This is a genomic window from Streptomyces sp. NPDC103540 (genome assembly GCF_055584445.1).
In genome coordinates, this window is sequence record NZ_JBVJMA010000023.1 from 55,911 (window position 1) to 110,723 (window position 54,813).

The 54,813-nt window shown below is 68.7% G+C and carries 39 protein-coding genes and 4 pseudogenes (1 of these 43 cut by a window edge); 17 read left to right on the plus strand and 26 right to left on the minus strand.

Going from position 1 to position 54,813, the window contains the following annotated elements; translation table 11 throughout:
• Positions 1–212 carry the 5' end (the start) of an ECF RNA polymerase sigma factor SigK gene (gene sigK / locus ACZ6ZI_RS36980; protein WP_469528742.1) on the minus strand. Its footprint begins 382 nt before the window's first position, so the window shows 212 of its 594 coding nt (coding positions 1–212); the start codon lies at positions 210–212; its stop codon lies off the left edge, out of view.
• A gap of 381 nt (positions 213–593) precedes the next feature.
• Between sigK and ACZ6ZI_RS36985 the strand changes: the two genes are divergently transcribed.
• Positions 594–833, plus strand: coding sequence for a chaplin (locus tag ACZ6ZI_RS36985; RefSeq protein ID WP_469528744.1), 240 nt, complete (start codon positions 594–596; stop codon positions 831–833).
• Positions 834–1,022: 189 nt separating this feature from the next.
• Here ACZ6ZI_RS36985 and ACZ6ZI_RS36990 read toward each other — a convergent pair whose 3' ends face one another.
• On the minus strand, positions 1,023–1,439 hold the full coding sequence (locus tag ACZ6ZI_RS36990; RefSeq protein ID WP_469528746.1) for an ATP-binding protein: 417 nt from the start codon (positions 1,437–1,439) through the stop codon (positions 1,023–1,025).
• Between the two features lie 103 nt (positions 1,440–1,542).
• Positions 1,543–1,941: a hypothetical protein gene (locus ACZ6ZI_RS36995; RefSeq protein ID WP_469528748.1), complete on the minus strand. Its 399-nt coding sequence runs from the start codon at positions 1,939–1,941 to the stop codon at positions 1,543–1,545.
• A gap of 275 nt (positions 1,942–2,216) precedes the next feature.
• Between ACZ6ZI_RS36995 and ACZ6ZI_RS37000 the strand changes: the two genes are divergently transcribed.
• The 3 genes from ACZ6ZI_RS37000 to ACZ6ZI_RS37010 all read left to right on the plus strand — a co-directional run bounded on the left by ACZ6ZI_RS37000 (position 2,217) and on the right by ACZ6ZI_RS37010 (position 6,684).
• The gene (locus ACZ6ZI_RS37000; RefSeq protein WP_469528749.1) at positions 2,217–4,283 is read left to right on the plus strand and encodes an MMPL family transporter; all 2,067 of its coding nucleotides are present in this window, start codon (positions 2,217–2,219) and stop codon (positions 4,281–4,283) included.
• 66 nt (positions 4,284–4,349) lie between these two features.
• Complete coding sequence (locus ACZ6ZI_RS37005) at positions 4,350–5,942, plus strand: molybdopterin-dependent oxidoreductase (RefSeq protein ID WP_469528751.1); 1,593 nt, start codon at positions 4,350–4,352, stop codon at positions 5,940–5,942.
• A 91-nt stretch (positions 5,943–6,033) separates the two neighbouring features.
• Positions 6,034–6,684, plus strand: coding sequence for a fasciclin domain-containing protein (locus ACZ6ZI_RS37010; RefSeq protein WP_469528754.1), 651 nt, complete (start codon positions 6,034–6,036; stop codon positions 6,682–6,684).
• Between the two features lie 168 nt (positions 6,685–6,852).
• Here the strand turns inward: ACZ6ZI_RS37010 and ACZ6ZI_RS37015 are convergent, their stop codons facing one another.
• Positions 6,853–7,722, minus strand: a complete 870-nt coding sequence (locus tag ACZ6ZI_RS37015; protein WP_469528756.1) for a DUF4394 domain-containing protein — start codon at positions 7,720–7,722, stop codon at positions 6,853–6,855.
• A 207-nt stretch (positions 7,723–7,929) separates the two neighbouring features.
• Here ACZ6ZI_RS37015 and ACZ6ZI_RS37020 point away from each other — a divergent pair, with 207 nt between their 5' ends.
• The 3 genes from ACZ6ZI_RS37020 (at position 7,930) to istB (ending at position 10,689) form a co-directional block, all read left to right on the plus strand.
• Positions 7,930–8,142, plus strand: a complete 213-nt coding sequence (locus ACZ6ZI_RS37020) for a hypothetical protein (RefSeq protein WP_469528759.1) — start codon at positions 7,930–7,932, stop codon at positions 8,140–8,142.
• 386 nt (positions 8,143–8,528) lie between these two features.
• Positions 8,529–9,890, plus strand: a complete 1,362-nt coding sequence (locus ACZ6ZI_RS37025; RefSeq protein ID WP_469528762.1) for an IS21/IS408/IS1162 family transposase — start codon at positions 8,529–8,531, stop codon at positions 9,888–9,890.
• Positions 9,877–10,689, plus strand: coding sequence for an IS21-like element helper ATPase IstB (gene istB / locus ACZ6ZI_RS37030; protein WP_469528764.1), 813 nt, complete (start codon positions 9,877–9,879; stop codon positions 10,687–10,689). Before ACZ6ZI_RS37025 ends, istB begins: the two co-directional genes overlap by 14 nt.
• Positions 10,690–11,053: 364 nt before the next feature.
• On the opposite strand, the gene ACZ6ZI_RS37035 is transcribed toward istB, so the two are convergent.
• Together ACZ6ZI_RS37035 and ACZ6ZI_RS37040 are read right to left on the minus strand one after the other, a co-directional pair.
• The gene (locus tag ACZ6ZI_RS37035) at positions 11,054–11,395 is read right to left on the minus strand and encodes a hypothetical protein (protein WP_469528766.1); all 342 of its coding nucleotides are present in this window, start codon (positions 11,393–11,395) and stop codon (positions 11,054–11,056) included.
• Between the two features lie 617 nt (positions 11,396–12,012).
• Positions 12,013–12,504, minus strand: coding sequence for a DUF4279 domain-containing protein (locus tag ACZ6ZI_RS37040; protein WP_469528768.1), 492 nt, complete (start codon positions 12,502–12,504; stop codon positions 12,013–12,015).
• 259 nt (positions 12,505–12,763) lie between these two features.
• On the opposite strand from ACZ6ZI_RS37040, the gene ACZ6ZI_RS37045 reads away from it, so the two are divergent.
• Positions 12,764–13,519, plus strand: a complete 756-nt coding sequence (locus ACZ6ZI_RS37045; RefSeq protein ID WP_469528770.1) for a hypothetical protein — start codon at positions 12,764–12,766, stop codon at positions 13,517–13,519.
• A 48-nt stretch (positions 13,520–13,567) separates the two neighbouring features.
• Here the strand turns inward: ACZ6ZI_RS37045 and ACZ6ZI_RS37050 are convergent.
• Positions 13,568–14,451: pseudogene (locus ACZ6ZI_RS37050) on the minus strand (IS5 family transposase).
• Positions 14,452–14,941: 490 nt separating this feature from the next.
• Between ACZ6ZI_RS37050 and ACZ6ZI_RS37055 the strand changes: the two are divergent.
• Positions 14,942–19,342 (plus strand): AAA family ATPase, encoded by a 4,401-nt coding sequence (locus ACZ6ZI_RS37055; RefSeq protein WP_469528772.1) that lies wholly within the window; start codon positions 14,942–14,944, stop codon positions 19,340–19,342.
• Between the two features lie 890 nt (positions 19,343–20,232).
• A complete protein-coding gene (locus tag ACZ6ZI_RS37060; RefSeq protein ID WP_469528774.1) occupies positions 20,233–24,636 on the plus strand; it encodes a P-loop domain-containing protein in 4,404 nt (1,467 codons plus the stop codon).
• A gap of 797 nt (positions 24,637–25,433) precedes the next feature.
• On the opposite strand, the pseudogene ACZ6ZI_RS37065 reads toward ACZ6ZI_RS37060, so the two are convergent.
• From ACZ6ZI_RS37065 to ACZ6ZI_RS37075, 3 genes and pseudogenes are all read right to left on the minus strand, one after another.
• Positions 25,434–25,667: pseudogene (locus ACZ6ZI_RS37065) on the minus strand (hypothetical protein); the annotation flags it as partial.
• 116 nt (positions 25,668–25,783) lie between these two features.
• Positions 25,784–28,189, minus strand: a complete 2,406-nt coding sequence (locus ACZ6ZI_RS37070) for an AAA family ATPase (protein WP_469528776.1) — start codon at positions 28,187–28,189, stop codon at positions 25,784–25,786.
• Between the two features lie 14 nt (positions 28,190–28,203).
• On the minus strand, positions 28,204–29,706 hold the full coding sequence (locus ACZ6ZI_RS37075) for an esterase/lipase family protein (protein ID WP_469528778.1): 1,503 nt from the start codon (positions 29,704–29,706) through the stop codon (positions 28,204–28,206).
• 279 nt (positions 29,707–29,985) lie between these two features.
• Here ACZ6ZI_RS37075 and ACZ6ZI_RS37080 point away from each other — a divergent pair, with 279 nt between their 5' ends.
• Entirely contained in the window at positions 29,986–30,225 is a 240-nt protein-coding gene (locus ACZ6ZI_RS37080; RefSeq protein ID WP_469528780.1) for a hypothetical protein, read from the plus strand.
• On the opposite strand, the pseudogene ACZ6ZI_RS37085 reads toward ACZ6ZI_RS37080, so the two are convergent.
• From ACZ6ZI_RS37085 to ACZ6ZI_RS37100, 4 genes and pseudogenes are all read right to left on the minus strand, one after another.
• Positions 30,222–30,549: pseudogene (locus tag ACZ6ZI_RS37085) on the minus strand (transposase); the annotation flags it as partial. The gene ACZ6ZI_RS37080 and the pseudogene ACZ6ZI_RS37085 sit on opposite strands and share 4 nt — an antisense overlap.
• A 99-nt stretch (positions 30,550–30,648) precedes the next feature.
• Positions 30,649–31,062 carry a DUF6193 family natural product biosynthesis protein gene (locus ACZ6ZI_RS37090; RefSeq protein WP_469528820.1) on the minus strand — a complete coding sequence of 138 codons (414 nt, stop codon included), beginning with the start codon at positions 31,060–31,062 and terminating at the stop codon, positions 30,649–30,651.
• Between the two features lie 116 nt (positions 31,063–31,178).
• On the minus strand, positions 31,179–32,531 hold the full coding sequence (locus tag ACZ6ZI_RS37095) for an ISL3 family transposase (RefSeq protein WP_469528781.1): 1,353 nt from the start codon (positions 32,529–32,531) through the stop codon (positions 31,179–31,181).
• Positions 32,492–32,905: a DUF6461 domain-containing protein gene (locus ACZ6ZI_RS37100; protein WP_469528783.1), complete on the minus strand. Its 414-nt coding sequence runs from the start codon at positions 32,903–32,905 to the stop codon at positions 32,492–32,494. The genes ACZ6ZI_RS37095 and ACZ6ZI_RS37100 overlap by 40 nt, the downstream gene beginning before the upstream one ends.
• On the opposite strand from ACZ6ZI_RS37100, the gene ACZ6ZI_RS37105 reads away from it, so the two are divergent.
• From ACZ6ZI_RS37105 to ACZ6ZI_RS37120, 4 genes and pseudogenes are all read left to right on the plus strand, one after another.
• A complete protein-coding gene (locus tag ACZ6ZI_RS37105; RefSeq protein ID WP_469528785.1) occupies positions 32,888–33,745 on the plus strand; it encodes a hypothetical protein in 858 nt (285 codons plus the stop codon). The two genes, ACZ6ZI_RS37100 and ACZ6ZI_RS37105, sit on opposite strands and share 18 nt — an antisense overlap.
• 82 nt (positions 33,746–33,827) lie before the next feature.
• Positions 33,828–34,076 (plus strand): hypothetical protein, encoded by a 249-nt coding sequence (locus ACZ6ZI_RS37110; RefSeq protein ID WP_469528787.1) that lies wholly within the window; start codon positions 33,828–33,830, stop codon positions 34,074–34,076.
• Between the two features lie 300 nt (positions 34,077–34,376).
• A complete protein-coding gene (locus tag ACZ6ZI_RS37115; RefSeq protein ID WP_469528789.1) occupies positions 34,377–34,610 on the plus strand; it encodes a hypothetical protein in 234 nt (77 codons plus the stop codon).
• Positions 34,611–34,668: 58 nt separating this feature from the next.
• A pseudogene (locus ACZ6ZI_RS37120) lies at positions 34,669–35,109 on the plus strand (HD domain-containing protein); the annotation flags it as partial.
• A 451-nt stretch (positions 35,110–35,560) separates the two neighbouring features.
• Here the strand turns inward: ACZ6ZI_RS37120 and ACZ6ZI_RS37125 are convergent.
• Positions 35,561–36,751: an ATP-binding protein gene (locus ACZ6ZI_RS37125; RefSeq protein WP_469528791.1), complete on the minus strand. Its 1,191-nt coding sequence runs from the start codon at positions 36,749–36,751 to the stop codon at positions 35,561–35,563.
• Between the two features lie 751 nt (positions 36,752–37,502).
• The gene (locus ACZ6ZI_RS37130) at positions 37,503–37,793 is read right to left on the minus strand and encodes a hypothetical protein (protein ID WP_469528793.1); all 291 of its coding nucleotides are present in this window, start codon (positions 37,791–37,793) and stop codon (positions 37,503–37,505) included.
• A 48-nt stretch (positions 37,794–37,841) separates the two neighbouring features.
• Between ACZ6ZI_RS37130 and ACZ6ZI_RS37135 the strand changes: the two genes are divergently transcribed.
• Positions 37,842–38,864, plus strand: a complete 1,023-nt coding sequence (locus ACZ6ZI_RS37135) for a nucleotide kinase domain-containing protein (protein ID WP_469528795.1) — start codon at positions 37,842–37,844, stop codon at positions 38,862–38,864.
• Between the two features lie 9 nt (positions 38,865–38,873).
• Here the strand turns inward: ACZ6ZI_RS37135 and ACZ6ZI_RS37140 are convergent, their stop codons facing one another.
• Genes ACZ6ZI_RS37140 through ACZ6ZI_RS37155 form a run of 4 tightly spaced genes read right to left on the minus strand, consistent with a single transcriptional unit; the run spans position 38,874 to position 41,306 of the window.
• Positions 38,874–39,662, minus strand: coding sequence for a thymidylate synthase family protein (locus tag ACZ6ZI_RS37140; RefSeq protein ID WP_469528798.1), 789 nt, complete (start codon positions 39,660–39,662; stop codon positions 38,874–38,876).
• A gap of 56 nt (positions 39,663–39,718) precedes the next feature.
• Positions 39,719–40,606 (minus strand): ImmA/IrrE family metallo-endopeptidase, encoded by an 888-nt coding sequence (locus tag ACZ6ZI_RS37145; protein ID WP_469528799.1) that lies wholly within the window; start codon positions 40,604–40,606, stop codon positions 39,719–39,721.
• Positions 40,603–41,016 (minus strand): helix-turn-helix domain-containing protein, encoded by a 414-nt coding sequence (locus ACZ6ZI_RS37150; protein ID WP_403637322.1) that lies wholly within the window; start codon positions 41,014–41,016, stop codon positions 40,603–40,605. Before ACZ6ZI_RS37150 ends, ACZ6ZI_RS37145 begins: the two co-directional genes overlap by 4 nt.
• The gene (locus ACZ6ZI_RS37155) at positions 41,013–41,306 is read right to left on the minus strand and encodes a phosphopantetheine-binding protein (protein ID WP_403637324.1); all 294 of its coding nucleotides are present in this window, start codon (positions 41,304–41,306) and stop codon (positions 41,013–41,015) included. The genes ACZ6ZI_RS37150 and ACZ6ZI_RS37155 overlap by 4 nt, the downstream gene beginning before the upstream one ends.
• 88 nt (positions 41,307–41,394) lie before the next feature.
• Here ACZ6ZI_RS37155 and ACZ6ZI_RS37160 point away from each other — a divergent pair, with 88 nt between their 5' ends.
• Complete coding sequence (locus ACZ6ZI_RS37160) at positions 41,395–42,270, plus strand: MazG nucleotide pyrophosphohydrolase domain-containing protein (protein ID WP_469528804.1); 876 nt, start codon at positions 41,395–41,397, stop codon at positions 42,268–42,270.
• Between the two features lie 1,007 nt (positions 42,271–43,277).
• Here the strand turns inward: ACZ6ZI_RS37160 and ACZ6ZI_RS37165 are convergent.
• The 6 genes from ACZ6ZI_RS37165 to ACZ6ZI_RS37190 all read right to left on the minus strand — a co-directional run bounded on the left by ACZ6ZI_RS37165 (position 43,278) and on the right by ACZ6ZI_RS37190 (position 53,581).
• Positions 43,278–46,202, minus strand: coding sequence for a Helicase associated domain protein (locus ACZ6ZI_RS37165; RefSeq protein WP_469528806.1), 2,925 nt, complete (start codon positions 46,200–46,202; stop codon positions 43,278–43,280).
• Positions 46,203–46,311: 109 nt separating this feature from the next.
• Complete coding sequence (locus ACZ6ZI_RS37170; RefSeq protein WP_469528809.1) at positions 46,312–47,325, minus strand: TniB family NTP-binding protein; 1,014 nt, start codon at positions 47,323–47,325, stop codon at positions 46,312–46,314.
• Complete coding sequence (locus tag ACZ6ZI_RS37175) at positions 47,319–49,502, minus strand: transposase family protein (protein ID WP_469528810.1); 2,184 nt, start codon at positions 49,500–49,502, stop codon at positions 47,319–47,321. Before ACZ6ZI_RS37175 ends, ACZ6ZI_RS37170 begins: the two co-directional genes overlap by 7 nt.
• A 14-nt stretch (positions 49,503–49,516) precedes the next feature.
• Complete coding sequence (locus ACZ6ZI_RS37180; RefSeq protein WP_469528812.1) at positions 49,517–50,224, minus strand: TnsA-like heteromeric transposase endonuclease subunit; 708 nt, start codon at positions 50,222–50,224, stop codon at positions 49,517–49,519.
• Positions 50,225–50,342: 118 nt separating this feature from the next.
• Positions 50,343–52,997: a helicase associated domain-containing protein gene (locus ACZ6ZI_RS37185; RefSeq protein WP_469528814.1), complete on the minus strand. Its 2,655-nt coding sequence runs from the start codon at positions 52,995–52,997 to the stop codon at positions 50,343–50,345.
• Between the two features lie 20 nt (positions 52,998–53,017).
• Positions 53,018–53,581, minus strand: a complete 564-nt coding sequence (locus ACZ6ZI_RS37190) for a hypothetical protein (protein WP_469528816.1) — start codon at positions 53,579–53,581, stop codon at positions 53,018–53,020.
• Between the last annotated feature and the right edge of the window lie 1,232 nt (positions 53,582–54,813).

A 54,813-nucleotide genomic window follows, 5' to 3' on the forward strand; every position in this document is an offset into this window, starting at 1 on the left:
AGGTCGATCATGACTTCCTGGGCGACTTCTTCGGACTGCGCGCGGTCGCGTACGACCTTGAGCACGATGCCGAAGACCAGGGGTGCGAGGGCGTCGTAGAGCGAGGAGAAGGCCTGTTTGTCGCCGTGGGCGACCTTTTGCATGACGTCGGTGAGATCGTTGCGGCCGGTATCGGCCGGGCGGCCGGCGCCGAACGGGATCGGTTCGTTCACCTGTGCCGCACCGCCTGTGGTGAGCAGGCGAAGCAGCGGCCGGGGTCGGCCGTGGGAGGGCGGGGCATCCATCGCATGCCGGTCCTTGTGTCGTCGCTGGTACGGGGCCGGACCGCCCCCCGGGGACGGTCCGGCCTTGGAAACCTGTGCGTGTGTCTGCTGGTTCTTCGTAGCGGACGGGCCCGCGGATGGGAGGGCTCTTCGTCACCCGAACCACCGCCGGTTAACCCGTCCGGGGGAAGTAGGGGGCTCGGTCCAAGCCGGTGGGCGAACGGTCGCGAACACCGGGATGTGAGGGGAGCCCGAAGGCGTTCACAGGGCCTTCTCACCGGCCGCGCGGAACCCCGTGCGGCCGTACATCCTCACGGGAGGCAGAAGAACATGGTTGGTGTACGGCGAGGTCTGGCCTTGGTGCTGGCGGCCGGCGCGGTAGTCGTGGGAGGGGCGTCGATAGCCGCCGCCGACGCGGGAGCGCAGGGTGTGGCCGCCTACTCGCCGGGCGTGGGCTCGGGCAACCTGATCCAGGTGCCCATCCACATCCCGGTCAACGCCTGCGGCAACAGCGTCAGCATCATCGGACTGCTGAACCCGTCCTTCGGCAACACCTGCATCAACACCTGACCTCCGCCCCGCGGAAAGAGCCCCGGTCCGGCGCCGTCAAGACGGGGAGGCGCGGACCGGTGACCTGACCTGGCACGGGGCGCACGGCGCATTCGGGGATGCGTTGCGTGCGAATCCGTACCGGTGCGGGTCGGCTGCGGGTGGCTGTCGGCACAGCCACCCGCAGCACCCTGCCTGCTTCTGCGCGGGCTACCAGGTGAGGACCGCGATGACCTGCTTGCCGATGCCCGAGCGGCTGACGAAGACGTCGGCGCCGAGCGCCCGGACGATCTTCAGCCCGCGGCCGCCCGGCGCGATCCGCTGCGTGCCGCCGCCTGATTGGTGTCCGGACAGGTCGCAGGAGCCGTCACTGACCGCGATACCCGCCCGACCCGCTTCCATGCCGACCGTGAGCGCATAGGGGCCCTTCGCATGCAGGACCGCATTGGTCACCAGTTCGGAGACGATGAGCACAAGGTCCTCGGCGACAGCACACGGGCAGACAGCCGGCTCCAGGTTCAGCATGCGGGCCGTCGCCTCTCGGGCCTGCCGGGCAGCCTGCGCACCCGGGGGGAGCTGGATGTGCAGCGTGGCCGGACACCCGCAGGACGCGATAGCGGTGTCCATGATCATTCCTCACGGTTGAGGGACCCCGTGACCGGAGACCGGGGCGGAGGGGAGGGGAGTGGGGCTCCGGTGAGTCCGGAACCCCACGACGGCCCTGCCGGGTCTACCACTTGTCGTGGCAGTTCCAGTGGCTGGGCACCCAGTGGCTGACGTAGTGGCCAGGCACCCAGTGCTGCTTCCAGTAGCCCTTGCCAGACCATCCGTCGTGCCACTTCCCGTGCTGGTCCCGGTAGCCGTGGTGCCAGGTGCCCTGGTGCCACTTCCATGCGGCGTGGCCCTTGACCCACTTCTTGGCCCAGTGCCCCTTCACCCAGCTGCACCGGTCATGACGGTCCCACCGGTCGTGCCGGTGGTCCCGGTCGCCGGTGACCGTCGAGGCCGCTGCGGACGGTGCCGGCGTGGCGCTCGCCGGGGCGGAGACGCCCAGCACGGACGCGCCGGCCAGCAGTCCGGCTGACGCCGCGGAGGCCACCAGCCTGCGCACGGTCAGGGATGCGGTCATCGCACTCACCTCCTTTGCTCCAGTCGATCGTGGAACTCGGTGTGCTGCGGGCCCCAACAGGAGCCTCACGCGAAGGATTCGAGGCGAAACGCCACACGGATTGCGCATGGCACTCAAACCGCAAGTTTTAACCGATCAGGTGACATCAGTGCACGAATCCCATCCTGGCTGCGCTCTGGCGTCGAATCGCCGCTGTACATCCATCCCGGAAGGTGCCGCAGGCTGCCGCCGGGCCGCTGGGCGGCGTCCGCCGCCACGATCGGAAGGCGCCCCACGTGGTGTGGAAGTCGCATCGAACAGGGCTCCTCGTGGTGCTCCTGCTGTGGCTGGCCCTTGCCGTCGCCGCCGTCCCCTACACCGTCCGTCTCGGCGAGGTGGCGCAGGTTGGGCAGGATGTGCATCTGCCGGCCGGGGCCGAGTCCGCCCGGGTTGCCCGGCTGCTCAACCCGGCTGGAGTGGACGAGCCGCTGCCCGTCGCGGTGATCTGGACCCCCGGCCAGGACGGCGGGCAGATCACCCCGGGTCAGCGGGAGGCGGCCCGTCAGGTCACCGCCCGTATGGCCGGACCCGGTGCCGTGCCGGTCCTCGCCCCGGATGCCCGGGCTCTCACCGCCGTGATCGCCGCAGGACCGGCCGACCTGCCCGCCCACCTCAAGGACATCCGACAGACGGCCGCCGCGGTCGGCGGAACGACCGTCGACCTGGCGGGCCCGGCAGCGGCGCAGGCCGATCTCGACGGGGCGTTCGCGGAGATCGACGGCACCCTGCTGGCCGTCACCCTCGCCGGCGTCCTGCTGATCCTGCTGGCCGTCTACCGAAGCGTCCTGATGCCGCTGCTGGTGATCGCGGGCTCCCTGCTGGCGCTCGCCGTATCCTGCGCCGCCCTGTACGCGCTGGCGCGGTCGGGATGGTTGCCGCTTGACGGCCAGACCCAGGGGATCGTGTTCGTCCTGGTGATCGGTGCGAGCACCGACTACGCCCTCCTGCTGGCGGCCCGCCACCGCGAAGAACTCGCCGAACAGCCCGATGCCGCCCGGGCGATGGCCGCGGCGTGCCGGGCCACCGCACCACCGGTCCTGGCCAGCGCCGCGACCATCGCCTGCGCCATGATGACCCTCACCTTCAGTGACCTGCCCACCGAGCAGGCACTGGGACCGGCCGTCGTGATCGCCATGGCGTGCTGCGCCGTCGTATCCCTGACCTTCCTCCCCGCCGTCCTCGTGCTCTGCGGACGGCGGGCACTGCGACCGGACGCAGCAACGAAGACTCGGGGCGGCCCGTGGCCGAAGGCTGCCCGTGCCATCGAGCACCGGCCGCGCCGGGTATGGGCCGGCTGTCTGCTGCTACTCGCCGTGGGAGCGGCCTGCGCCCCGCTTCTGGGGCAGACAGGTGTGCCTCTGCACCAGGCCCTGCCGGCCGGTTCGCCTTCCGTCGCCGGGCACCAGGTCCTCGCCCGCCACTTCCCCGCCGGCACCGCCAGCCCCCTGATCATCGTCGTGCCCGCCGCACATGCGTCCGAGGTGCGCGACCGGGCTGCCGCGACGCCCGGCGTGGCGGCCACCACCGCGGTCCCCGCCCGGCCCGAGGGGAAGACGACGGTTCTGGCAACCCTGACGGACGCCCCGGACAGTCTCAGCGCCCGCGACACGGTGACCCGGCTGCGTGCCTCGCTGGCCGGGACCGGGGCGCTGGTCGGCGGCCAGAGCGCACAGATCACCGACCTGCACCATGCCTCTGTCGACGGACATCGCCTGATCATGCCGCTGGTGCTGGCGGTCGTCTTGGCTGTCCTGATCGTTCTGCTGCGCTGCCTGCTGCTGCCGTTGCTCTTCGTCGCGGCCGCGTGGATCAGCCTGTTCACCGCGTTCGGGGCCGCCGCCCTCGTCTTCCACCTGGTTACCGGCAACAGCGTGACCGAGCCGGCCGTGGTGCTGTTCTCCTTCGTCTTCCTCGTCGCGCTCGGCGTGGACTACAACGTCTTCCTCGTCCACCGCATCCGCGCCGAAGCCCTCCACCACGGCACAACAGCCGGGGTACACAAGGGACTGGAGACCACGAGCGGCGTCATCAGCGCCGCTGGGATCATTCTGGCCGCCACCTTCGCCGCCCTCACCGTGATGCCGCTGCTCTATCTCGCCCAGATCGGCTGCATCGTCGCCATCGGCGTTCTCATCGACACCCTCCTTGTACGCCTCTTCCTCGTCCCCGCCCTCATCCTCGACCTCGGCCACCGCACCTGGTGGCCGGCCCGTCTCCCCGGCGACCGACCCCGCCCCGACACCAGTCCGGCACCGGACGCCGGTGACCCCGGGCAGCCCGCGGCCTCAGCCTCTGCGCTGTGAAGGCAACACAGCCGGACGGTTCACTCTTTCGGAGGTGGGACCAATCCGCCGGGCGGGGGCTGCCGAATGCCGAGTGTGAGCAGCTTCCGCAGCACCCTCTCCTACACCGCCCGGGGCGCGCTGGCCGGAGTTCTGGCCGCGTTCACGGCCTTGGCTGTGGCCGAGCTGGTCGCCGGGCTGGTGCGGCCGGCGGCCGGTCCCGTGACGGTGGTCGGGGGCGCGGTGATCGACCGGACCCCTGCCGCGGTGAAGGACTTCGCGATCCGCACGTTCGGGGAGAACGACAAGATCGTCCTGCAACTGGGCATCCTGGCGATTCTCGCTGTCATCGCCGTCGGCTTGGGCGTCCTCGCCCTCTCTCACCGGCGTGCCGGCGCCGCGGGCGTGCTGCTGTTCGGAATCGTCGGCGCCGTGGCGGCCTTCAGCCGTCCCGACTCCACCGGTATCGGTGACGCACTGCCCTCGATCGTCGGGGCGGTCGCGGGAGCCCTCGTGCTGTACGTCCTCGCGTCCAAAGCCGTACCCGGACCGGCTCCGGCCGGTGCGGACGGCGGGGGCGGCGCGGGCGGGTGGAGCAGGCGCGGATTCCTGACCGCGGCCGGCGTGACCGCTGTGGCGGCAACCTCGGCCGGCGTACTCGGCCGGTTCTTCACCGGCCGCCAAGGCCAAGGCGCGCTCGCCTCCCGTGAAGGTCTGGTCCTTCCGGCGCCTGCCTCCGCGGCCCCCGCAGTCCCGGCCGGGGTCCAGTTGAAAGTGCCCGGCATTACAGCCTTCACCACCCCCAACGCTGACTTCTACCGCGTCGACACCGCCCTCACCGTCCCCAAGGTCGACGCCGGCACCTGGCGCCTGCGCATCCACGGCAAAGGGATCACCCGCCCCCGCACCTACACCCTCGATCAACTTCTGGCCCGCCCCCTCATCGAACGCGATATCACCCTCACCTGTGTCTCCAACGAGGTCGGCGGCCCCTACATCGGCAACGCCCGCTGGCTCGGCGTGCCCCTCGCCGCCCTCCTCAAGGAGGCCGGCGTCCGGCCCCCGTCCCGGGGCGGCACGGCGGATCAGCTGGTGGCCCGGTCGGTGGACGGGATGACCCTCGGCTCGCCGGTCGAGGATGTGATGGACGGCCGGGACGCGCTGCTCGCGGTCGGCATGAACGGCGAACCCCTGCCGTTCGACCACGGCTTCCCCGTCCGCATGCTCGTCCCCGGCCTCTACGGGTACGTGTCGGCCTGCAAGTGGATCACAGACATCGAACTCACCACCTTCGACGCCTACGACCCGTACTGGGTCAAGCGGAAGTGGGCCCGCAAGGCGCCGATCAAGACCCAGGCGCGCATCGACACCCCCAAGCCCTTCGGCCGCCCGGCCGCCGGCACCATCACGGTCGCCGGGGTCGCCTGGGCACAGCGCCGCGGCATCACCCGCGTCGAGATCCGTATCGACGACGGTCCCTGGCAGGACGCTGACCTCGCCCCGCAGGCTGGCGTCGACACCTGGCGCCAGTGGTCCTACCCCTGGCAGGCCACCCCCGGCGGCCACACCATCACCGTCCGCGCCACCGACGGCACCGCAACGGTGCAGACCGAGCAGCGCGCACGGACCATCCCCGACGGAGCGAGCGGCTGGCACAGCGTCTTCGTGACCGTCCCCTAGACCACCCGGCGCGGCCGCAAGGCCACGTCCCGGGCAGCACGACCAACCACCTCAACACCCTCAGAGAAACATTTTCAAGGAGCAATCGATCATGAACAGCATGAAGATCCGCCGTACCGCGATCGCCGTCGCCGCAGCCGCCCTGCTGCCCTTCTCGCTGGCCGCGTGCTCCGACTCCGGCAGCGACACCAAGGCCGCCCCCACCGCGGCCGCCGGCGACCAGGCCAAGACCGGCGAGAGCACCCCAGCGGGCGATTCGATGACCGGCGACCAGCCCTTCGGCTCCGCCTGCGCCGGTGTACCCAAGGAGGGCGCGGGTTCCTTCGACGGCATGGCCAAGGACCCCGTCGCCACCGCAGCCTCCAACAACCCCGCCCTGTCCACCCTCGTGGCGGCCGTCAAGCAGGCCGGCCTCGTCGACACCCTCAACAACGCCAAGGACATCACCGTCTTCGCGCCGACCAACGACGCCTTCGCGAAGATCCCGAAGGCCGACCTCGACAAGGTCCTCGCCGACAAGGCCACCCTGACCAAGATCCTCACCTACCACGTCGTCGGCCAGAAGCTCACCCCCAAGCAGCTCGAGAACGGCTCCTTCGAAACCCTGCAGAAGGGCACGGTCACAACGAAGGGCTCCGGCGAGGCCTACAAGGTCAACGACACCTCCAACGTGGTCTGCGGCAACGTCAAGACCGCCAACGCCAACGTCTACATCGTCGACACCGTCCTGATGCCGAAGTAACCGGCACCAGGAAGCCCCCCAAAGAGTGGTGGCCCTGCACCCTTCCCCCTGAGGGTGCAGGGCCACCGACATGACCGGCCTCTTTGCGTGGATCACCTGGCAGACCCGACCCAGCGCATTGCTCCCCTGTCGGGATGGGGTGCGCGGGCCTGGCGGCAGAGGGTGCGGCTACTTCTGGTTGATGGGCAGGGCCAGGTCGGTGACCTGGTACTTGCTCGGGAAGGCGCCCTTGTCGGTGGCCTTGCCGGTCAGCACGTCGACCGAGTACAGGCGGTAGGCACCGCCGGTGCCGATGGCGGCGAAGCCGTGGTTGGTTCCCGCGGCAGGGTTGTAGTAGATGTCGAATCCGGCGTCCAGATCGGCGTTCACCCCGAGGCTGCCGGTGGGTGCGAGGGTGCCCGCGTTGGCAGGGGACTGCAAGGAGATCCGGTCGAGGTTCGTGTCAAGATCGAACAGGGTCGTCGCGGTGGCGGCGTTCAGGTCGTTGTTGGTGTAGGCAGCGCCAGTCACCCCCATCGCGGTCGAGGGCGGCGTGGTGGGGTTGGTCAGGGTGCCGTCGTCGGTGGTGGTCAGCATGCCGGCCGGGTCGTCGATGTTGTGGCGCAGGTTCTGGCCGGTGTCGGAGATGACCCGCAGCCGGTTGGCCGCCGGGTTGAAGTCCACGCCGAACGCGGTCCCGGCCAGCCCGACGGTCAGCTGGGACACCTTCGTCGCGGTGGCATTGTCGGTGTTCAGGGTGTAGACGCCGCCCCTGTCGCCGACGCCGTACAGCTTTTCGTTCTGGACACGGAAGTCGATGCCGACGAGCCTGGTGTCCCCGGACAGACCCGAGACCTTGCCCAGCGACCAGGTCTTGAACGGCTTGTGCACGTCGAACTCGACCAGACGCTGATCGCCGGTCAGCCCGATCGCGTGCAACGCCTTGTGGTCGTGGGCGGGCAGGGTCTGCGGCGGGGTGTCGGACGCGGCCAGGGCGGGCGCCGCGCACAGAGCGGCGAGCACGGCAGCGGATACGGCGGTCACGGTACGGTTTCGCATGATCTCTCCCGGTATGGATGCCTCGGTCAGGTTGGCCGACGGCTCATACGGGATTCGTCACCGCCACCGCAGTGGACAGGCCACCTGGCTGAAAGTCACCCGCCCGGCCCACGCATCGAACAATTCGCTGCTCCAGCCGGGTGGCCTGCGGCGCGCCGCGACCCGCTTCAGCACGCGACACGTGCCACGCCTGAAGAGGGTGCGAGCATGGAATCGCCTACCGGCTGGCAGCCGACGGACTGCGCCGGACTCGAACTGCGTCGTGCGGGTGACGCGGTGCACGGACTGCGGCTGCTGGGCTGGCCCGAGGCGCTGCCCCGCTCCCTGGCCGCCGTCGTTGCCCCAGGGCCCGCCGCAGGCCTGCTGGCACCGGACCAGACGGCGGCGGGCGGCAGTGATGCCTGTCGACCATGGCTGTGAAGCGGCCGGTGGCCTACGTGGTGCAAGAGCCGCCTTCGGTGGCGGGCGTCCTTGCTTCCACTCGCACTGGTCATCCGGGGAGCCCAGCCTGATGCTGCCGCGGCAGGCCAGAGCCGTGGCGGCGGCCGGTTCCTGGTCCGTGGCGGCGTCGTTGCCTATGCATGACCTGCGAACAGTTACGCAAAAGGTTACTGATCGCCGATGCGCGATTCAGCGAGGGGCTGATGGCGCTCTTTGAATCTCCCCAGGTGTCGCTCTTCAGGTGGCCAAACCTGCTCAGGTGATCTCCCCACCCATTGCGTGATCTTCCCGGCGTGTCGAACTGGTGTCGGCGTGTCGTGGAGAGCCTGCGTGAGCACGGAGTTCGGGCTGTTGAAGGGCCCTGGATGCTCACCTGGGAGGAAGACGTGGATGCCCACGCACTGCGTCGCCAGGGCTGGTCGATCTCGGCGATCGCACGGCACCTGGGGCATGACCGCAAGACCATCCGCGCGTATCTGAATGGCGAGCGAGTCTCCGGATACCGACGTCAACCGCCGGACGCGTTCATGCCCTTCTTGGAGTATTGCCGCCAACGACTCAGCGACGACCCCCACTTGTGGGCCTCGACGCTCTTCGACGAAGTGGTGGACCTCGGCTATTCGGGCGGCTACTCAACCTTCACCCGGGCCCTTCGGCGATACAAAGCGCGACCTCACTGCGAACCCTGCCGGGCGTCAAGCGGCCGCGACGTGGCGATCATCGCGCATCCTCCGGGCGAGGAGATCCAGTTCGACTGGGTCGAGCTCCCGGACCCGCCCGCGGAGTGGGGCGTCGGCGCCAACGCGCATCTCCTCGTCGGCGCCCTGGCCCACTCGGGCCGGTGGCGGGCCGTACTCGCGGAGGCAGAGACCTTCCCGCACCTGGTCCAGGCCATCGACGCGGTGCTGCGGCGGCTGGGCGGAACCGCCCGGAGGTGGCGGTTCGACCGGATGGCCACCGTTTGCCACCCGCCGACCGGACGGATCCTTCCGACCTTCGCCGCCGTCGCAAAGTACTACGGGGCCGGCATCGACATCTGCCCGCCCCGGCGGGGCAACCGCAAGGGTGTCGTCGAGAAGGCCAACCACTCAGCGGCCCAGCGCTGGTGGCGAACCGTCCCGGACGGCATCAGCATCGAGGCAGGCCAGAATGGCGTGGACAAGCTGGCCGTCCAGATGGACAGCCGCAAGCGCAAGCTCGACGGAGCCTTGACCACGGTCGCAGCGCTCGCCGCATCCGAGCCGCTGCTGGACCTGCCGACCCGCCCCTTCCCCGCCGAGCTGGAGCAGACCCGAGTCGTCAGCCCGCAAGGACTGGTCTCCTTCGCCGGCAACCACTACTCCGTCCCGCCCGGGCTGACCGGCGCCCACGTGACGGTCCGGATCCGCCTCGGCGAGGACGACCTGCATGTGGTCACCGCCGGCCGCGCGGTCATCGCCCACCACCGCCGGGCACCGGACGGAGCCGGCCAGACCATCCGGGACGCCGGGCACGTCATCGCCCTCGAACGAGCCGTTCTCGCCTTGTTCTCCGACAAGGCTCCCTGCCGCACCAAGGTCCGCCGGCCCCCGTCGGCCGCGGCCCAGGCGGAAGCCGAGAAGCTTCGCGGCCGACCTGAATCGGACGTCGCGAACCGGGTCGTCATCGACCTGTCTCACTACGCCGCCGTCGCCGACCGGCTACGGCAGGCCCCCACCCACGAAGGCCAGGAGCGTGAGAGCGAGTGACACCATGCCGATGAGCGAGGCCCGCCGCTACCAGCAGCTGCGAGGCCACCTGTCCTATCTGAAACTCAACGACGCCGCCGAAGCCCTTCCCCGCGTCCTGGACCAGGCCCGCGCCGAGCGGATGACCCTCACCACCGCCTTGGAGAAACTCCTCGAGATCGGAGTCGAGGCGACCGAAGCACGCAAACTCTCGTCCCGACTGAGGTTCGCCTGCCTGCCAGAACCATGGACCCTCAACGACTTCGACTTCGCCGCACAGCCCGGCGTCGACGAGAAACTCATCCGCGACCTGGCCACCCTGCGGTTCCTCGACAACGCCTCCAACGTCCTGCTGGTCGGCCCGCCCGGCGTCGGCAAGACGATGCTGGCCGTCGCACTCGCCCGCTCAGCGGTCGACGCCGGCCACCGCGTCTACTTCACCACCGCCGCCGAACTCGCCGCCAAGTGTCACAAGGCCGCACTCGAAGGCCGCTGGTCGAGCATCATGCGGTTCTTCGCTGGCCCCCGCCTGCTCGTGATCGACGAGCTCGGATACCTCCCGCTGCCTGGCGACGGCGCCTCGGCCCTCTTCCAGGTGATCAACCAGAGGTATCTGAAGTCGAGCACGATCCTCACGACAAATGTCGGTATTGCCGACTGGGCAGGTGCCTTCGGCGATGCGACCGTCGCCGCCGCGATGCTCGACCGGCTCCTTCACCGAGCCGCCGTAGTCGGCATCGACGGACCCTCCTACCGCCTCCGCTCGCACCAGTCCCACTCCGACAACCTCCGCAAAGGGGTGACCGGACGTGCTGGTTGAACTCCGGGCTTGCCCCATCTGCTGGACCCAATTCCAGGTCAACCCCCAGGCAACCCGCCACACTTACTGCACCCCCCGCTGCAAAGCTGAAGCAGCCAGGCGGCGACGCCGTGAACGCGACGAAGCCATCAACGCAGCGGAAACCGACGTGGTCACGCGGCAGTCGCCGGCACCCACACCCCTGACGCCCACAGCTACCCGCAACTGCCCGCACTGCGACAAACCCGTCACCATCGTCGCGCTTCTCGCCACCCCCGAGGCCGCGCGGCCCACCATCCCCGCAGCAAGTCCCGACGTCATCCCCATGCGTCGCAGCTGAGCGAACGCACGTCACTGACCCTGTCGGCCCCAGGCGGCGGCAGGGTCAGTCGGCGTTTTCGAACGAGGCACCGATGTTGTTCCACATGAAGACGTCCTTCCAGCCCGGGCGCCCCTTGGCCCAGCCGCTCAGGGCGGCGATCACCTTTTCCTGGGAGATCGTCCGGGTCTGGTAGTGCTCTGCCGCCGTCCCGTCACGGAACTCCAGCTGATAGGTGTTGTCATCCCTCAGCCACACCTGCACATACCAATCGCCGGCCGCCTCATCGTCGACTCGCTCGACGATCACGAAGGCGTTGCCCCGGCTGAGGTTCGCCACCATCCGGCTCAAGGCCGTGGGCCCCGGATTCCTCACCTGACGACCGTGCTCGTCTCTCGCTTGCAGCATGGCCCGATCATCCCCCACAGCTCTGACACTCGTCGAAGAGCAACCAGTCATGCCCGCGCTCGCTCCCTGCCTTCCCCAGTTGGTTCACTCCGTGAACCAACTGGGGCGAAGAGCCGCAGTGGGGAAAATTCGAGATCGGCATCAGTAGGAGCCTGGGGGGTCGGGCGCGTTCATCAAGGGCCTCGATGGGTGATGGGCGTCATGGATTCGGAACTGGCGGCCGACGGGTGGTGTGCATCGGGTGTGAATGGGTGCGCTCGTGGCAGCGAGTGGGAGTCAGCCGGGGCCGAGTGCATTGACCCTGCTGTCACCGTGCTTTGGTGGTGATCATGGCTGTCACGAGGTGACCAAGCTGCTGCCGTCGGGTGCCAATCGGGAGGACGGCCGACTGACGCGGGCGTGCCCGTTCACAAGCGCGTTCCGGGGGATCGAGGCCGTGATGCGATCTCTCGGTTTGGTGACAGTGGTGTGAGAGACAGTGGGCCTTGGCGTGTTCCTGCTGGTCGGGGCTGTCTCAGGGGGGCTCACGGTCATGGATGTGAGAGATCGAGGTCTGTCCACTGTCGTTGAGTGAGAGCCGCGCAGGTCAAGTGCTGACGCGAATGCTGAGATCGCGCTCAGGCTGACGGCGGTGAAGGGGTCATGTCGTACTCATCGACGTCCAGAAGCGTGCCAGTAGCGGCAAGAAAGGCGATTGCCTCGCGGTCGAGCGCCCAGCCGAAGAGGTTGTGCTCGTCCCTATCCTGCGGCCGCCCGGCCTCATCCTGCTGCTCGGCATCGTTGAAATAGCGCACCACCTCCAGCCTGGCTTCCAGGTACGGCTCGTCTTCGCCGTGTGCACTGTTGTACTGCTTCATGAGCTCGGCTATGCGGTCGGTCTGAGGTCGGAGACGGCCCAGGACGTGCGCGATCTGTTCGTCCACGCACAGGCCCGGTTCCCTGCACACGACCTTCCAGCTTTGACTGAACGGTCTCGCCGGGTCGACGGGCAGGCCGCGCCGGTTGTGCACTCGTGTCACGTCAGGCTCGATACCCAGCGCATCAGTTATCTCCTGCGCGGTGATGCTTCGGCTGGACAGAGCGAAGTAGACGTACTGGTGGAGAGGCATCCCCGGAGAATACGCGGTCACCTTTCATCCCCACTCGCCTGACTGTGAGTGAGGCCCGACGCCCAGCGGGGCCATGGTCAAGACATCTGAGGAACGACTCCACTACCCGCAGCTGCCTCCCGAGCTGTTTGACTTCTCCATTGGGAAGCCCCTGAGCGTTCTTGTTGGCCCCGGGGCGCATCGCGCTTGGCCCCACGCCCGGTCAGCCCGGTGGGTAGGCCCCGTCGGAACGCGAAGAGGCCCCCTCTATCCTGGCTCGATGATGGATGCGGATGCGCGGGACTTCCGGGTCGGCGACGTGTTGTCGGTCGCCTGTCCCTTCACGCTGGCCAGAGTCGAGCAGGGCGTGACCTGGGACTATGTGTCCGTGCGCTGGCCCTGGTGGGAAATCGACAGCGACAGCGACTTCCTCCACTGGAACGGTGTCGTTGCCCTGGGCGTGGACGCCGGCGAGTGCGCCGCGCCTGACGTGCAGGCGGAACTGTTCCGTACCGAACCGCCGCCCCAACATCTGAAGGCAGGAGACATCTGTCGGGTTGGAGTGCCACCGACCTTGGTCCACGTGACGGCCGTCGACCACCATGACCCGCCCCTTGAGACGGGCTGGTTGCCCCGCCCGCGACAGACGGTGGCGGTGCTGCGCCGCGGCGTGTCCTACCGCGAGTTTCCGGACGGGAGCCATCTCGACGGCTCGGGATACACAATTCATCCCGACGACGGAGTCCCTTTCGGCTTTGAACTGTTGATGCGGCCGTACGCCCACCTCGACCTGCGCGACGAGGTCGCCGACGCCACGGGCCGGGCATGGCGGTTCGACGGCCCCTGGGAGTGGACGCCCTTCGATGGCGAGCCAGTCGGCACCGGACCCGGGTGGCCACTAATCCTACTCACCCGCGCAGGAGCGCCATGCTCAATCGAGCAAGCCGAGGCAGTGGCCGCGAGCACGGTGAACGGTTCGCACCAGGAGACGGTCCGAGACTGGATGTCACTCACGGAGGCCTCCCCGACGCCCTGACCAGCGGCGCCTCAGCCGTCGCCTTCCTGAGCACGGACCGCCCCCATATCAGCCCTCCGTGGCATTTCCGCAGGTCAACGGTGTCCGCGATTTAGAGGTCCTAACAAAGGCGTTGGACGTGTCGGTGGGTGATGAGGCAGGTGGCGAGGCCGAGGCTTCGTGGATGTCGTCGCGTCGTTCCCAGCGGACGCGTAGGCGCCGGAAGCCGTGCAGCCAGGCGATCGTGCGCTCGACGACCCAGCGCTGAACGCGGAGTCCGGAGCCGTGCGGAACGCCACGGCGGGCGATCAACGGCTTGACGCCCTGGGCCCAGACGAGGCGGCGGTACTTGTCATGGTCGTAGCCCCGGTCTGCCAGCACCACGTCAGGTCGTCGCCGCGGCCGTCCGACCAGGCTGGCAACGGACGGGACCTTCGCGAGCAGGGGCAACAGCTGGGTGACGTCGTTGCGGTTTCCGCCGGTCAGGGACACAGCGAGCGGAATGCCCTGCCCGTCGACGAGGACGTGGTGCTTGCTACCCGGCCTTCCTCGGTCGACCGGGCTGGGTCCGCTTTTGGGCCTCGTCGGGCGGCCCTGACATAACTGGAGTCGATCACCGCCCGCGACCAGTCCAGTTTCTTCGCGACCCGCAGCCTCTTCAGCAGCACCAGGTGCAGCCGGTCCCAGACACCGGCCTCGTTCCACGCGGCCAGACGCCGCCAGCAGGTCATCCCGGAACCGAAGCCCAGCTCCTGCGGCAGGTACTCCCACTGGATCCCGGTGTGCAGGACGAACAGGATCCCGCACAGGGCTTGCCGGTCCGGCACCCTCGGCCTGCCCTCCACCTGCTTCGGCGCCGGATCGGGCAGCAACGGCTCGATCAGCAACCACAGTTCATCCGACACGATCCACGGCCTCGACTGACGTTTCCCCACGGCCAGACCAACGACCATCCGAACCGAAAGTCACATGATCAACAGCTTCTGTTGGGACCTCTTATGGCCGGGCCCTTCTTCGGTCAAACCCGTCCCCGAGCCGGTGTCCTCCTCTATCGTCGTTCTTCATGGAGACGGTGGGGGTTGAAGGGGCGATGTTCGGCGTTAGGGTCTCGGGGTGGTCGCCGCTGCTCGAAATGCGCACTCAAGACGAGTCCACCGGTAACGGGACGGGTGTTGGCACTCCTCACCTCGACAACACCCTCGGACAGCTGCCCACTCTCACCGCTACGGCCCTCGACACCCGGAGCATGCACTCGGCGACCGCCGGTCACCCGGGGCATGCCCTGCGCCGCGATGTGGATCGGATGCACGGGGCTCTGTCGGTCCGGTTCACCGCCGACAGGCCGGACCCGGACCGGATCACCCTGGACTTTGCCCGTCACACGCTTGCGAGCCGGCTAGTCCGAGCCGGTGTGCCTCCGGCCTGACATCGGCCATCAATCCCATGACCGTCCTCGACCCTGGCGATCTGCCCCATCAGGTTCCCGCCGGCGCCGGCCACATGGAGCCCGGGTACGTTGCTGCGGGTGGCGTTGAGCTGTTCCCGATCAACTTCACCGCCTACGAGCACGACCTTCTGCCCGATCTGGGCACCGAGACGCATGTGCGGGCGATCGCCGACCTACTCGCCCCCTACGGACTGCACGTCAATCCGTGGACGGTCAGCGAGAAGGATCGGGACCGGCAGGCGGTCGAGGACCGGCTCGGCGAGTGGAGGCGACTGGCTGACTCCCACCCCGGCAATACGGTGCTCTACTGGCTCGGTCACGGCAGTGCCGAACACCTCGCCCACCACCGCACCCAGGCCCCCATCGACGACGGCGTCCACCCCGAGGAAGTCGCCCGCGCCATCGGCCGACGCCGACTGCACCCCGACGCGGAGGAGGGCTGGGCCATCATCATTCTGGACGCCTGCTTCTCCAAGGGCTTCGCCCGCAAGGTGCACACCACCTTGATCACCGAGTTCGGTGGCGCCGACCGGTTTCTGCTGCTGTCCACCGCCGCGGAGGGCCACGCCGAACTCGGCGACTTCACTCGCGCTCTGGAACACGCCCTGACCATCACCTTCCTTGGGCAGCAGACCATTGGCCTCGCCGAACTCGGCAGCCAGTTGGCCCGCGACCTGCGCGGCTACCGCGGCGACTCCGTGGACAACCACCGGGACCATCTGATCCGCACACTCCCCGATGCCGCCTCCGCCGTCTCCGCGCCCCTGGACCAGATCGCCGAGCTCCAGGCCGTCATCGAGCAGCTGCCTGTCGACGAACAGCGTCACTTCCTCCCCAAAGCCTCAGGTGCCGAACTCGGCGAACTCGCATGGTACTTCCATGGTCGCACCAATGAACGTGATGAGATCCTCCGCTGGCTGACCACAGCCACCAGAGGCGCTCTCGTGGTAACCGGCCCCGCCGGCTCCGGGAAATCAGCCCTTCTGGGCCACGTCCTCCACCACACCAGCACCCAGCTGCGCGAAATCCTCATCCGCCATGGCCACCTGCAGCCCCTGCCACCCGACGTCCCCTGCCCCGATCACCCCTTCGATCTCACCGTGCACCTGGCGGGCCTCACCCTCACACGTGCTGTCCAGCTCGTCGCCCAGACGGCTGGCCTGACCGACCTCGCCCGGGAAGCAGCCGACGGCAACCCCGCCGCCGACCTCGCCGCCCGGCTCCTCGCACGACTCCACGACCGGCGCGCACCACTGACCCTGCTATTCGATGCCCTCGACGAGGCAGAGCAACCCCTCGCCCTCGCCGACACCCTCCTGCGCCACCTCGCCGCTCACCCCCGCGTCCGCATGGTCGTCGGGACCCGTCGCTCCACCCGGGAGGGCCCCGACCGGCCCACCCCCAACGGATCCGACATTCTCGACGCCCTACGCCCCCCATCCGGCGGAACGGATCTAGGCTACGTCGAAGTGTCCCGGAACCAGGACGCACTCGCCGGCTATCTGAGAGCCAAACTCCATGTCGCCCGGCGGCGCGGCACCCTGCATGTCGACGAGGCGACCATCGAGTCCGCCGTCCGCCGACTCCTCGCCGACCACCCACGGGAGAGCGCCGAGTCGCAGCACTTCCTTTACGTCCGCCTCGCCGCCCACGAACTCCTCAACGACCCCACCCTGCTGACCGACCCCACACCTCTAGTCGGCCGTACCCACCGTGAGCTCTTCTCCCACGCCCTGCAGCGCCTGCACCGGATCGACCCCCGCTACACCCCCCTCCTGCGTGCTCTCGGACTCGCCCAGGGACGCGGCCTGCCCGACCAGGACGGCATCTGGACCCACACCGCCGACGCCCTCACCCCCGACCTTTTGGGCAGCATCGGTGGCAGCATCCCCCGCCTGGTCCGCGACGCCGCGCCCTACCTCTCCCTCGACCAAGAACACGGCCAGAGCGTCTACCGCCTTGCCCACCGCACCTACACCGAACACTTCACCACCGCCCTCGACACCCCCGCCGCCCACGTAGCCATCACCAAAGCACTGGCCCGTCAAGCCCGACGAACCCTCCAGGCAGGGGAGCCGAAGAGCGGCGCACCACAAGACAAGGGCGTGAGCCCCTACACCCGCCATCACCTCATCACCCACGCCCGCCTGGGCCACACCGCCGGAGCCCTTCAGGAACTCGCCGGCCACCCCGACGTCCTCGACACCCTCGACCTCTCCGGTATCACCGCCACCGCTCTCCACCACGATCTGCCCCCGAACGAGATTCCACCCGCCGTCGCCGGAACCGTCCTCTTCCAAAACCATGTCCACGAGCTGGCACTTGACCGGTCGAACGACGAGAAGCTCGCCTGGCGACGCTGGTGGCGCCGACTCGGCACCGCCTACATCCAAGGCACCCCACCCCCCATCGAGCACCACACTCAGAGCCCTGAGACGTGGCCTCCCGCCCTGACCCTCGGCGCTGTCCGACGCCGACAACTCCACCTCCAACTCAGCGGCCACACAGAATGGGTGAACGCCGTGGCGGTTTTCGGGGCACCCGACGGGACCCCTCGCCTCGCCACCGCCAGCGGCGACCGGACGGTGCGGATCTGGAACCCCACCACCGGAACCCAGGAAGGCCTGCCTCTCACCGGCCACACAGGCACAGTGAACGCGGTGGCGGTCTTCACCGCATCCGATGGCACCCCCCGCCTCGCAACCAGCGGGAACGACAAAACAGTGCGGATCTGGAACCCCACCACCAGAACCCAAGAAGGCCCGCCTCTCACCGGCCACACCGGCACAGTGAACGCGGTGGCGGTCTTCACTGCATCCGACGGCACCCCCCGCCTCGCGACCGTCAGCAGCGACAAGACGGTGCGGATCTGGAACCCCACCACGCGCACGGAGGAAGGCCCGCCTCTCATAGGCCACGTCGGTGCGGTATATGCGGTGGCGGTGTTCACCGCATCCGATGGCACCCCCCGCCTCGCAACCAGCGGGAACGACGAAGCAGTGCGGATCTGGAACCCCACTACCGGAATGCACGAAGGTGAGCTACTCGCAGGCCGTATCGGCGAGGTGAATGCGGTCGCGGTGTTCAGAGGATCCGACGGCAATCCCCTCCTCGCCACTGCCGGCTTGGATCAGAGGGTGCAGATCTGGAACCTCACCACCCGCTCACAAGAGGGCTCGCCCTTGGTAGGTCACACCGGCTCGCTATACGGGATGGCGGCGTTCGGCGCATCTGACGGCACCCCCCGCCTCGTCACCGCCAGCAACGACAGGACGGTGCGGATCTGGAACCCCATCACCCGCACCCAGGAAGGTCTGCCGCTCACCGGCCACACGGGTGCGGCAACCGCGGTGGCGGTGTTCGCCGCATCTGACGGCACCCCCCGCCTCGCCACCGCCGGCTTTGACCAGACGGTGCGAATCTGGAACCCCACCACCCGCACCCAGGAGGGCCTGCCGCTCACCGGCGACCACCAGGGGGTGCAGGCAGCGGCGGTCTTTGACGCGCTCGATGGCAGTCCCCGCCTCGCCATCGCCGGGGACGACGGGATCGTGCGGATCTGGAACCCAACCATCGCAAGCCGGCAAGGTCTGCCGCTCATCGGCTACATGGGTGCGGTGAAGGCGTTGGCGGTGTTCGCTGCATCCGATGGCACCCCCCGTCTGGCCATTACTGGGGAGGACGAATCGGTCCGAATCTGGAATCCCCTCACCCGCGCCCAAGAAGGTAGCCCCCTCATAGGCCACACCCGTCCGGTGAACGCGTTGGTAGTGTTCACTGCATCCGACGGCAGCCCCCGCCTCGCCACCGGCAGCAGCGACGAGACGGTGCGGATCTGGAACCCCGCCACGCTCACCCAGGAAGGCCTTCCGCTCATCGGCCACCACGGTGAGGTGTACGCGGTGACGGTGTTCACCGCATCCGACGGCACCCCTCGTCTCGCCACCACCGGGAACGACGAAACGGTGCGGATCTGGAATCCCACCACCTGCACCCAAGAAGGCAAGCCCCTCATCGGGCACAAAGGCGCAGTGTACGCGGCGGCGGTGTTCACCGGTTCCCGCGGCGGCCACCGTCTTGTCACCACCGGGGAGGACGCAGCGGTGCGGATCTGGAATCCCATCACCCGAACCCAAGAAGATAGGCCCCTCATGGGCCACACCGGTCCGGTGAACGCGGTGGCGGTCCTCACCGCATCCGACGGCACGGCCCGACTGGCCACCGCCAGCAGTGACCAGACGGTGCGTATCTGGAATCCACGCGACAGGACGGCGCGCACGTTGTCCTTGGCGGACCGAATCCGCGTGCTGATGGAGCATCGGGGGCTGCTCATCGCAGGCACCGGTTCAGGCTTCCTCGCAATCGAGGTTTCTGCCATACCCAAAGACAAGGCATGATCGAAAACACAGTGCCTGCTATCGCGTGCGCGCCCTGTCACCTCGGGTATATGCGAGTTCGCTCCCTGTATGGCGGGTCGCCGTCTGGATGAGGTCGCGTCCGGGGCTCAGGCGAGGTGGTCCAGCAGCCGGGTGGTGACGGTTCGGAGGCTGCCTGAGACGTCACCGGGCAGGGCGGCACAAGGCCGAGCAAGTCGTTCGCCGCACCCTCGACTCGGCTGCCTGGCACGGCTGGACTGCAAACAAAGGCCGGCAACAGGGGGACGACTGCGGATGAAGCAATCCCAGCCCAGGCGTACGACAGCCATTGGTCCACATCTCGGTGTTGTTGACAATACCGATCGCTTGTTTGGTGAAGCCCGTGCCCGGGCGGGTGGTGTCCTCTATCGTCGAAGGCATGTGGATCGGAGGATCACGGATCAGGGGGCAGCGTCCCGTTCGGAAACCGCCGTCGGCGTTCGAAGAACGGACGCAGGACGCGTGCTCGGTGCTGCCGGGTCTCACGGGCGGGGCTCTCACAAGACACTTGCGTCATCCATCTGGCGCGAAACCGGCGAACGCGCTCTGCACCCATGTCCACCGCAAGGCCCCCACCCACGATAGAGCTTGCGGCCCGCTCGGTCGACATTCCACATCAGCGCAATGCTCGGCACCCCCTGCCCCCCGTCGTCACCGGCCTCACCACCCCCGCTGCGGCGAAGCTGACGCGCGCTCGGTCATCACCGGCCGCCCGGGCGACCGCCTCGCCCGGGACCCAGAGCGAACGGACGGCCCGCTTCACCGCGGACGTGCCGGACCTGTACCCGGTCACCTTGGGAACGGTCACGCATCCACCGATCCCCCAGCGCGACCTCGTCAGCCCTCCGACACCAGGAACCGGTAACGCGCCCATGACCGAACCCGAAGCCCTCCACCCTGTGGACACGCCAGCGGACCCCAGCCCGGATGACGCAAGAGGAATCGAGTTCTTCCCGGTCAACTTCACCACCTACCGCGACCCGGACCTTCCCAATCTGCAAACGGATTCGCACGTCACAGCGATCTCCGGCCTCCTTGCCCCGTTCGACCCTCAGGTGCGCCGGTGGACGGTCCCCGGGCACGAGCGCGACCGCCAGGCGGTCGAGGACCGGCTCGGCGCCTGGAGGCGCCCCGCCGCCGGTCGAATCGGCAACTCGGTGTTGTACTGGGTCGGCCACGGCAGCGCCGGACACCTCGCCCACCACCGCACCGCCGCCCCCATCGACGACGGCATCCTCCCCGAAGAACTCGCCCACGCCATCAGCAGCCGCCTGCTCCACCCCGACAGCGCGGACAGTTGGGCGATCGTCGTCCTCGACGCCTGCTTCTCCCAAGAGTTCGCCCACGACGTTCACCTGGCGCTGAGGCACCGCCACCGCGACGCACGAAGGTACCTGCTGCTGTCCACCGCCGCCCGCGGCCACGCCGAACTCGGCGCCTTCACCCACGCCCTGCAGCGGGCCCTGACCGTCTCTTTCCGAGGCAGGAAAGCCATCGGGCTCGTCGAACTCGGCCAGGAACTCGCACGAGACCTGCGCGGCTACAGCGACATCAGGGCGGACGACCTTGACGACCAACTGGTCAGAGTCGGCGATGACATCGCCGCCGCCGTTTCCGCCCCCCTCGATCAACTCGACGAAATTCAGGCCGCCCTCGACCGACTCCCGCCCGACGAACAACGCCACTTCGTGCCCAAGGCCTCCGGCGCGGAGTTCGGCGAACTCGCCTGGTATTTCCACGGCCGAGCCCTCCAACGCGACCGCATCCTGCGCTGGCTCACCACCGCCACAAGCGGCACCCTCGTGGTCACCGGCCCCGCCGGAGCCGGCAAATCAGCCCTCCTCGGCCACATCCTCCTGCGCACGCGCAGTGAAATGCGCGACATTCTTCTCCGCCGCGGCCACCTCACCGCGCTTTCACCCGGGACACCCTGCCCGGACGACCCGTTCGACCTCACCTCCCACCTCGCCGGCCTCACCCTCCACCAGACGATCCGGCTCGTCGCCGACGCCGCCGCCCTGCCCGAACTCGCTGGCGATGCCGCGCAAGGTCAGCCGACCGCTGCCTTGGCCGAGCGTCTCCTCGACGAGCTACGAGAGCGCCACCTCCCACTGACACTGCTGTTCGACGCCCTCGACGAAGCCGAGCAGCCCCTGACCATCGCCGACACCCTCCTGCGCCCCCTCGCCTCCCTCCCTCAAGTCCGCATGATCATCGGTACCCGCCGCTCCACCCACGAAGGCCCCGACCAACCCACACCCGACGACAGCGACATGCTCGACGCCCTTCAACCCCGTGCACGTTCCGCCGAGGACAGATCAGCTGAAGAAATGGTCGTCATCGAGGTCGACCGTGACTCCGAAGCCCTCGCCGGCTACCTGTGGGCCAAACTCACCGCCGCCAAGAGCCGCGGCGCCCTGCACGCCGATGACACCGACATCGCCGCCGCCGTCAACCGCTTGATCACCGATCACCCGCAAGGCGACGGCCATCCACAGCAGTTCCTGTACGCGCGCCTCGCCGCCCACGAACTCCTCAACGACCCCAACCTGATCACCGACCCCGCCCCGCTCATCGGCCGAACCCACCGCCACCTGTTCACCCGTGCCCTCGAGCGCCTGCACCGCATGAACCCCGACTACACGCCCCTCATGCAAGCCCTCGGCCTGGCCCAGGGCCGAGGCCTGCCCGACCAGGACGGCATCTGGGCCCGCGTCGCCAGTGGCCTCGCCCGCGACCCACTCACCCGGACACGGAGGACCATCCAGGAACTGCTCCAGGACGCAGCCCCCTACCTCGCCCTCGACCAAGAGCACGGGCAGAGCGTCTACCGCCTCGCCCACCGCACCTTCACCCAACACTTCACCACCGCCCCCGGCACCGCCGAGGCCCACGCCGACATCACCACAGCCCTGATCCACCATGCGACCTCGGCCCCGCAGCAACCGAGCGCCCGCGACAGGAACACGACCGGCACCACCCCATTGACTGTCAGCCCCTACACCCGCCACAACCTCGCCGCCCACGCGCGCCTCGGCCACACCTCCGAGGCCCTCCATACCCTGGGTGGCAATCCCCAAGTCCTGGACGCCCTCGACCTCACCAGCCTGACTACCGCCGTCTTCGGACAGGGCCTCACCGCACAAGGCCTACCGCCCGCCATATCAGGAACCGCCCTCCTCCAACATCACGCCCGCGATGCCATACGCGACCAACCGACCGCCACCGCCGTCACCTGGCGCCGATGGTGGCGCAGACTCGGCACCACCTACCTCCAAGGCACCCCACCACCGGCCGAACCACAACACCAATGCCACGGAATACGGCTCCCTGACCTGATCGCAGGACAGGTCCGCAAACGCCAGCTCATCCTCCAGCTCACCGGCCACACCGGCTGGGTTAACGCGATAGCGGTATTCAGCGCGCCCGACGGCACCCCCCGCCTTGTCACCGCGAGCGCGGATGAGACGCTGCGGATCTGGGATCCCACCACCGGCACCCAGGTAGGCGAGCCCCTCACCGGCCACACCGACTGGGTGAACGCGGTGGCAGCCTTCACCGCCACCGACGCCACCCCCCGCCTCGCCACCGCAGGCGGCGACAGGACAGTGCGGATCTGGAATCCCGCCACCGGCACCCAGGTGGGCGAGCCCATGAGCGTTCACCTCGCCCAGTTGACGGTGGTGGCCGTTTTCGCAGCCCCGGACGGCACTCCCCGCCTAGCCTTCGGAAGCGAGATCTGGGATCCCGCGACCGGCACCCAAGTGGGCGACCTCTACACCGGCCGCTACGAGTTACTGGACGTGGTGGAGGTGTTAGCAGGCCCGGACGGCACCCCCCGCCTCGCCACCATCGGCGACAAGGAAACGGTGCGGATCTGGAACCCCACCACCGGCACCCAGCTGCGCAAATTCCGCACCCGCCACGCCGACTGGATCGAAGCGACAGCGGTGTTCAGCGCGCCAGACGGTACCCCCCGCCTTGTCACCGGAAGCAGGGATGAGACGGCGCGGATCTGGAATCCCGCAACCGGCACCCCGGTGGGCAAACCCCTCACCGGCCACACCTTGGGGGTACGGTCGGTGGCGGTGTTCGCCGCCCCGGACGGCACCCCCCGCCTCGCGATCGGAAGCGGCGACGGGACAGTACGGATATGGGATCCCACGACCGGCACCCCGGTCGGCGAACCCTTAACCGGTGAGGTCGGCTGGGTCGACGCGATGGCGGCGTTCACTGCCACCGACGGCACCCCCCGCCTCGCCACCGGAAGCAGGGACGGGACGGTGCGGATCTGGGACCCCACCACAGTTACCCAGGCGGGCGGTGCCTTCACTGGCCAAGCCGACTGGGTGAACGCGGTCGCGGCGTTCACCGCCACCGACGGCAGCCTCCGCCTCGTCACCGGAAGCAGCGACGGGACGGTGCGGGTCTGGGATCCCACCACCGGCACCCAACACGGCCAACCTCTGCGCGGCCACACCCAGGCGGTGAACGCGGTCGCGGCGTTCACCGCCACCGACGGCAGCCTCCGCCTCGTCACCGGAAGCACGGACGGGACGGTGCGGGTCTGGGATCCCACCACCGGCACCCAACACGGCCAACCTCTGCGCGGCCACACCCAGGCGGTGCTGTCAGTGGCGGTGTTCGCCGGCTGGTACGGCACCCCGTATCTGGCGGTCGGATGCGGCGACGGGACGTTGTGGATCTGGGATTCCACGACCGGCACCCCGGTGGGCAAACCCCTCACCGGCCACACTCACCGGGTTTTCACGGTGGCGGTGTTCGCAGCCCCGGACGGGGCCCCCCGACTCGTTACAGGCGGCGGGGACGGGACGGTGCTGATCTGGGATCCCACCACCGGCACCCGGGTGGGCGCGCCCATGCGCGGCCACACCTTGGGGGTACGGTCGGTGGCGGTGTTCGCCGGCCCGGACGGTAACCCCCGCCTCGCAGTCGGAAGCGGCGACGGGACAGTGCGGATCTGGAATCCCACCACCGGCACCCCGGTGGGCGAGCCCCTCACCGGCCACACCGACTGGGTGAACGCGGTGGCGGCGTTCACCGCCACCGACGGCACCCCTCGCCTCGCCACCGGAAGCAGGGACGGGACGGTGCGGATCTGGGATCCCACCACGGGAACGGGGACCGCGCTGCCTTTGGCTACCTCCATCCGTTCGCTGACCGTGGCCGACGGCCTACTCGTCGCGGGTACCGAGGCGGGCTTCCTCTGCCTTGACCTCTCCTCGATGTACGACGAGCCGAGAGACACCGAATGAGACGAACCACGGGCCTGCGCCCGCGGCGAAATGCAAGGACTCGCAAGATGTCCAGTCTGGCCGCTCACGTGCCTCCTCTGCCACGAAGACGGCCTGTTCGCCACGAGGCTCACTACAGGCCATGCACCGCGATGGAACGATCCATCGTCCAAGAGGGTGGCGAGCGGGCAGGACCAGCTCTTGGGGCCGCCTCAAGGCGGTCGGCCCCACCCCTACCATCCCCGACCACACCATCACGACTCCTGCCCTATGCCCCCTGATCCGGCGCGCCAGGGGGAATCCTGCTGGTGGTGCGCTGACGAGTAGCCACGGACTCCGCGAGCACGTAGCGACGCCTGCCGGCTGACGGGCATGCTCGCGACCGGCGTCTTCCCCGAAGCCGCAGTCGACGTGTCCTGCTCGCCGGCATTGCCGACCGGCAGGACATCCTCAACTGCCACCTCGACCGTGCTGGCGACCGCACCTTCGGCAGAAGCTTCTTGCCGCACGGGTGTGGACACGCGCCGCTTGCCTGGACGGCGTCGGCACAGACCTGTAGCCGGGAGGGCCAAGCGACGGCCAGAGCTTGCTACCGAAGGGCTCCAGCCGTGCAGCCGCCATCCCAGGCTGCCTGGAACTGGCTCTGCATGGCCTCCTTAGAGCGGCCGTCGGCGTCGTTTGCACTCACGGAGATGATCCGCCACACGATGACGGGGCAATCCTCGAGCCAAGTGCGTCCCGGATGTGGTCGGTGCCCTCGCTCCCGTACAGGCGTTTGTGAAGCACAAGGGCAAGTACCTTGGGGTCTGTGCTGGCGATCATGCTGTGTCGGTGAGTGCGGACGAGATGTCGATCGTGAGGTGGCCCGAGTCGCTTCCGGCGGCGAGCAGGCCGCCGTGTTCAGTCAGTGCGCTGACCCGGCACGTCAGCGGCAGCTTGTGTGCTGTTCTGTTGACCAGGTTCCAGATGCGCACCGTCCCGTCGTCGCCGCCCGAAGCGAGGCGAATCGTGCTGTCGGTGGTGAAGGCCGTGACCGCATTAACCCAACCGTTGTGGCCGGTGAGGGGCTCGCCTTACTGGGTACCGGTGGCGGGGTTCCAGGTCCGCACCGTCCCGTCGTTGCCAGCCGAAGCAAGGCGAATGGTGCCGTCGGTGGCGGTGAAGGCCGTTACCGCGTTCTCCGGCGCCACCGCCACCGCCGCCACTCGCTGTACTTCGTAAAGTCATAGACCGGCTTCTCGTAGGCGTAGGCGAGGTACTGCAGCCGGAGGGTTCCGAAGATGGCGGACGGCGGGCCTTTCATGTCGAAATGGTAGGCGTTGCTCCTGATGCTGATGGGATCGAGGGCGTTGAGTACGTAGGGACGGTCGACAAACGCGCTCGTGGCTCCGGCGGGATGGCCGAGGCGTGCGTGGGGGACGAGATAGTGGCGGATGTAGGGGCTGACGTCCTCGGGGCGCGGCGCAGCGCCGCTCTCCGAGGACCGGGTTACGAGTGTGTGGTGGGCGTGTTCGGTGAGGGTGTGGGTGATGCGGGCGTGGGCGGTGGGGGCGTCGGGGTCGGTGGTGAAGTGTTCGGTGAAGGTGCGGTGGGCGAGTCGGTAGACGCTCTGGCCGCGTTCGTGGTCGAGGGCGAGGTAGGGGGCCGCGTCGCGGACCAGAGAGGTGATGCCGGCGTGGGTGCCGCCTGCCCCGTCCGGTGTGAGGGCGTCAGCAGTGGTGGCCCAGATGCCGTCCTGGTCGGGCAGGCCGCGGCCTTGGGCGAGGCCGAGAGCCTTGAGGAGGGGGGTGTAGCTGGGGTTTGTGCGGTGCAGGCGTTGGAGGGCGTGGGTGAAGAGCTGGCGGTGGGTGCGGCCGACCAGGGGGGCGGGGTCGGCCAGGAGGGTGGGGTCGGCGAGGAATTCGTGGGCGGCGAGGCGGGCGTAGAGGAAGTGCTGGGGTTCGGCGCCGGCCTGCTGGTGGTCGGTGACCAGGCGGTACACGGCGTCGGCGATGGCCGTGTCGTCGGCGTTCAGGGTGCCGTGGTGTTTGGCGGCGTGGAGTTTGGCGTGCAGGTATCCGGAGAGGGCCTCCGGGTCCTGGGTTACCTCGACATACCGTGGGCCGGCCGCCTGTCCGCTGCTCGTTTCGGCGGATCGGGGGTGGAGGGCGTCGAGGAGGTCGCTGTCGTCGGGGGTGGGCTGGTCGGGGCCTTCGTGGGTGGAGCGGCGGGTGCCGACGACGATGCGAACCTGGGGAAGGGCAGCGAGGGGGCGCAGGATCTGGTCGGCGATGACGAGGGGTTGGTCGGCTTCGTCGAGGGCGTCGAACAGCAGGGTCAGCGGCTGATCGCGTTCGCGTAGTGCGGCGAGGATGCGGGTGGTGACGTCGGCGGGTGGCTGGCCTTCGGCGGCCTGTTGCGCGAGGTCGGGCAGGCCGGCGGCTTGGGCGATCAGGTGAAGGGTGCGGGCGGGGGTGTGGCCGGCGAGGTGGACGGTGAGGTCGATCGGGTTCTCGGGGCAGGGGGTGCCGGGCGGCAGCGGTGTGAGGTGGCCGTGGCGGATCAGGATGTCGCGCAGGCGGCTGTTGGTGTGGAGCAGGACGTGGCCGAGGAGGGCGGATTTGCCGGCGCCGGCGGGGCCGGTGACGATCAGGGCGCCGTTCCTGGTGGTGGCCAGCCAGCGCAGGATCTGGTCGCGTTGCAGGGTGCGGCCGTGGAAGTACCAGGCGAGTTCGCCGAGTTCGGCGCCGGAGGCCTTGGGCAGGAAGTGGCGTTGCTCGTCGGTGGGGAGCTGGTCGATGACGGCTTGGAGTTCGGCGATCTGGTCGAGCGGTCCGGAGGCCGCGGCTGCGGCGTTGGTGGTCTGGTTGACTAGTTGGTCGCGGTCGTCGTCGAGGGTGAGGTCGTCGACGAAGCCGCCCAGGTCGCGGTTGAGTTGGCGGCCGAGAGCCCCGAGGCCGATGGTCTGCTGGGTGGGGAAGGTGATGTGCAGGGCCCGATTCAGGGCGTGAGTGAGGTTGCCGAGTTCGGCGTAGCCCTGGGCCGCGGTGGACAGCAGCAGGTAGCGGCGGGCGCCACGATACTCGGTGAAGAGTTGAAGGTGGACGGCACGGGCGAATTCCTGGGAGAAGCAGGCGTCCAGGACGATGATCGCCCAGCTGTCCTCACTGTCGCGGTGGAGCTGGCGGGTGCCGATCGCGAGGGCAATGTCCTGCGGGTTGGTTCCCCTGGGAATCCCTGCCAGGGTGCGGTGGTGGGCGAGGAGGCCAGCATTGCCATGGCCGACCCAATAGAACACCGTGTTCCCGCCGAGCGGGGCCGTCGCGCCCATCCAGGCGGCCAGGCGCTCGTCGACGGCCTGGCTGTCCCGCTCGTCGGCCCGCACCTTCCACGCGGTGGTGCGCGCGCCGTAAGGGGCAAGCAGCTCGGCGATCTCCCGCACGTACCGCTCGGTGTCCAGGTCCTCGTGGTGCCGGTAAGTGGTGAAGTTGACCGGGAACAGTTCGAAACCGCCGTCGCCGAGCGGTCCGGACCCGTGGTGGCTGGTGTCGTCGGGGCCTGGGTGCGGCGGGGTGTCGGGGTGGGGTGTGGTCAAGGGGGCGGTGGCTCTCAGGCGTCGGGAGAGGTGACGAGGACGAGTTGGGTGAGGGGGGTGTGGCGGCCGGTGTCCAGGACCACCCGGTACAGGTCCGGGGCCTCCGCGGTGAACCGGGCCGTAAGGGCGCCGTCCGTGCGGTCGGGGTCGCGGCGCAGGGTCAGGGGGTGGCCGGGGCGGCCGGTGGTGGCGGAGTGCACGCTCAGGGTGACGCCGGCCGGGGTGTCCAGGCCGGTGGCGGCGAGGGTGAGCGGTTGGCCGAGGGTTCCGCCGAGCTCGGGGGTTTCCAGGCCGGGGCCGGTTCTGTCGCCCCCCAGATGCACACCCTGGGGGCGTTCCAGGATGATGCGGCGGATCTGCCGCAGGACCTCGTCGTGGCGCATGAGGGTGCCGTGCTGGCCGTAGACGTAGGTGACGGCCTCGGTCCCTGCCCGGGCGGAGGGCAGGTGCACGGTACCGTCGCCCGAGGCGTCGCGGCGGGCGGGGATGCCGGTGGCCAGGTCGCGGACGAGTTCACCGTCCGCATCGACGTCGAAGGCATGGCGACACCCGGCGGCGACGGCGAGGCCCCCGTGCAGTTGCTCGTCGAGGGTCTGGATGGTGGGCTGGGCCTCCCCGACGATCGCCCGGTGCCCGGGCAGGACGAACCCTTCCCGGCGCTGGCGGGCATGCTCAGCCAGAGAACGGGCTGCCAGATCCACGTCGCCGCCGAAGCCGGCCACGTCCGCCGCGGTCAGGCGCTCCACGTCCAGGCCGCGATCCAGGCAGCGGTAACCGGGCAGCAGGTCGTGCACACCCGGCAGTGTCGCGGCCATCGCCTGCACCCGCCGCACCAGCCGCTTCGATTTCGCCCCGGTGTGCAGGAGGTTCAGGGCCAGAACCGACTTCGCCGACCCGAGGAACGGCGTTCCCACCGTGATGACCGTGCGGGTGTCGGCCGCCAGTTCCGGGTCCTGCTCCAGCGCGGCCCGCACCACCAGCCCGCCCATCGAGTGCGCCACGAACACCAGCCGCGGCCGCGCCCCACCCGCCGCCCAGCCGGGTGTCGCCGCGACCCGCTCGCGCCAACGGGCCAGGTGCGCGCGGGCCGCGCGAGCCAGCAGGGCACCGTTGTAGGCGACGGCCAAGCGCCAGTCGTAGGGGAACGGCGCCACCGCATCCGGATCCAGAACGACGCCCGCCAGTGCCTTGTCCAGGTCGCGGTAAGGGTCGAGACCTTCAAAAACAGGCAGCCACCACGGCCTGGCCAGCAGCGCGGTGGCGCGGATCCGGGTCAGCGGCGCCCGCCGCGCGGTGTCGGCGTCGGCCTCCCGCTCCCGCTCGTCCGCGTAAAGGGCTCCGAGCAGGCCTTGGCCGACTGGCGGGTTGGTGAGCATCGCCGGGTCCACGCCCCACAGCGGACGGCCTGCGGCGTCCTCAAGGACGCTGCCCATGATCCCGGGCACCACCACACACGCGTCCCGACTCCGGTCCTCGAACACCGGCGGCACCTGCGCGAACAGCGCCGCTCCCCCCACACCGTCAGTTCCTCTGGTCCCCATACCAGTTGAAGATAGACGAGCCCACACACCCAAGTGAGGGCTTCGCGCAAGAAGCGCGAGACGACGGACGCCAACTACCAGGAACGGCGCAGGCGGCCGCCGATCGTCGCTCCGGTACGGGGTCTCGAAGCACCGGCGGCACGCTGGCGGCCGTTGGCAGTGCTGTGGCAGCAAGAGGTGATCTGAGCGGGACCGTTTGGCGCCGCTGCTGCCGTGAGCAGCGGGCGGTGCGGGCGCTGACGTGACCACCGGCACGTGCTGACGGGGATCTTGCAGCGGATCCGCACCGGTGTTCCCCTGGCGGGATCTCCCCGACCGGTACGGCCGTGGAAGACGGCGCACGAGAGGCATCGGCGCTGGTCCGCCGACGGCACCCGGCAGAGGCTCCTACATCGGGTCCAAGCAGAACAGGACACGTCCAGAGGCATGGGCCGAGACATCTCAGTTGATTCAACGATTGTGCGGGCGCATCACGACGGCGCCGGCGCCCGTTAATGAGGTTGTAGGCGTGGTGTCGTCAGTGTGAGGCCGGTCCCGGTGAGGCATCCGTCGATGATTTCGCTGCGGTATTGGATCTGGCGGAGGCCGTGCCGTGGCCGGCGTATGAGGTGGTCGGGGTCGGTGAAGGCGGTGTTGGCCTGGGTGGTTCGGCGGAGGACTGACCAGATGCCTTCGACGGGGTTGAGGTCAGGTGCATAGGGCGGCAGGTGGTAGGCCGTGAGCCAGTGCTGCTCGTCGATGAAGGCTCGCATGCGGCGGTCCTTTGTGGACGTTCAGGTTGTCCCATATGAGGACGATGGGTCCGTCGAGCTGCTGGTGATGAGAATTCCTGGAAACGGCTCTGGCCGGGGTTCCGTGAATGATCTTGAGTAGAGGCCGCAGAGTGCCGCTGTCGGGAGGCGTGGCCATGCGCCGTTGTCACACGCGATCGACCTCAGCGGCAGTGATGACGGGGTCAGAGCCGGTGGGTAGCAGTTCAACCACCAGAGCGACAGCGTCCTCGGCAGTGTCGACTTCACCGATCACGGCGAAGGGATTCCGTCGGCGAACCCTGAACCGTCCGTTGTGCAGGGGTTCGATCGATCCAGCCTGCACAGTCCAGGGGTAGCTGGTGGAGCTACTGAAGAGCAGGGTGAAGTGGCTGGTGAACGGATACAGCCGCCGGAGCCTTGGTTGAGCGGCGGCAGCCTCCAGCAGGCAAGTGATGCTCGGAAATGGGCGCCCAGGAGCTCGGATCTGGTGTGCTGCATGGCTCCATTGCCATACGAGTCGTAGGGACTGCCAATGAGCCTCGACGGCGTCGGCTGGCCCGCGCCTGCGGGCTGCGGCCATGTCTGGCAGGACTGGTCTTGGCGGCAGGGACGGCTGCTGATCAGAGGTCTTGTTGTTCACGTCCACTGCCGTAGTCTCCCTGCTGGAGCCTGTAGCCGGTGCTCTGATGGCAAAGATCACGGCTGGGTGAGGATGCGTATCTGGGGGAGCCGGAAGGATGCCCGCCCGTGCATTGCTCTCTTGAGTGTCTTGACTCTGTTGACGTGGCCTTCGACGATGCCTGAGCTCCAGTGGAGGGTGAGGCCGGCAGTGACGGCGGCAAGGTCCTGTCGGAGGAATCCGGCGAAACCACTGATCGGCTTTGGGGCGTCCTGCTCGGTCTGGCGGATCCACTCGGTCAGTAGGAATCCGCGCCGGTGGCGGAGGAGCTCCGCGAAGGTGTGGGCAAGGTCGCAGGCTCGGGCGATGTCGGGGCAGGCGATTCGAACGTCGAGGAGACGGCGTGCGAGATCGGGCGGGAGGGTGTCTTGCGGTCGTATGATCCAGCTGGTGATCTTGCGAGGGCTGGGAATGTCCGCGCGGATGGGTTCGGCGTGGCCGGCCCGGAGGGCGGTGAGGTGTCTACGGACGACCTGGCGGCTGCCGCGGTAGCCACGCTCGCAGATCTCCAGGAAGAGGCGGCTGCCGCTGACCTGGCCGAGGCTCTCGGTGAAGCGGGTATTCAAGTACGGCTTGAACGGATCCAGGACTCCGGCCGGCTGGCGTTCGTTTGCCGAGGCCAGGAGCTGGTCGAGATCGGTGTCGCGGAAGCGTCGGACGGTCTTGCGGTCGAGGTGGAGACGGCGGGCGATGGCACTGCTGGTCCAGCCCGCCGCGACGAGCTTCTGGACGTCAGCGTGGCGGTGCCGGGTCCGGTCGATGATCGGCGTTCGCGGTAGTTCGTGGAGAGGTAGCTGCATCAGCGGCGGTGCCTCCGGAATGCGGCTGGTCACCTCGTCGACGCGTTTGCGCAGGCAGGCAGGCAGGCAGGCAGGCAGGCAGGCGCGGTGCTGGTGGCAGGTCTTCTCCACGGCACCGGCGAGATTCTGGAGCAGGTGCCAGCGGTCGGCGACTCCCACGGCGTCGGGCGCCGCTTCCTTGATCGCGCGGGTGTAGGCCGAGGCCCGGTCCCGGCAAATGATCTCGGTGCCGGGATGCTCGCGCAGCCAGGCGGCGAAGGTCTCGGAGGTACGGTCGGGCAGCACATCCACGACGTGGCCGGCCTCCACGTCGACGAGGATGGTTCCGTAGGTACGGCCCCTGCGGAAAGCGAACTCGTCGACACCGAGCACCCGCGGGGCTCGCTCCGGCACGGTCGGAGAAACCAGCAGCTCCAGCAGTCGCGTTCGTCCGGCGGCGAGATGCATGCGGCGGCACAGCCGTTCACTGGGCCGCCCACCAAGCTCAACTGCCACCTGACGGAGCCACGCCTGTGGAAGGTGGCTGTCAGCTAGCCGATGACGAGGGCCAGCAAGCGCTCGTTCTCCCACACATCACGGGGAAGGGAAAGATCGAACCGGGTCTCTATGAGCGCCAGTGTGTGACGGTCCCGGTCCCGGTCCCGGTAGGACTCGTCGTCCGGTCGTGCGTACTGGCCGTCGGAGTGCAGCACGCCGGCCGCAACCAGCTCAGGCAGCAGGAGGTCCGGCTGGTCGCCCCACCTCCAGCACTCCTCCCCGATTCCAAAGCTGCAGACGTCCACGCCGTCTCTCGCATAGGAGAACATCGCCGGCGGATGGTCCACGGAAGGGTGGAGGTGCACCACTTCCACTCCGCTCCGGGAAATTTCGGCCAGTCGACGCGTGCAGTCTCTCGGCCCGTATTCAACGGCGAAAGACCACCCGTCGTGCGCACCGACGCGCACGACATCATTGTCGGCCGTCGCCAGGTCATCGACGATCCGCGCACCCTTGCTGAAGGTCGGTGGCAGCGCAGGGCGGGCCGGCGGTCGCTGCGCGCCGAACTGCTGAACTGGTTGGCTTCGTTCGCCGACATCGCCCGTTTGGACGTCGAGGGCGGTGTTGGCGCTGCGCAGGATCTGGCCGCCGCCCGTGCGGCACGGCCAATGCTCCACGACCGCGTCGCGGATTTCTGCGAGGACGACGATCCATTGGTGAGGGAGGCTGCGCTCGCAGCCACCGCCCTGCTCTTGGCCGACCCTGCCCTCGCCTCGTCCGTACCCCGGTACGCGGGCGCTGTTCGCGAGGTCCTTGCCGTGAGCGGGGATTCGTACTACCGGTGGATCGCCCGGGAGCGCCTGGCGGCCTGGGGCGAGGACGTCACCGGTCTCGTCGCCGCGGAGCAGGAGCGCCGCGTGGCCCTCGACCGGGCACGCGATCTGGTGGACGACCCGTTCGGGGAGGGCCAGGAGCAGGCGATCCGCTGGTTGGAAGAGCAACCCGAGGACACCGCTGCTCCGGAATGGCTCGGCCGTCGGCGTGAGGACCGGACCGCACCCACACCGGCGGCCCCGCATGGGCCGGCACCCGAGCGGCCCGTGGCCGCTCCAGGGAGCAAGTCGGGGTACAGCGGCCCGTGGCGGATCGCCCGGGAGGAGGAGCGCGCCGAGTGGACGTTCACGCCGTATATAGGTGTCGGCCCCTTGCACTTCGGGATTGGAGGAGATCACCAGGGCTCTCGGCGAACGACCGGCCGTCTCGTCCTACTCCCATCACGGCGAAGACCAGCAGCTCAACTACGCTGACTTCGCCGAGAGCGGGATCAGGGCCCTCTTCCAGGACGATCGCCTGGGGTGTGTCGCCGTGGACGCCCTCACCGGACCCCAGGTGAGACTGGACACAGCCCCGCTGACCGGCTGCGCGCCTTCCCTCGTGGAGGACTGGCTCGTCCACCGCACGACACGGCCCGGCAGCCTGGCGTACAGCGTCGCCGGCGATCCGGTCTTCGCCGACCTCGGTCTGGCGCTCCGGTCCCAGCGGGCTGGCGACGTCGTCCTGACCCGACCGCTCGTCCTGGTGCATGACTGGCTCGACCTGTGGCATTCGCTGCCCAGCGAAGAATGGGACTCCTTCTGAATCGCGGTTCACCGGCCGGCGACCGTGCCCGAAATGGTGGCCAGGGTGACGTCAACGGTCGAGGAAGTTGTCGGCCGTCCGCCGCGGACCTTCTCCCAATGGGCCGCCACACACGCCGACGTCTTCCGCCCCTGATTCGAGGGAAGGGGCCGGCTCATTCCCCCCCACGCGCTGTGTGCGGGTGGCGGTCTTCATAGAAGGCCGCATGCGGCTGGGCCTTCGACATCTGCGGCATAGCCAGGACCTTTCACCAGGAGCATCTGTCGTGGTGGGTGCGGTGGACGATCCAGTCCGGATCGCGTGCGGGTGTCGGTGGCCGGGGCGCGCAGGATGCGCCGGCTGCTGCACGGCGCGGTGACGGCGTGGGCCAGGACGACGGCGGCCTGCCGCCTGGCGTCGCCCCGGGCCCACGGCCCGGGGAAGCGGACCTCATCGGCCGCCCGGACGCAGGCGCCCGAGTGGATAGCCGACTGCGAGCGCGGTGGCCGGGTGAAGGTGCTGGTCCTGATCGTGCAGGGGTTGTCCACCGGGTAGCCGGCGCGCCGGCGGATCGTCGAGGAGTTCTCGATCAAGACCCGTGTGAGCCGGATCCTACCGGACGAGCGGGCGGCGTTTCGAGGTCGACGGGGCGGAGGAGGCCCGGCGGTTCCTGAAGCGCCACGGGGTGCCCCAGGACGGGGTCCGCCGGGTATGGACGGCGATCGCCCTGTACACCACCCCCGGAATACCGGAGTTCATGGAGCCGGAGGTGGCTCTGGTGACGGCGGGAGTGGAGTAGGACGTCCTCGGCATCGGCATCGGCATCGGCATCGGCTTCGACGACATCGACGCGACCGCCCGGGCCGAGATCACTGCGCTGCACCCGCGGCCCGGCTTCAAGCGGCGCATCCTGGAAGCCTTCACTGAGGGCTTGGAGCGAAAGCCGGAGACCGCCTTCGGCAACGTGAAGGCCGACGTCCTGCGGCACTTCGCACCCGGCTTCACCCCTGGGGACTTCGTGGAGGTGATTCGGGAATCACGGTGGGAGGAGTGATGGGGATTCACCGGCCATGATCCGCCGGACGTGCCTCGGTATAGGAATGCCGGTCTGGAAGGCCGATGTGCCCTTGTGCCGTGCGGCAACCTGCGGGGTGGAACCCCGCTCCCACCGCAACAGGGCCTTCAGTCGATCTGCCGTGGTCGCAGGCACCGGCCGTGTGTACAGGAGCCGCTCCAGCCCATCACCCGTGGCCCGCACCGTCCCACCCGCCCCCTCGACGACACCGCATCCAAAGCCCCAGCAGGTCCACCCCTGCCACCACCCGGCCGAGGCGGGTGGTGGCATCCCGCTGCGGTAACGGTCCCCGACTTCCGCCGGCAAAGCGTTCAGGGGTGTTGCGCTCGCTGACACGAAGGCGGTGCCTGGCCTTGTTGTACTGACACAGGATGGCGTTTGGACTCGTCGGGCGCCGTCACAAAACCGGTGCTGCGCAGGGAGGTCTTCGTCACCGGCACCCATGTTGGTTAGGGGCGTTGACGATGTGGCGGATGATGGCTGTGGCTTGGTTCGGGTGGTGGTCCAGCCAGTCGGTGAGGTGTTGGTGGATGACCTCTTGGACGTAGGTGTCGGCTTCGGGATTGCTGAGTCTGGTTCTGGTGGATCCTTCGAAGACGGGATGGGCGAGCTTTACGGACACGACCGCGGTCAGGCCCTCGTGTACGGCTTCGGCTGTGATGTCGGCGTCGTCTGCTGACAGCTGGCCCAGGCGGCGTGCGTACGCGTTGACGGTCTGGGCCAGGGCGGACCGGAAGCCTTCTTCGTGGACGCCGCCCTCCCGGGTGCGGGTGCTGTTCGCGAAGGAGCGGAACTCTCCTGGGGACCAGGTGTTCCACTGCATGGCGACCTGCACGGAGATCGTCTGCTCCTCGTTCTCCGACTCGAAGGCGATGGCGGGGGAGTGGACGAGGCTCGGGGGGTAGGGGTTGAGGCTGGCGACGTAGGCCCGAAGACCTGCTTCGTGGTGGTAGTGGACAGGTCGCTCCGGACGCTCGTCGGTCAGTGATATGGCCAGGCCTCCGTTGAGAAAGGCCAGTTCCTGGAGGCGCTGCGACAGCGTGGCGAACGACCACAAGGTGGTCTCGAAGATGTTGGCGTCCGGCAGGAACACAATCGCGGTGCCGCGTCCGCTGCTCTCTTCGTGCCTCGTCAAGGCACTGATCGGGATGCCCTTCTCGTACTCCTGGGTCCAACGGTGGCCGTCCTGGTGGACCTCGACCGTGAGACGGCTCGACAGCGCGTTGACCACGCACAGGCCCACGCCGTTGATGCCGCCGGACACCCAGTAGCCGGTGCGGGGCTTGGGACCGAAGGACAGCTCCGTCAGCTGGCGTTCGACGGCGGACTTGCCGGTGGGGTCCTGCGCCTCGACGGGCAGGCCGCGCCCGTTGTCCGCGACGCGAATGACGCCGTCTGCGGTGATCGTGACGTCGATGGCGTCGGCGTGGCCGGCGAGGTGCTCGTCGACGGCGTATGTGACGACCTCGTAGACCATTTGGTGCAGGCCGCGTTCGCCGGTCGAGCCGATGTACATGCCGGGCCGCCTGCGTACCGCCTCGAGGCCTTCGAATACCTGGATCTGACTGGCGTCGTACTCGTTTATGTTCGCTGGCTGGCTAAGGTTGCCGGATTCGGTCATGGTGCACCCTCCCTGGGACGTCCTGAGCATGGTGAGCGCAGGTCACCAAAGCGCGGGCAGCACCGCTTTCGCACTGCCGCCCGTGCACGTCGATCCTAGATTTCTGGAGGAATACGTGCAGGTCAGGGTGCTTGTACCGAGTTCACAGGTGGCTGCGTCCACAACTTTGCCGACAGCATCGTTCTGGAGTGCCGCCACCGGGATCAGAGGATCACGAAGACCCCGCCACAGGCGTGCACGGGGCGTTCCAGGCTGGAGCGGGGCGCCCTTTCCTCGCGACTTTCCCGGCAGCGTGTAACTCGCCTAGCTGGAGAGACCACGTTGAGAAGGCAGACCCGCGAGCCCTGCCACAACCGCTACCTCGCCCAGTCGACGCCGAGCTCCCGCAGCGCGCCTGTCCAGGGGCGGTCTTTCTGATCAGTGGCTGGTGGTCTGGCCTGTGCTGATCAGTTTGGGGTGTGGTGGCGGGTAGGGGATTGCAGTGTGCCAGTAGCTGCAGTGATGGTGCGCGTGTGTTGGAGCAGGGGCCTGGCCTGCGGCTTTGTCAGTTAGCTGGTTGCTGATCAGGCCGTGTCATTTGTGCTGCGCAGGGTTCAGGTTGAGTGGCCGTTCGTATGCAGCGGAGCGTGGACGGGCTCCCTGTGCCTGGGTAGGGCGTGGCTCGCGCGGGCCGTGGTGCGCTTGGCGGGGGCGGCGAGAGTCGTTGGCTGGTATCGGGCCGCTGTGGCGTGACCTGCGAGGCCGCGGGGCGTTATAGCGAGGTGATGCGGCGTGGGCCGGGGGTGCGTACGGCGGGCAGGTCATCGCGGTCTTCGTCGCCGGAGAGTGCGTCGGCCGGCAGGCGGCGGTAGTGGTGGAGCAGAGCGGCCACCTGCTCGGGCTCGGTGTCGATGGCTGCGACCAGCGCGGCCAGGAGTTCGGCGCGGGAAGTACGTTCGCCGGCTGCGGCGGCCGCGCGGACCAGGATGGTCAGCCTGCGGTCGATGTCCTCGGGCCAGAGCACCGAGGTTGTGCGGCGCTGCTGATGGCGCAGCAGCTCCATGGCTCCTCCTCGGTGACAGCTGGTATATAACGAATATATATTGCGTGCATGGTGACGCTGCTGCAAGACCGTAAGGCTCCCGCGCGATCCGACTTCGGGATGGGGACGGTGCGGGTGGGGGGCCGGGAACTGCGGCCGACGCCGGTCTTCGACACTTACTGGCGTTTCGCCTCCGCCCGGCAGGCTGTGTACGAGGCTCGCTTGGCCCGGCGGGCTCAGCCCTGGACCAGTGATCCGATCCTTGCCAGGCACCGGTTCACCAACTGCTACCGCGCTGCTGACCGGGTCAGTCAGGCCCTGATCGGCGAGGTGATCTACCAGGGTTCGCAGGAGTGGGAGGAGGTGTTCTTCCGCACGCTGCTGTTCAAGATCTTCAACAAGGAGTCCACCTGGCGGCTGCTTTCTCGCGAGGTGGGGGCGTTGCGCTGGGAGACGTACGACTACCGGGTCTACGACCGGGTGCTGTCAGCTGCGTTCGGCCGCGGCGAGCGGTTGTATTCGGCTGCATACATCGTGCCTCCCCCGCAGCTGGGTGAGGAGCGCAAGCACCGCAACCATCTGCGGCTGCTGGAAATGATGATGACGTCGAGAGCTCCGGAGAGGGTCCTGACCGCGCCCACGCTGCGGGAGGCTTACGAGGTCCTGCTGGGCTATCCGGCCATCGGCCCGTTCTTGGCGTACCAGTTCGTGATCGACCTCAACTATGCGGCTGAGATGTCGTTCTCGGAGATGGACTTTGTTGTGCCCGGCCCTGGTGCACGGGACGGGATCCGCAAGTGTTTCGGTCCGGCGGCCGACGGCATCGAGGCGGAGGTGATCCGGTACATGGCCGACACCCAGGACGAGCACTTCGCCCGGCTGGGGCTGCCCTTCTCCGGGTTGCGGGGACGCGCGTTGCAGCTGATCGACTGCCAGAACCTGTTCTGCGAAGTCGACAAGTACGCGCGTGTCGCCCACCCGGACATCGCCGGCATCAGCGGCCGCAGCCGTATCAAGCAGACCTACCGTTCCTCAGGGGCGCCGATGCCGGCTTGGTTCCCGCCCAAGTGGGGTCTCGACGCATCCTGCTGACCGCGGCTTCTATGCGGCCAGGATCGGGGTGTCGCTCAGCAGCGGTCGTAGGGCGGTGATCGGCCCGTCCAGGTGGGCGTGCCCGGCGACCACGGTCAGGGTGCCGGGGGCGAGGTCGGCCTGGTTCGCGATGTAGGTCAGGAGTCTGCCCAGGCCCAGGTAGTTGCCGTATGCCCGTTCGAACATGTAGTGGCTGCGGTACAACGCTGCGGCATGTACTCGGCCGTCACGGTCCAGCTGGAAGGAGACGTGGCTCAGGCAGGGAAAGCCACGGTAGAGATTGTCGCGGTCGGCGGCGTGGACGAGCAGTTCGGCCGGCACGTCGCCGTCGGTGGGGTGTGCGAGGTCGGCCTCGTAGGCGGCGGTCATCGGTCCCTTGCCCGCGACCTGCTTGCGCAGGCGGCTGATGATGTTGCCGACCTGGTCGATGTCGGTGTTCTTCGCGCCGGGGTAGGCGACCAGACGGCCGAAGTAGGTGCCGTGCGCATTGCCCGGGAACTTCCGCAGTCGCGAGTACATGGCGCGGTATCGGGCGACGAGGTCGTTGTGGTCTGAAGCCCGGGCGGCGAGGCCGGCGGGGAAGATGGTGCCGGCAACGGTGTCGATCGGCTCGTGCCGTTTGGCGGCGCGCAGCCGGTCCAGTTCTGCGCGGAAATCGGTGTCGTCGGCGGTGGGGTCGGTGATGCGTACGACTGTGTGCAGGCCGGTGCGCGACGGGTTGTCCTTGCGGTCCAGGGCATTGCAGGCGGCGATCCAGGCGCGGGTGACGTCACGGCCGGTTACATCGAAGCTGATCACGGATCCTCCTGGTGTGTCGACGGGTCAACAAGGAGCTTTGGGTGGGACAGTGAACGTCAATCCGGCCAGACGTCGTGAACACCGACGCGGGGTGAATCACGCATCACCGTCAGCTGCACCGGCTCGTCCGGGCTGGATGCCGATACCTCCAGCACAGCGGATCCGCGGAACTCGTCGGTCATCACCACAGCCTCGGCCGTTTGCCCGGCGCCCGTCCAGCGGACCAACCCCTTGGGCATGGAGTCCAAGAAGGCATTGTTCTCTTGGGTGATCAGCACATCACCGACATCGGCATGTACCTGCTGCCGGTGGCAGGCTGCGGTGACGACGTGAACGTGAGCGTCCGAAGGCAGAGCCGCTCCGCCCACCAGGGAGCTACGGAGCGCAGCTGGCGAGATCTTCGCCCACTGGCGGGCACGGTCCGCTCCCAGCAGGCGGAGGTTCTGCATCTGCCGCACGGTGCCCGTGTACGAGGTGCCCAGTTCCCTCGCCAGCCGGTATACGTGCTCCGGGCCGGTCGGTTGCCCCTGGCAGATCCGGTCGAGCCCTGCCAGGACCGCAGGGCGCGGCATGAGGAACCACGCGGCGAACGCCTCTGCGGTCTTCTCTTCATCCGGCCAGCTGCCGTTGCCCCAGCGCAGTGCCGGGTTGAGGTCGTCGTCGGCCGCGCTGCGGTGGCCTAGTTGGTGGTGCCCGAGCTCGTGGGCGGCGGTGTGCCGCTGGGTGACGATGTTCAAGTTGGCATTGAGCAGGATGGCCGGCCCCTGGTCGGCGGGGGAGATGTAGACGCCGAACAAGCGCGGCATCGGCTGTGCCATCCCGACGAGGTCGGCCCTCTTCAACGCCTGGTGGACGGGCACGTAACGGGTACGGTCGACGCCAAGGTCGCGGTGGGCCTGGGCGGCTGCGATTCCGGCGATGCGGTGCGCCACCGCCCAGTTCACCGTCGGTTGTCCTGTTCCGCAGGCTCCTCCTGCTCCTGTTCCTTCTCGGCCGCGCGCCGCAGCGAGAGGTACTCGGCGAACTCCATCACCGTCTTCTGGTCACCGTCGGTCAGCTGGGCCAGCGCGCGCGGCAGTCCTGCCAGGGCGTACTCGCCTGCGTCCGCGTCCTCTTCCTCTGCGAGGAAGTAGGAGACCGGCTGTCGGTACAAGCGTGCGAGCTTCTTCAGCTCCAGGCTGTCCACACGCCGTTCGCCGCGCTCGATGTCACTGATTGCCGAGCGTGGAATACCGGTGTTGTCGGAGACGAACTGCTGAGACATGTTGAGGTAGTCGCGAGTCTTCTTCAGTCGCTCGCCGAGCTGAACGAGCTCGGGATCACGGGGGCGGGCCTCAGAGGGGGGAGGGGTCATGGTTGCTGCCCTTCTATGACGGCCTCCTGCACCGCGCGGGCGAAGGCCTGCACGGATCGGGTGGCCTGAGCCGATTGGCGGTCGGCCGGGATGGCGATGGAGTAGCGCTCCTCGATACGCGTGAGGATCTCCACGATCAGGAGCGAGTCGACGGGCAACTCTGCTCCGCCGTCCTCGAGCGCGTCCCTCACCTCGGCCGCGGTCTTCTCCTGCAGCTCTGCCAGGAACTCGATGACGACCGAGACGATGTCGCCGGTGTCAGGCGTGACGGTACTCAGCAGTCCCTCCAATCGTCCGCATTCCCAACGGCGTTGTCCTAGGATACGACAGTGTCGGCTGATCCGACAGTGATGTCCCATGATCAGACAGGGGTGAGTTGTGGACTTCCAGCGCTACCAGCAGGCCGCCATCAAGACCCTCCAACCTTCCGCTGAAGACGCTGACCCCGTCCTCGTTCCCCTCCTCGGCCTCGCCGGTGAGGTCGGCTCGCTCGCCACCGCCTACAAGAAGCGACTGCGTGACGGGCCTGCCTACGAGCAGGGCAAGCATCAACTGCGCGAAGAACTCGGCGATGTCCTCTGGTACGTCGCCGCACTGGCCCACCGCTTCGACCTCGACCTCGACGACATCGCCACCGCCAGCCTGGAGAAGACAAAAGACCGCTGGCGCCCCACCCCTGACACCGAACACACGCATTTCGACGACCATTTCCCCGCCCAGGAGCGTCTTCCGCGCCAAACCACTCTCACCTTCACCCCCACCCTCCAAGACGGCCGCACCGTCATCGTCCTCACCCGAGAAGACGGCACCCCCGCAGGCGATCCCCTCACCAGCGCCTCCCACATCGAAGACGACTACCGCTTCCACGACGCCTTCCACCTTGCCCACGCCGCCGTGCTCGGATGGTCCCCCGTCACTCGCTTCCTGCTCGGCCGCAAACGCAAAAGCGACTCCCGCACCGACGAAGCCGAAGACGGCGGCCGCGCCATCGCCATCGAGGAAGGCATCTCAGCCCTCGTCTTTTCCTACGCCGCACGCCACCGCTACTTCGCCGACATCAAGCACATTGACAACGAACTGCTCACCACCATCAGCCACCTGACCGCTCACCTAGAGGTCAGCGTCTGCCGCGCGGCAGACTGGGAGCAGGCCATCTTCACCGGCTACGCCGCCTGGCGGCAGTTGCGCGCACAAGACGGCGGCACCGTCCACCTCGACCTTGACCAGCGCCTCCTTACCGTCGACCCGCTATGACTGCAGGGTCAGCGGAAGACATCTGCTGCGCATCGGGTGCTGAGGCCCTGAGGCGATCGGTGTCAGTCCCCGCATAAGCGAGGGGGCAGCGGTCCTGCCGCCTCCCCGCCTATGCGGACGGTGGTGACTGGCTGGCGCCGTCTGGGCCGGCGGGCGGTAGTGCTCCTGGCGGTGGTTCGGGTGGTGGCTGGGGGGTTGTGGCGGGGGCTGTGGCTTGCCGGTAGCTGATGATGGCTTGGATTCTTTTTTCGGGATCTGTTATCTGGTCGAGCGTGGCGGCGAATTTCTCGTCGACGATGTTTCCTTTTCGCTGTCGTGTGTGGTCGAGGATCAGGCTCGTGAGGGGAACGGCGAGGGAAGCCGCGATGACGATCGCTCCCACGGCCCACCAGGGCGCGCCGCCCAAGGCGCCGGCCAGAGCCGCGGGCAGTCCGGCCAGGAGGCCGGCAGCGGGGGTGAGAGAAGACGAGTTCATCGCGTGGATGCCCTTCCAGCACGTGACGGCAGGGCCGCCTCATGCCTGAACGAGCCGTGCAGGGACGGCTGGGACGGAGTGAGGCGGCGCAGGTGTGCCGTGGTCTGAGGGCATGCCGGGGTCCGGCGCCGCGTGGGGGCGGGCCGGTGGTGTTTTACGGCAGGCTTAATAGACCCCTGGGAGGCCGGTTCATCGGTTCCGCAGGGTGGTTCACAATTCTTGTTCGGCGGCTTTTGCGGAGGGGCTTTTCTTCGGCTTTTTGGGCAGGGTGGGCTACATGCAGTAGCTAACAAAAAGAATTCTGATGATGCCCTTAAGCCAATTCATTCTGCCTTTTCCGCGCCGCCTTTCTCTTGCTCGTAGGCCGCGTGCTTCCTCCTGCGGGCACGCCAGACCTGCTCACCAGTATCGGTCATCGTGTCGCCGCGCGGGAGCCGTTCGGCAGATCGGCTCCGAAGCTCTCCCCGATCGTGGCTGCTTGACGAGTCGGACGACCGAAGGCGGACGGGGCAGGGCTATCTGGAGGGAACGTTCAGACGTCGACGAGGCTCTCTGTGGTCAGGAGTTGTTGTTGATGGGGGTGAAGTAGTGGCCAGGCGCGCTGTTGTTTGGTCAGCCAGCGGCGCGCTGCGGGGGTGTCGGGGTTGGTGCGGGCGTGGTGGTAGGCGCGTTGCCAGGTCATGCCCCAGGGCGGGTTCCACCAGGGGTCGATGGCAGTCAGAGCGTGGGCGGCGGGAGTGGTGCCCTTCTGCCTTACGCGGTACCGCTGCTTATTCAGCCATCGGCCCAGGGAGAAGCCCCCGTGGAGGGTTTCGCGGGGCACGGCCAGATGGCCGTGAGCTTCGGCGAAGGCCTTGGCGTGTTCGACAGCGGTGCGCCAGGGGTGCGCCCGTCGGGTGCGTGCGCGGGCGACCTCGGGGGTGATTCCGATCAGTGTCAGGAGCTGCTGCTGGCCGGGATGGAACTGGTCGTACTGCAGGCAGGCCCTGCTGATCCAGCTTCCCATCACTGTGCCGGGTGACGGGACCAGCCTGGCCGGGTCGAAGGGGCGGCCGGCTTCGACGTGGTCGCGGGCGCGGTAGTAGTTGCGCTGCCAGTAAAGGTCCCAGGGCGGGCTCCACCATGGGTCGATCGCGGCGAGCTCGCTCAGGTGGGGTGAGGGCGGCAGGCCGTCGCGGGCGCGTTGTTTGGCTCGGTTGCGTTGGCTGAGCAGCCACATGCCCAGGGGGTAGTCGTCGTGCCGGGAATCACGGGGGACGGCGAGGTGGCCGTGCTCGGCGTGCCAGGCTCGGGCATGTGCCAAGGCTGTTTCGAAGCCTGCCTTCAGGTCGGGGCGGTGTCCGAGGCGGCTGCCCGGCTTGCGGGGACGCTTCGGCTCAGCGGTACGCCGTGCCCGACGCAGGCTGGTGGTAGCTGCAGGATCGGCAGTCCTTCTGGCCTGGCTGGTCTTGTCTTTTGTCTCCGGAGCCGTGGCGGCAGCTGGTGGTTTCGCAGCCGTACGGGCGTGGTCCCGGGCCGTGCGGGCTACCTCGGTGGTGATGCCGATACCAGCGAGGAGCTGCTGCTGCTCCTCGCTGAGCTCGTCATACGTGCTGCACTGGCGCCGCAGCCATCGCGCGGAAAGGGAATCGTCGAGGTCGATGAAGCTGGAGCCGGGACGAAGAGGCCGACTGTCCGCAGCGCTGCGGGCGCGGTCATAGCTGCGCTGCCATTTCAGGTTCCAGGGCGGGCACCACCAGGGGTCGATGGCGGCGAGGGCCTGGGCGCGGCCGGCGGGCAGAGGCCGGTGGCTGGTGCGCTGGTAGTTGCGTTGGTTGGCGAGCCACTGTCCCAGGCGGAAACCGTCGTGGACTGTTGTGGAGGTCACGGAGGCCAGGCTGCCGTGTTCGGCGGCGTAGGAGCGGGCGTGGACGAGGGCTTCTTCGGCACCGGCCTTGAGGTTGCGTCGTCTGGGGCGGGCGGCGGCTGCCGCAGCGGCGTCGACGCCGATGTGGGTGAGGAGGCGTTGCTGTTCGGGGTGGAGTCCGGGGTAGCGGGTGCACTGCAGGTAGAGCCATTCGCCGAGGCTGTAGCTGGTGGTGGGAAAGCCGCTGGTGGGCTTGAGCGGGCCGTGGGCTTCGGCATGGTCGCGGGCCTGGTGCCAGGTGCGCTGCCACAGCGTGCTCCAAGGCGCGTTCCACCACGGATACAGGGCGTGGAGAGCAGCGGCTTGATGGGCGGGCACGCGGGTGTGGCGGGAGCGCAGGTTGGACAGCCATGCGCCCAGCGGGTAATCGCCTAAGGAGTCCTCCTTGGGGACGGCCAGGTGCCCGTGCTGCTGGCGGTAGGCGTGGGCGTGTACAAGGCTCCTCTCGAAGGCACGTTCGGCTTGGAGGCTGTGACCGCGCAGCCGTTTGACCGGCCGTGGTTCTGGCTGGCCGTGGTCGGTACATGGTTGCGGTGGGGGCAGGAGGTCGATGAGGGGGCGGGGCCGGTGCGATGAATGCACCTTCCACAGCGTGCGCTGCGCCGCGGGGGTGGAGGCCGCGCGGGTGTGTACGCACGAGTGGGCCCAGGCGAACAGCGGCCCGTGGGTGAGGGTGGCGAGGTGGCGGATGAGCCACGGCCGCCCAAGCTGATCGGCGACCTCGGCCAGCAGTCCGGGCAGGTCGCCCAGCCGGTAGGGGAGATGGCCGCCCGATTCGGCGACAGTGCGATGCCGCAGAGGTCGGCTGGCCAGCAGGCGTGCCAGTGCGACGGTCTCGGGATAGGTGATCAGGTCGCGCGCGGCGACCTTCCACCAGACCGGATCGGCGCCGGTGGACGGGGTGGCCTCGAGCCGGGCCGGCCACAGATGCTCCTCGTCCGGCCAGGGCTGCTCCCACCAGGCGCCGGTGATGGCGCGAGCGACCTCGAAGGCCTGCACACCGGCAGGGGAGCGGTGTAGCAGGCGGACATGCCGCCGCTGGGCGGCGACCACCTCCGGGCACGGGCCAACAGGTACGGGCAGGCCGCTGGTCCCGGGCAGGTACAGCAGCCAGTACCGGTGGCGTGCGCACACACGGTCCTCGGGCGCCAGGTACCGGCGTGCGGGCACCTCTCGTCCGGTACGGGCGGCGGTGCATGCGGGGCAGGCCGGCCCCCATGGGGCGACGACCTCCTCACCGCGCATCAGCCGCCCGACCGGGCCGCTCCCGTATGTGCCGCACGGCTCTTCCCTCCTCCATGCGGGCAGCGCCTCCTCAAGCACGTGCTGCGGAACACGGCAGAGGGCGGCGACTCGTTCGCGGGCCTGCGCGTTGAGGTGGATCTCGCTGTCCGGGTACAGCATCCCGGTGAGGTTCTGCAGCCCGCCGACATCGGTGACGGCGGCCAGCACCTCACGGATGCCGAGGTGGTAGCGGGCGGCGATCCTGTGCAGGAACGACAGCGTCAGCTCCCCGCTCAACGGAGCGATGCGTCCTGCTGCGCCGCCCATGATGGCGGGCGTGATCCCGCCAGATGCAGCTTGTGCCCGTCCCGCCCGCCGGCTCCGGGGCAGGCGGACGGGCTCGGGCGTGTTGCGCCGGTGCGCCACAGCGGACGCCCTACTGCTTCCGCCGTACGGGCCGGGCCTGGTCTTCGGCGGCCGCGTCGAGCTCTACCTCGCCAAGCAGCTGCTTGGTGATCCGTTCTGTGCCCTCGGTAAGGGCGATGAGGGCGGCTTCGCGGATGAGGTGGGAGAGACTGCCGATCCGCCCTCCGGTGCGGGCATGGAGGTAGGAGGCGTGCTTGACCAGGGTTCCGGGTCGGTGTGCGCGCAGCCGCAGCAGGTCTTCCATGGCCCCTACGAGGTCGTCCCAGACCGCCCGGTCCTGCTCTGTGGCATACGCGAGCGGGCGGTGGCGGAAGATTTTGAAACGGCCGGCGATCTGCGCCCCGCGCACCCCGCTGAGCAGCGAGGAGGTCTCGACATCGATCGCGGAGTACACAAAGGTGGCCGGGATGCGTTCGCCGAGGTGCTTCAGCTGGTCGGAGGTTTCCGCGCCGGCGCGCCGCTGGGTGTCCAGGAGGTGGACGTCGTCGATGAGGACGAGCTGGGTGCCCAGTTCGCACAGCAGGTCGCATACGGCGCCGGTGATCTGGGTCTGGTTGAGCCGGTCGGTGAGGGGCATGCCGAGGAACCGGGCGAATTCGCTGACGAGCATCTTGGGGGTGGCGGCCGGCGGCACGCTGATGAACAGCACGGGCCTGCGCTCCGTATGTCCTGGGTGCTGGCGGGCGTCGGCCAGCTGGAAGGAGCGCCCGAGCGCCATCATCGTGGTGGTCTTACCCGTCGTGGCCGGCCCGGAGATGATCAGGCCGCGCCGGGCGCCGGACTGCTGGCGGCGGTTGAGCAGCAGCAACCGGCGTACGGCGGTGAACACGCTGTCCATGGCCGGAGTGCGCATGACGGCGAGTTCGGAGTGGTAGTCCTCGCGCTCCGCCTGGGACCAAGCGCCGTCGGTGACGTCACGCGCGGATGCCGGGGCTCGGTGGACGAAGGCGTCCCATCCCTGCCAGACGGTCGGTGGGGCCAGCGGGGCGAACCCGACGGCGCCGGTGGAGATCGGGCTCACCATCGCAGGGACTCCTCGAAGGGGTCGTAGACCGTGACCCGGGGGCGTCTCGGTGCAGGCAGGCCGGCTTTCTGTACCGCGCCGGTGGGGGAGTCACTCTGCGGTGGGTGTTCAGCCGGCCAGATGCTCAGGGCGCCGTCGTCGGCCAAGGGCTCCTCGTCGTCCTCGCTGTCGCCGAAGACCTCATCGTCCTCGGGCTCGTCGGCTTCTGCCTCCAGCTGCCGGCCGTACAAGACCCCCCACACCGCACCATCGGTCGCGGCAGTGCGTGCGCGGGCGGCGACGACCTTCTCCCGCCGGGTGCCATGTCCGGCGGCAGCGCGCTCCAGCAGATCGCGCAGCGCGAGCGCCAGGTCGTGTTCGTGCTGCGCGCGGTCTGCGCGGCGGACGACGGTGCGCTTGACGTGCTGCCAGGTGAAGTCGGTGAACGGGGCGCTGACCAGGGTGTGGTGGATCCACGGCACCGCCTCCCACCCGTATCCGCGCGACTGGTCAGGCTTCGGCAGCCGTACCCAGATCTGGCCGGGAGCGTGCGGGTTGTAGTGGATCTCCCACAAGCCGTCCGTCGCCGGCGAATGCTCGCCGCGGTAGGGGTTGAGGACCTTGTGGTCGTAGGTGCGGTAGTCGATGCGGATGCCGTAGTCGTTGATCTTCTGCCGCTTGACCGGCATGAGCTCGATGTAGTCCTCACGTCCCAGCGGCACCGGGACGTACCCGCACACGGCGACCAGCGCCGCCCACATCTCATTCGGCGACAGCGCACAGCGGGGCATCATCGGGTGCCGCAGCCCGTCGTGCTCACGCTCCTGCCACCCGCAGATGATCCACTCCTGCAGCAGGTCGTCCAGCTGGGCCAGCGTCCACACCGCCTCCCCTTCGGCGTCCTGGCCGCGCTCGCCGGTGTGCGAGCCGGTGTAGCCGGCCACATGCTGCACGAACAGTGTGTTGATCGAGGAGAAGGTGCGCTCCACATGCCCCTTGGCCGGGCCGTTGCCCGGCGGCGCGGGCTGCACGGAAATGCCCAGCGACTCACAGGCGGCGATGAACGAGGACGACACGAACACCTTGCCCTGATCGACCACGATCGTCTGCGGGGTGATCACCGGCCGCGCCGCCGCGCCCTTCAGCCGGGCATCCACGCTCAGCAGCCGCTCGTAGGGCACCACCGAGCGTTCCATCGCCAACGCCTCGGCCCAACCGGGCCGCATCGGCGCCGGGACCATCATCTGCGCCAGCAGCAGCGCCGCGTCCACGCTGCGGGTCCCTTTCGCACGCAACACGGCGGCGCAGATGGTCCAGGTGGCGACATCGAGCGCGATGGTCAGCTCGGGCCGTTCCACCACTCCGTCGTCGAGGACCACGAAGGCGTCCAGCACGGTGCTGTCCATCATCACCAACTCGCCCGGAGCCAGCACCGTCGTCGGCACGAACGGAGGAGCCGGCCTCGCTGAGCGCCAGCGACGCTGCCGCGCACTGCCCAGCAGCCCACGCCCGTCAGCCAGGGCGTGCACCAGCCGATTGAACGTCGCGCCCGAGGGCAGCTGCACCACCCCCTCCCCGTACTGCTCGGCCAGCAGCCGCTCGGTGTACACCCGCAACCGCCCCAGCGTCCCGCTGGAGCGCTCCCGCCCTGTCTCCAGCACCTCCCGCAGAGCGGTCACCACCCGCTCGTCCGCACGCCCCAGCGCCGTCCGCGGCCTGGTGGCACGGTGGTCCACCAGCCCCCACACCCCCTCCTGCCGGTAGCGGGCCCGCATCCGCCGCACCGTCACCGCGCTGGTGGGCATGCCGGCCGCCGACAGCTCCGCAGCCTTCGCCTCCTCCCGCTGCGCCAGCGTCCGCGTCTGCGGGTCGTACTCCGCCCGCCGCGTACCCTCGTCACCGGGCTCGCCCGGCTGCCCCGTCTCCACCTCCCGCACATGCCGCTCCCACGCCACGGCCCGTTCCCGCACCGCCTCGGGCAACGACTGCAGCAAGCCCAGCGGCGGCACCCTGGACACCCCCGGAGCGTCCAGGACTTCGAACCCCGCATCGGCGAACAGCAGCGACAGTAAAACCGCCGCTACCGCACCGTCCTCGCCGACCAGCCGGACCTGCCCGTCACCGAGGGCCGCCACCGTCCAGGTACGCTCCGCGAACCGTACCTGGCATCCCAGCCCCACCACCGGCCTGCCCGGCATCCCGCTGCCCGCCCTCACTGTGCCACCTGGGCCCACACAGGCATCCGCTCATGCATCGCTGCTCCCAGGTCCGCCGCCAACCGTCCCGCCCACATGGCATGGAACAGCGCAGGAAGCACCAACAGCGGATCCCCGACCCTGCGTACGCCCTCCCACAGCGGCGCCGGCTCGGCGAACGCCTCCTGCAGCGCGTCAACCATCAACCCACCACCGTGGTGACGGGGGTGCCGGTATCCGGCCAGCCAGGTCACATTGCGCCGGTAGACCGGATCGACAGAACCGAGCACCCAGTACCGCCAGCCCGCCGCCATACAGATCTCTCCGACCACCGCAGCAACAGACCGCTGGCGCCGAGACAGCTCTCCCCTTGCTGTGCAGTCGGCGAGCACTCCCTGGCCGTCGGCCAGCCGGAGCATCAGCTGAGGAGCATGGACCCGCACCCCACTGGGCACACGCCACCGCAGTTCAAGCGGCCGAGCGGCCAGACCGCTGACACGCGGGTCGCGATCGAGAAGCATCACATGCAGTCGCATCGCTGCGGACCCGTAATGCACCAGCCCTCCGGTTGTGGCCGACCACCACCATCCCGGTGCCAGCCGCTTGCCCGTGCGGACCGGGAACGGCTTCAGCGGCGGACAGTTTTCAAAGGGCACCTCGGCGGCAGCCGAAGACCACCTCGAGCACTCCATGACCCCACCCGCAGCCCGGAACAGCACATCCACCGACTCGACTTCCGGCCGCCGCGCCCCCGCCCCGTCCCACCCAGCCTCCTGCATACAGAACCAAACGGCTTATCGGCCCATCCGGTAATGGGCACGCAGGACCCGTCGCTGAAGTCAGTCAGCTGCGCCCGGACTGTTCTGCAGCCCAGGTGTAGCCCAGCTCGGCGAGGGCAGCGAGCTGGGCGGCGTCCAGGCGGTCACGCCTGACCTTCTGGTTACTCAGAAACACACCCAGCCGGATCGCCGAACCGTCCGCCATCTCCTCAATGTGCCCCCTTCCAACGACGGTTCTGCCTTCCCGCTGGATGTACTGCGTGAGGGCCGCCAGACCGCGTTGGAATGCCTGCTGTGCCTTGCTCGGCTCCTTCGCTCCACGCGCGCCCGCCGGGGCGGGAGGCAGCGCCTGGGCTGGTTCCACGCCCAGCGCGGTCAGCCGCCCCCGTTGCTCGGGCATCAGCTGCGCCCAGGTGCCCGGGTTCTTCTGCCGATGGAGCCATCGTCCGATGTCGTCGCCGTCGAAGACGACGCCGGGTTCGATGGCCGGCAGGATTCCGCCGGCCTCGTCGGCGGCGAGGTCGGCGAGGATGCGGTAGTGGCGTTGCCAGTCGAGGGGCCAGGGGCAGTCCCAGTCCTCGTCGATCTCCATGAGCTGCGCCGCACGTACGGCAGCCCGCTGTGGGTCCTTGCCCAGGCCGTTCTTCGTGCCCTTGCGGCGGAGGTTGGCGAGGAGCTGTCCGATGGCCAGCTGCTCCCTGTCGCCCTCGCCTTCGCCCCAGACCGCGTCCTGCCGGGGTGCGAGGTGCCCGGTGGCCTTCCGGTAGGAGCGGAGCACGGCGAGTTTGTTCTCCCAGGCTTCCTCGCCGGGCTCCCAGACCATCCCGGCCTCCGGCGCGTCCAGGAGGACCTTGCGCCGGTCCTCGAGCTCCCCGGCTCGCAGGGCCTTGCGCTGCTGGTGCACCCACCGTCCGAGGGGGAACTCCTTCGTGACCCCCACCTCTACCTCGACGTCGTACGGGACGGCGTAGAGGCCGGTGATCTGGTTCTCGGCCCGCCAGCGGATCAGTGCCTGGTAGCCCTCCAGCCACACCAGGGACTCGGGCCGGTAGACCCGGGTGCGCAGGAACGCGGCGATGGCCGCGGCGTCGCGCGGGCTGGAGAAGCGGAGCAGCGCGGACTCGGCAGTGGCGTCGGTGTCGTCCTGGTCCTCGTCGTTGCTCCCGGCGCCGGCCCCGACGATTCGCCCGTCCTCGTCGCGCTGGACGTGGACCCTGCGCTTGCCGCTGGTGAGCGCCCGGGAAGCGAGCTGTTCGATCAGACGTTCGTCATGCGAACGCAGGCCCTGAAGGACCGCTACAAGGGGGCGAAAGCTCGCGGAGGCGACCATGTCGGTCGGGTCTTCGCCGGACTCGAGGAAGACGGGCACGATGATCCGGGCGATCTTGGTGGAGCCGTCGCGGTTGAGTCGGAGCGCGCGGCCGATGTTCTGGACGATCTCGACCTGGGAGCCGCGGGTGTCGGCGAAGCACACGGCTTCTACGCCCCGCTCGCCGGTGATGTCGACGCCTTCGCCGAGGACGCGGCAGCTGGCGAGGAAGGCGCGGTGTACGCGGCGCCCGGCCGCGTCGATCCCGCCTGCGAACTGGCGCAGAACCTCGCGCCGCTCGGCGACGAGGTGGTCCCCGCACAGCCATGCCGACCACACGCGGTCCGGGGGTACGTGGCGGCCGGCCTCCAGCTCGTAGAACTCGGCGTCGATGGAGGACTTCGGCAGCTTCCCTGCGGCCGCGAGGTCGGCGTCTGTGGCGTCGCTGGTGTACAGCGCGGCGGCGGTCTCGGGCAGCTTCTCGGCGAACGCGGCGGCCTCTTCGACCTTCTGGTGGAAGGTCATGACCGTACGCAGGTTGTACGCCGCCGCGTGCTCCAGAAGGGCGGCCTGCAGCAGCGCCAGGCGCCGGCCCCGCTGCGCCTCCTCGGACTCCCCGAGGATGGGGGAGGGGTCGCGGATTTCCAGGACGTCGATCTCGAATCCGGCGAGGATCCCGCGCTCGATCGCCTCCGAGAGACCCAACTCGGCGAGCCACGCGCCGTAGGTGCCGTCGGGGTCATCGGCCATGCTCGCGATCTCCGCCTCTTGGCCGCCGGCCTTCTGCGGGCGGGCCGCGGCGAGGATGCGCGGGGTGGCGGTGAGGTAGAGCCGGAAGTCCGCCGGGATCCGGGTGTTGTCGTGGATCGCTGCCCACGGCCGTCCGAGGTCACCGGCGGTTCCGTGCGCTTCGTCGACGATGGCGAGGTCGAACGGTGCCATCCGCTGCCCGTAGAGCCGCTCCCCGCCTGCCAGGGCGGCCTCCAGCGGGCCGCGGACCTTCCGCTGGCCTTCGGGTGCGTCGATGTCCTCGCGGTCCACCAGGGAGGCGTACGTGGCGAACACGACGACCGGACCGGACGCGGCCCACAGGGCGAGCTGGATCGGGTTCGTGGTGGTCCGCACGCCCAGCTCGTTGAGCACCGGGTCGTTCTCCAGCGAGCAGACGGCGATCATCGGGGCCCGGTGGCCGACCAGGCGCCACGCCTGGGCGGTTTGGGCGAGCAGGTCCAGGGTGGGGACGGTGACAAGGATCCGGCCGTCCGCGAAGGACTCCAGCGCGCTCGCGGCGGCCGTGATCGTCTTGCCCGAGCCGGTCGCGGAGACGATGGTGCCCCGGGCACCCTGCGCGGGAACAGATGATCTTGCAGAGAATCCGACCCATTTCCGGAATGCAGATTTCTGGTCCATCTGGTGTTCTCGGAGCTGGATCAAAAGAATTCTCCCGGTTGGGGAAGGACCTGCTCGACGGAGACGATCCGGTATCCGCCGCTCTCGTTGGTTCCGCTCTGGCGGCTGAACGAGCGCTGGGCGTGCTCGACGGCGGCGGCTTCTGAGCCGGCGAAGTAGTGGCGGACCAGGAGCTGCTCTTCGCCGGGGGCGGCAGTCGGGCGTGCTGTGATCCGGTAGACGAGGTGCCTGAGCATCTCGAGTGGGGCCTGACCGTCGGGCTGCCCGGCATCGGCACGATCCTTCGCAAGGCGCTGCAGCCGCTCTTCGCCGTAGCGGACTGCGCGCCGGTCTTCCGCGGGCTTGTACACGGACATCCGCTGCTCAGCCATTACCTGGGCGATCCGCCGCCATTGGCTGTGCTGGAAGGAGGCGATCCATGCCTCGCTCAGGGCGTGTGGTTCATCCGGCCCAGCGCTCGCGATAGTCTCGCGCCTCGCAGCGAGACGTACGCGCTCCATGACCTGGCTCAGGTCCAGGCCCGCCGCTTTGCCCAGCACATCGAGGCGAGCCAGTTCATAGGGAAGATATTCGTAGACAAGCATCCGCGAAGCCTCACTCTGAGCACCCGGAGGGTGTGGCTCGATTTCTCCAAGGGTACATGCTGCATCAGTTTGATGCAGCCGTCCTGCCGGAGCCCGGCAGGACGAGACGTGAACATTCCCGCCCGCACCCCTCCACTCCAACGGCGGCCGTGCGAGGCGGTGGAGGCCACTGTCACCCGGCCACATAGACTGCGGGTACCGCGGCTGGAGGCTGTAGCGCAGAGGTTGACGCGACCTTCTAGACAAGAGGGGATGACGCCGGTTCGAATTCGGCCTGACCCTCGGCCGCGCGTATGAGCCCACCGCACCCCCTCCGGGCCGGCCTGAACGCCTCAAGTTCCCGGATTGAAGCGGCGGGAGCAGGCCCCGGGAAAGCCGGCCGGCGGGGAGTCCAGGACGCCCCCTCCGGGATGGAGCGGCAGGTGAGCGTGCAGGGGATGGGCGGATAAGTCACGGGCGTTTCTTCGATGGCCTGAGTCATGATCGTGGGGATGAATGATGAATCGGATGTCATAGCCGCTGTGCGTCCACTGTGGGATGAGCACAGGCCTGCGCCGTTCCCTCATGGTCTCGCGGGTCAGGATCGGGCAGGGTTTGACCTCGTCCTGGTGGATGCGGACATAGTCGGGTGTGTGCACACCTGGCTGGATGGCGGGGGAACCCTGGACATGGGGCTATTTCGGGTTCTGCATTGGCGCGCATCCCAGCTCACCGCGATCCTCGCCGAGTTGGGTGAGGGCGACAGTCCCGAGTACTGGCATCGGCTTTCCAGGATGGCTGCGCTTGTTGCCTCCACGGATCCCAGGCCGAGAGATGCCTACCCGCCTGAGACATGGAGCCCGGAGAAGCTCGCCCAACTCCCCCAGGAGCCGTTCTCCTAGCCGGCCAGGCCCACGCAGTGGGCCTGAAGGTTCTGAAGGCGCAGCCGGAAGGACCGCCTGGGGGTGGGGGAGCGCAGCGGACCCACCCCCTCTTCAGGTTCGCCTGCGAACCTGAACCCCCATCACACCCGCACTCACGCAACCAAACAGGCCTTCATCGTGAGCGGGAGCGCAGCGGACGCCCTCCAGGCCGCGCAGCGGCCTGGCCCCCCAAGCTTCCGAAGCGCAGCGAAGGAAGCCGGCCACGGCGCAGCCGTGGCGAGCGGGGAGCGCAGCGGACCGCTCAACGAACCCGCGAAGCGGGTTCGTTCACTTGCACAGCGCGCAGCGCTGTGGTACCCGCTCCGCGGG

Excerpts from the sequence above, each read along its gene's own strand:
- ACZ6ZI_RS36985 (WP_469528744.1), top strand. The coding sequence starts at position 594 with ATGGTTGGTGTACGGCGAGGTCTGGCCTTGGTGCTGGCGGCCGGCGCG.
- ACZ6ZI_RS36990 (WP_469528746.1), bottom strand. The coding sequence starts at position 1,439 with ATGGACACCGCTATCGCGTCCTGCGGGTGTCCGGCCACGCTGCACATC.
- ACZ6ZI_RS36995 (WP_469528748.1), bottom strand. The coding sequence starts at position 1,941 with ATGACCGCATCCCTGACCGTGCGCAGGCTGGTGGCCTCCGCGGCGTCA.
- ACZ6ZI_RS37005 (WP_469528751.1), top strand. The coding sequence starts at position 4,350 with ATGCCGAGTGTGAGCAGCTTCCGCAGCACCCTCTCCTACACCGCCCGG.
- ACZ6ZI_RS37010 (WP_469528754.1), top strand. The coding sequence starts at position 6,034 with ATGAACAGCATGAAGATCCGCCGTACCGCGATCGCCGTCGCCGCAGCC.
- ACZ6ZI_RS37015 (WP_469528756.1), bottom strand. The coding sequence starts at position 7,722 with ATGCGAAACCGTACCGTGACCGCCGTATCCGCTGCCGTGCTCGCCGCT.
- ACZ6ZI_RS37020 (WP_469528759.1), top strand. The coding sequence starts at position 7,930 with ATGGAATCGCCTACCGGCTGGCAGCCGACGGACTGCGCCGGACTCGAA.
- ACZ6ZI_RS37025 (WP_469528762.1), top strand. The coding sequence starts at position 8,529 with ATGCTCACCTGGGAGGAAGACGTGGATGCCCACGCACTGCGTCGCCAG.
- ACZ6ZI_RS37035 (WP_469528766.1), bottom strand. The coding sequence starts at position 11,395 with ATGCTGCAAGCGAGAGACGAGCACGGTCGTCAGGTGAGGAATCCGGGG.
- ACZ6ZI_RS37040 (WP_469528768.1), bottom strand. The coding sequence starts at position 12,504 with ATGCCTCTCCACCAGTACGTCTACTTCGCTCTGTCCAGCCGAAGCATC.
- ACZ6ZI_RS37045 (WP_469528770.1), top strand. The coding sequence starts at position 12,764 with ATGATGGATGCGGATGCGCGGGACTTCCGGGTCGGCGACGTGTTGTCG.
- ACZ6ZI_RS37055 (WP_469528772.1), top strand. The coding sequence starts at position 14,942 with ATGACCGTCCTCGACCCTGGCGATCTGCCCCATCAGGTTCCCGCCGGC.
- ACZ6ZI_RS37060 (WP_469528774.1), top strand. The coding sequence starts at position 20,233 with ATGACCGAACCCGAAGCCCTCCACCCTGTGGACACGCCAGCGGACCCC.
- ACZ6ZI_RS37090 (WP_469528820.1), bottom strand. The coding sequence starts at position 31,062 with ATGGCCGCAGCCCGCAGGCGCGGGCCAGCCGACGCCGTCGAGGCTCAT.
- ACZ6ZI_RS37125 (WP_469528791.1), bottom strand. The coding sequence starts at position 36,751 with ATGACCGAATCCGGCAACCTTAGCCAGCCAGCGAACATAAACGAGTAC.
- ACZ6ZI_RS37130 (WP_469528793.1), bottom strand. The coding sequence starts at position 37,793 with ATGGAGCTGCTGCGCCATCAGCAGCGCCGCACAACCTCGGTGCTCTGG.
- ACZ6ZI_RS37135 (WP_469528795.1), top strand. The coding sequence starts at position 37,842 with ATGGTGACGCTGCTGCAAGACCGTAAGGCTCCCGCGCGATCCGACTTC.
- ACZ6ZI_RS37150 (WP_403637322.1), bottom strand. The coding sequence starts at position 41,016 with ATGACCCCTCCCCCCTCTGAGGCCCGCCCCCGTGATCCCGAGCTCGTT.
- ACZ6ZI_RS37165 (WP_469528806.1), bottom strand. The coding sequence starts at position 46,202 with ATGGGCGGCGCAGCAGGACGCATCGCTCCGTTGAGCGGGGAGCTGACG.
- ACZ6ZI_RS37170 (WP_469528809.1), bottom strand. The coding sequence starts at position 47,325 with ATGGTGAGCCCGATCTCCACCGGCGCCGTCGGGTTCGCCCCGCTGGCC.
- ACZ6ZI_RS37175 (WP_469528810.1), bottom strand. The coding sequence starts at position 49,502 with ATGCCGGGCAGGCCGGTGGTGGGGCTGGGATGCCAGGTACGGTTCGCG.
- ACZ6ZI_RS37185 (WP_469528814.1), bottom strand. The coding sequence starts at position 52,997 with ATGGACCAGAAATCTGCATTCCGGAAATGGGTCGGATTCTCTGCAAGA.
- ACZ6ZI_RS37190 (WP_469528816.1), bottom strand. The coding sequence starts at position 53,581 with ATGCTTGTCTACGAATATCTTCCCTATGAACTGGCTCGCCTCGATGTG.